Source organism: Diplocloster hominis (assembly GCF_032380655.1).
Taxonomy (GTDB): domain Bacteria; phylum Bacillota; class Clostridia; order Lachnospirales; family Lachnospiraceae; genus Diplocloster; species Diplocloster hominis.
Genome location: NZ_JAWDIY010000001.1, coordinates 1 through 57,671, shown reverse-complemented (window position 1 = coordinate 57,671; position 57,671 = coordinate 1). Strand labels below are relative to the sequence as shown.

Annotated in this window: 46 protein-coding genes and 1 pseudogene (1 of these 47 running past the window's edge); 28 read left to right on the top strand and 19 right to left on the bottom strand. The window is 47.3% G+C overall.

Annotated features, from left to right (window positions below):
• Positions 1-843, top strand: partial view of a phosphotriesterase family protein gene (locus ABC831_RS00235; protein WP_343246286.1) — the 3' portion only. It extends 201 nt beyond the left edge of the window; only the last 843 of its 1,044 coding nucleotides appear in the window; the start codon falls outside the window, past its left edge; its stop codon occupies positions 841-843.
• 90 nt (positions 844-933) lie between these two features.
• Positions 934-2,739, top strand: coding sequence for a hypothetical protein (locus ABC831_RS00230; protein ID WP_343246285.1), 1,806 nt, complete (start codon positions 934-936; stop codon positions 2,737-2,739).
• A 275-nt stretch (positions 2,740-3,014) separates the two neighbouring features.
• Here the strand turns inward: ABC831_RS00230 and ABC831_RS00225 are convergent, their stop codons facing one another.
• Complete coding sequence (locus ABC831_RS00225; RefSeq protein WP_343246284.1) at positions 3,015-3,767, bottom strand: hypothetical protein; 753 nt, start codon at positions 3,765-3,767, stop codon at positions 3,015-3,017.
• Positions 3,768-4,100: 333 nt separating this feature from the next.
• On the opposite strand from ABC831_RS00225, the gene ABC831_RS00220 reads away from it, so the two are divergent.
• The 5 genes from ABC831_RS00220 (at position 4,101) to ABC831_RS00200 (ending at position 10,199) form a co-directional block, all read left to right on the top strand.
• Positions 4,101-6,653, top strand: a complete 2,553-nt coding sequence (locus ABC831_RS00220) for a peptidoglycan-binding protein (RefSeq protein ID WP_343246283.1) — start codon at positions 4,101-4,103, stop codon at positions 6,651-6,653.
• A 135-nt stretch (positions 6,654-6,788) separates the two neighbouring features.
• The gene (locus ABC831_RS00215; RefSeq protein ID WP_343246282.1) at positions 6,789-7,334 is read left to right on the top strand and encodes a hypothetical protein; all 546 of its coding nucleotides are present in this window, start codon (positions 6,789-6,791) and stop codon (positions 7,332-7,334) included.
• 4 nt (positions 7,335-7,338) lie between these two features.
• Positions 7,339-7,905 (top strand): hypothetical protein, encoded by a 567-nt coding sequence (locus ABC831_RS00210; protein ID WP_343246281.1) that lies wholly within the window; start codon positions 7,339-7,341, stop codon positions 7,903-7,905.
• Between the two features lie 1,149 nt (positions 7,906-9,054).
• The gene (locus ABC831_RS00205; RefSeq protein ID WP_343246280.1) at positions 9,055-9,870 is read left to right on the top strand and encodes a hypothetical protein; all 816 of its coding nucleotides are present in this window, start codon (positions 9,055-9,057) and stop codon (positions 9,868-9,870) included.
• Positions 9,871-9,959: 89 nt separating this feature from the next.
• Positions 9,960-10,199 carry a putative signal transducing protein gene (locus tag ABC831_RS00200; protein ID WP_343246279.1) on the top strand — a complete coding sequence of 80 codons (240 nt, stop codon included), beginning with the start codon at positions 9,960-9,962 and terminating at the stop codon, positions 10,197-10,199.
• 99 nt (positions 10,200-10,298) lie between these two features.
• On the opposite strand, the gene ABC831_RS00195 is transcribed toward ABC831_RS00200, so the two are convergent.
• Positions 10,299-11,189, bottom strand: coding sequence for an AraC family transcriptional regulator (locus ABC831_RS00195; protein ID WP_343246278.1), 891 nt, complete (start codon positions 11,187-11,189; stop codon positions 10,299-10,301).
• Between the two features lie 243 nt (positions 11,190-11,432).
• On the opposite strand from ABC831_RS00195, the gene ABC831_RS00190 reads away from it, so the two are divergent.
• Both ABC831_RS00190 and ABC831_RS00185 read left to right on the top strand, forming a co-directional pair.
• Positions 11,433-12,761, top strand: coding sequence for an alpha-L-fucosidase (locus tag ABC831_RS00190; protein ID WP_343246277.1), 1,329 nt, complete (start codon positions 11,433-11,435; stop codon positions 12,759-12,761).
• A gap of 363 nt (positions 12,762-13,124) precedes the next feature.
• Entirely contained in the window at positions 13,125-13,985 is an 861-nt protein-coding gene (locus ABC831_RS00185) for a class I SAM-dependent methyltransferase (RefSeq protein WP_343246276.1), read from the top strand.
• 174 nt (positions 13,986-14,159) lie between these two features.
• Here ABC831_RS00185 and ABC831_RS00180 read toward each other — a convergent pair whose 3' ends face one another.
• Both ABC831_RS00180 and ABC831_RS00175 read right to left on the bottom strand, forming a co-directional pair.
• Positions 14,160-14,642, bottom strand: a complete 483-nt coding sequence (locus tag ABC831_RS00180; RefSeq protein WP_343246275.1) for an ureidoglycolate lyase — start codon at positions 14,640-14,642, stop codon at positions 14,160-14,162.
• A gap of 154 nt (positions 14,643-14,796) precedes the next feature.
• The gene (locus ABC831_RS00175; RefSeq protein WP_343246274.1) at positions 14,797-15,921 is read right to left on the bottom strand and encodes a GntR family transcriptional regulator; all 1,125 of its coding nucleotides are present in this window, start codon (positions 15,919-15,921) and stop codon (positions 14,797-14,799) included.
• A gap of 354 nt (positions 15,922-16,275) precedes the next feature.
• Between ABC831_RS00175 and ABC831_RS00170 the strand changes: the two genes are divergently transcribed.
• Positions 16,276-16,482 (top strand): hypothetical protein, encoded by a 207-nt coding sequence (locus ABC831_RS00170; protein WP_343246273.1) that lies wholly within the window; start codon positions 16,276-16,278, stop codon positions 16,480-16,482.
• Between the two features lie 43 nt (positions 16,483-16,525).
• Here the strand turns inward: ABC831_RS00170 and ABC831_RS00165 are convergent, their stop codons facing one another.
• From ABC831_RS00165 to ABC831_RS00145, 5 genes are all read right to left on the bottom strand, one after another.
• Positions 16,526-17,857, bottom strand: coding sequence for an MATE family efflux transporter (locus ABC831_RS00165; RefSeq protein ID WP_343246272.1), 1,332 nt, complete (start codon positions 17,855-17,857; stop codon positions 16,526-16,528).
• A gap of 316 nt (positions 17,858-18,173) precedes the next feature.
• On the bottom strand, positions 18,174-20,765 hold the full coding sequence (locus ABC831_RS00160) for a glycoside hydrolase family 95 protein (RefSeq protein ID WP_343246271.1): 2,592 nt from the start codon (positions 20,763-20,765) through the stop codon (positions 18,174-18,176).
• Between the two features lie 97 nt (positions 20,766-20,862).
• Positions 20,863-22,314: an HD domain-containing protein gene (locus tag ABC831_RS00155; RefSeq protein WP_343246270.1), complete on the bottom strand. Its 1,452-nt coding sequence runs from the start codon at positions 22,312-22,314 to the stop codon at positions 20,863-20,865.
• An 85-nt stretch (positions 22,315-22,399) separates the two neighbouring features.
• Positions 22,400-23,965 (bottom strand): tetratricopeptide repeat protein, encoded by a 1,566-nt coding sequence (locus ABC831_RS00150; protein WP_343246269.1) that lies wholly within the window; start codon positions 23,963-23,965, stop codon positions 22,400-22,402.
• Between the two features lie 78 nt (positions 23,966-24,043).
• Positions 24,044-24,889, bottom strand: coding sequence for a YARHG domain-containing protein (locus tag ABC831_RS00145; RefSeq protein WP_343246268.1), 846 nt, complete (start codon positions 24,887-24,889; stop codon positions 24,044-24,046).
• 345 nt (positions 24,890-25,234) lie between these two features.
• Between ABC831_RS00145 and ABC831_RS00140 the strand changes: the two genes are divergently transcribed.
• The 3 genes from ABC831_RS00140 to ABC831_RS00130 all read left to right on the top strand — a co-directional run bounded on the left by ABC831_RS00140 (position 25,235) and on the right by ABC831_RS00130 (position 27,510).
• Positions 25,235-25,978, top strand: coding sequence for a MerR family transcriptional regulator (locus ABC831_RS00140; protein WP_343246267.1), 744 nt, complete (start codon positions 25,235-25,237; stop codon positions 25,976-25,978).
• 67 nt (positions 25,979-26,045) lie between these two features.
• Positions 26,046-26,780 carry an ABC transporter ATP-binding protein gene (locus ABC831_RS00135; RefSeq protein ID WP_343246266.1) on the top strand — a complete coding sequence of 245 codons (735 nt, stop codon included), beginning with the start codon at positions 26,046-26,048 and terminating at the stop codon, positions 26,778-26,780.
• A complete protein-coding gene (locus tag ABC831_RS00130) occupies positions 26,767-27,510 on the top strand; it encodes an ABC transporter permease (RefSeq protein WP_343246265.1) in 744 nt (247 codons plus the stop codon). The genes ABC831_RS00135 and ABC831_RS00130 overlap by 14 nt, the downstream gene beginning before the upstream one ends.
• 12 nt (positions 27,511-27,522) lie before the next feature.
• Here the strand turns inward: ABC831_RS00130 and ABC831_RS00125 are convergent, their stop codons facing one another.
• Complete coding sequence (locus tag ABC831_RS00125; RefSeq protein ID WP_343246264.1) at positions 27,523-28,410, bottom strand: LysR family transcriptional regulator; 888 nt, start codon at positions 28,408-28,410, stop codon at positions 27,523-27,525.
• A 169-nt stretch (positions 28,411-28,579) separates the two neighbouring features.
• On the opposite strand from ABC831_RS00125, the gene ABC831_RS00120 reads away from it, so the two are divergent.
• Entirely contained in the window at positions 28,580-29,317 is a 738-nt protein-coding gene (locus ABC831_RS00120) for a DUF554 domain-containing protein (RefSeq protein WP_343246263.1), read from the top strand.
• A gap of 539 nt (positions 29,318-29,856) precedes the next feature.
• On the opposite strand, the gene ABC831_RS00115 is transcribed toward ABC831_RS00120, so the two are convergent.
• On the bottom strand, positions 29,857-30,357 hold the full coding sequence (locus ABC831_RS00115) for a superoxide dismutase family protein (protein ID WP_343246262.1): 501 nt from the start codon (positions 30,355-30,357) through the stop codon (positions 29,857-29,859).
• A 350-nt stretch (positions 30,358-30,707) separates the two neighbouring features.
• On the opposite strand from ABC831_RS00115, the gene ABC831_RS00110 reads away from it, so the two are divergent.
• The 3 genes from ABC831_RS00110 to ABC831_RS00100 all read left to right on the top strand — a co-directional run bounded on the left by ABC831_RS00110 (position 30,708) and on the right by ABC831_RS00100 (position 34,523).
• Positions 30,708-32,267: a catalase gene (locus tag ABC831_RS00110; protein WP_425524553.1), complete on the top strand. Its 1,560-nt coding sequence runs from the start codon at positions 30,708-30,710 to the stop codon at positions 32,265-32,267.
• A 474-nt stretch (positions 32,268-32,741) separates the two neighbouring features.
• Complete coding sequence (gene yedF / locus ABC831_RS00105; protein ID WP_343246261.1) at positions 32,742-33,365, top strand: sulfurtransferase-like selenium metabolism protein YedF; 624 nt, start codon at positions 32,742-32,744, stop codon at positions 33,363-33,365.
• Positions 33,366-33,389: 24 nt separating this feature from the next.
• Positions 33,390-34,523 carry an aminotransferase class V-fold PLP-dependent enzyme gene (locus ABC831_RS00100; protein ID WP_343246580.1) on the top strand — a complete coding sequence of 378 codons (1,134 nt, stop codon included), beginning with the start codon at positions 33,390-33,392 and terminating at the stop codon, positions 34,521-34,523.
• Between the two features lie 93 nt (positions 34,524-34,616).
• Here the strand turns inward: ABC831_RS00100 and ABC831_RS00095 are convergent, their stop codons facing one another.
• Positions 34,617-36,065, bottom strand: coding sequence for an alpha-L-fucosidase (locus ABC831_RS00095; RefSeq protein WP_343246260.1), 1,449 nt, complete (start codon positions 36,063-36,065; stop codon positions 34,617-34,619).
• Positions 36,066-36,436: 371 nt separating this feature from the next.
• Here ABC831_RS00095 and ABC831_RS00090 point away from each other — a divergent pair, with 371 nt between their 5' ends.
• The 4 genes from ABC831_RS00090 to ABC831_RS00075 all read left to right on the top strand — a co-directional run bounded on the left by ABC831_RS00090 (position 36,437) and on the right by ABC831_RS00075 (position 40,696).
• Positions 36,437-37,504, top strand: coding sequence for a LacI family DNA-binding transcriptional regulator (locus tag ABC831_RS00090; RefSeq protein ID WP_343246259.1), 1,068 nt, complete (start codon positions 36,437-36,439; stop codon positions 37,502-37,504).
• Positions 37,505-37,585: 81 nt separating this feature from the next.
• On the top strand, positions 37,586-38,959 hold the full coding sequence (locus ABC831_RS00085) for an extracellular solute-binding protein (RefSeq protein WP_343246258.1): 1,374 nt from the start codon (positions 37,586-37,588) through the stop codon (positions 38,957-38,959).
• A gap of 34 nt (positions 38,960-38,993) precedes the next feature.
• Positions 38,994-39,857: a carbohydrate ABC transporter permease gene (locus ABC831_RS00080; RefSeq protein ID WP_343246257.1), complete on the top strand. Its 864-nt coding sequence runs from the start codon at positions 38,994-38,996 to the stop codon at positions 39,855-39,857.
• Between the two features lie 17 nt (positions 39,858-39,874).
• Positions 39,875-40,696 (top strand): carbohydrate ABC transporter permease, encoded by an 822-nt coding sequence (locus ABC831_RS00075; protein WP_343246256.1) that lies wholly within the window; start codon positions 39,875-39,877, stop codon positions 40,694-40,696.
• 130 nt (positions 40,697-40,826) lie between these two features.
• On the opposite strand, the gene ABC831_RS00070 is transcribed toward ABC831_RS00075, so the two are convergent.
• Entirely contained in the window at positions 40,827-41,687 is an 861-nt protein-coding gene (locus ABC831_RS00070; RefSeq protein ID WP_343246255.1) for a DMT family transporter, read from the bottom strand.
• 328 nt (positions 41,688-42,015) lie between these two features.
• A complete protein-coding gene (gene pduB / locus ABC831_RS00065) occupies positions 42,016-42,732 on the bottom strand; it encodes a microcompartment protein PduB (protein ID WP_343246579.1) in 717 nt (238 codons plus the stop codon).
• Positions 42,733-43,163: 431 nt separating this feature from the next.
• Between pduB and ABC831_RS00060 the strand changes: the two genes are divergently transcribed.
• Positions 43,164-43,520, top strand: a complete 357-nt coding sequence (locus ABC831_RS00060) for an arsenate reductase family protein (protein ID WP_343246254.1) — start codon at positions 43,164-43,166, stop codon at positions 43,518-43,520.
• A 33-nt stretch (positions 43,521-43,553) separates the two neighbouring features.
• Complete coding sequence (locus ABC831_RS00055) at positions 43,554-44,432, top strand: DUF4261 domain-containing protein (protein ID WP_343246253.1); 879 nt, start codon at positions 43,554-43,556, stop codon at positions 44,430-44,432.
• 102 nt (positions 44,433-44,534) lie between these two features.
• Here the strand turns inward: ABC831_RS00055 and ABC831_RS00050 are convergent, their stop codons facing one another.
• The 5 genes from ABC831_RS00050 to ABC831_RS00030 form a co-directional block, all read right to left on the bottom strand.
• A complete protein-coding gene (locus tag ABC831_RS00050) occupies positions 44,535-45,470 on the bottom strand; it encodes an ABC transporter permease (RefSeq protein ID WP_343246252.1) in 936 nt (311 codons plus the stop codon).
• A gap of 18 nt (positions 45,471-45,488) precedes the next feature.
• Positions 45,489-46,442, bottom strand: coding sequence for an ABC transporter permease (locus tag ABC831_RS00045; RefSeq protein ID WP_343246251.1), 954 nt, complete (start codon positions 46,440-46,442; stop codon positions 45,489-45,491).
• Positions 46,442-47,947, bottom strand: coding sequence for a sugar ABC transporter ATP-binding protein (locus ABC831_RS00040; protein WP_343246250.1), 1,506 nt, complete (start codon positions 47,945-47,947; stop codon positions 46,442-46,444). Before ABC831_RS00040 ends, ABC831_RS00045 begins: the two co-directional genes overlap by 1 nt.
• Positions 47,948-48,062: 115 nt before the next feature.
• Positions 48,063-49,133: a sugar ABC transporter substrate-binding protein gene (locus ABC831_RS00035; RefSeq protein WP_343246249.1), complete on the bottom strand. Its 1,071-nt coding sequence runs from the start codon at positions 49,131-49,133 to the stop codon at positions 48,063-48,065.
• Positions 49,134-49,168: 35 nt separating this feature from the next.
• Positions 49,169-50,050: an alpha/beta hydrolase gene (locus ABC831_RS00030; protein ID WP_343246248.1), complete on the bottom strand. Its 882-nt coding sequence runs from the start codon at positions 50,048-50,050 to the stop codon at positions 49,169-49,171.
• A gap of 111 nt (positions 50,051-50,161) precedes the next feature.
• Here ABC831_RS00030 and ABC831_RS00025 point away from each other — a divergent pair, with 111 nt between their 5' ends.
• From ABC831_RS00025 to ABC831_RS00005, 5 genes and pseudogenes are all read left to right on the top strand, one after another.
• Positions 50,162-50,389: a hypothetical protein gene (locus ABC831_RS00025; protein ID WP_343246247.1), complete on the top strand. Its 228-nt coding sequence runs from the start codon at positions 50,162-50,164 to the stop codon at positions 50,387-50,389.
• Positions 50,376-52,655, top strand: a complete 2,280-nt coding sequence (locus tag ABC831_RS00020) for an extracellular solute-binding protein (protein WP_343246246.1) — start codon at positions 50,376-50,378, stop codon at positions 52,653-52,655. Before ABC831_RS00025 ends, ABC831_RS00020 begins: the two co-directional genes overlap by 14 nt.
• Before the next feature lie 354 nt (positions 52,656-53,009).
• On the top strand, positions 53,010-54,281 hold the full coding sequence (locus ABC831_RS00015) for a hypothetical protein (protein WP_343246245.1): 1,272 nt from the start codon (positions 53,010-53,012) through the stop codon (positions 54,279-54,281).
• Positions 54,282-54,342: 61 nt separating this feature from the next.
• The gene (locus ABC831_RS00010; RefSeq protein ID WP_343246244.1) at positions 54,343-55,965 is read left to right on the top strand and encodes an N-acyl-D-amino-acid deacylase family protein; all 1,623 of its coding nucleotides are present in this window, start codon (positions 54,343-54,345) and stop codon (positions 55,963-55,965) included.
• Between the two features lie 1,418 nt (positions 55,966-57,383).
• A pseudogene (locus ABC831_RS00005) lies at positions 57,384-57,500 on the top strand (D-alanine--(R)-lactate ligase); the annotation flags it as partial.
• Positions 57,501-57,671: the final 171 nt, after the last annotated feature.

The window sequence follows — 57,671 nt, the reverse complement described above, 5'->3', positions numbered from 1 at the left end:
GACAATGCGAAACAGCTGGATCCGGAGGAGGCGATACAGGAGGTGGCGCGGCTTAAGAAGGCCGGAGGGGCTGCTCTGGTAGACTGTTCCTGTCTGGGAATCGGGCGGTATCCGAAAGCGCAGCAAATGATCTCGCAAAAAACCGGTATTCATGTGATCGCGGCAACCGGTGTATATGTGCAGGGCTCCTGCAGCGAAACAAAGACCCTGACTTGTGATGAAAAAACAAAGCTGTTCGTCAGGGAACTGACGGTGGGCGTGGATGACACAGACATCAAAGCGGGTGTGATCGGGGAGATCGGCGTTACTGAGGAGTTCCCCGAATGCGAGCAGCAGTCCCTGGCAGCCGCCGCAAAAGCCCAGGCTGAGACTGGGGCCGCTGTCCTGATTCACCAGCCCGGACTAAAAAAGCTCGGCCACGACATCCTGGATGTCTTTGAAGAAAACGGCGGAAACCTTAAGAAAACGGTGCTGTGTCACTGCGATCCGTTCAGCGATGATTCCGTCTATCTGGAGCGGCTGCTGCAGCGCGGTGTCAATATTTCTTTTGACCAGTTCGGACTGGAGTTTCTTATTCAAGTGGAAGGCACAAAGGGGCTGTGGCTGCCGCGGGATATAGACAGAATCCGGACGATTGCCCGGCTCTGTGAGCTGGGGTACAGCAGGCAGCTGGTACTGTCCCAGGATTTGTGCTTCAAGGTTTGCTATGTCAAAAACGGCGGGGGCGGATATGCGCATATACTGGAAAATATTCTTCCTCTTATGCGCCTGGAAGGTATGCAGGATACGGCCATCCGACGTATGCTGGTATCGAATCCGGCCAGGATTTTGGCGCTGCCCTGATAGGCCGATGAATCAGTCGGAAACTAAGCCCGGTAATTAGAAATTAAGTTATGTAATTAGGAAGATTAAGGAAAACAGGAGGTAAGAAAAATGCCATTATATGAAGACAAGCATAACGCGGAAAATGTGATCAGAATAAGTGAGGAATCTAAAGAGTCTGCAGTATTCGGTACGGATAAGGTAGTTGCTTACATCGCGGATGAACTGCAGGCCAAAGGGACAGCAGCGCTGGATGGCTGGTATGGAGTGGATTACCAGGCTATTACGGAAAAGGTTCGTTTGGAAATGGAGCGGCGCGGGACAGAATGTGAGTTTATCGATGCGAGTACTCTGTACATAACGCAGGAGGAGCTTGCGAAATATAAGCAGCCTTATGTGACCGACGATCCGGGGTTCGGGTATGTCAATGACAGCGGTGTGATCTCGGATATTATGGATGCAGATAAGCTGAAAGCACTTTGTGACAAGCTGGAGCAGGCGCAAAAACCGGTAATGGTGTACGGATTTGGGGCGGCAGTGCCGGAACTTTCCGGTAAGTACCAGAGGATATTTTACCTGGACATTACCATGCAGCGTCTGGAACTGAAGATGTGGGAAGGGGAACTGATCCCGTTTGGTTGTACCGAGCCTCCCCAAAACTATAACTGGAAAGAATATCATTACAATGATTTTTATCTGTTATACCGTCACAAGAAATATCTGTTTGCACGGATGGACTTCTATGTGGAGGCTTTTGATGCAAAGGATCTGAAACTGGTTCCCCGATCTGCCTATGACGAAATAGTAAAGACGGCTGTGAGATATCCGATCAAGCAGGTACAGATCTTCCAGCCCGGCCCGTGGGGGGCATACCGGCACAAAGACCTCTGGGAGATCGAGGGTCTGGAGATATCCGCATGGAATAAGATGTCCGGACCGGAAATGTCCGTGGTAATTGATTTTGGCGCGGAACGCACGCTTAATTTCCCATTGATCAATCTGCTTCAATATAACAGGGAAGTTACGGGTGATTATATGGCTGAAAACTATCCTGACTTGTGGCCGCTTGATATCTGGCTGGACGATGGATATTTTCCGGATCAGCAGCCTGCGGAGCGTATTTCCATGCCTATCCATAATCATCCCGGCAGCCGCTATGTGAAGCAGCATTTTAATGAGCCGCTGGGGAGATATGAAACCTATTATATCGCAGAAGCATATGAGGGCGCGAATACGTGGATGGGATTCAAGGATCACTGCGATCTGGAAGAGTTTGAAAATAAGTGCTTTGAATCCAATAACCGGAAGTCCATCGAAAACTGGAAAGATTACATCGCGAACTGGAAGTCAAATGTGGGAGATTTGTATCTGATCCCGCCGGGAACAGCCCACGGACATGGCGGCAACCAGATGGTACTGGAAATGGATACCAGCCCGTCTATAGCCGGAACGGAGTATTCGTTCTTCCAGTACGATTTCGCACGTCAATCCTGGGATGATGATAAGAAGACCATGACCGGCAAGCCGCTGAATATGCATCTGGAACATGCATTTGACAACGAACACTGGCGGCGTGCCGGGTATGTGCAGGAGAACCTGCGCGCCCGGGCGGAGGTAACTCTCTGGACAAAAGATTATTGGATGGATAAGTTCTCAAGTTTGCCGGAAATGCCGTTTGATATTGAACGGATCTATTTCGATAAGCGTGGTGAATATACTACATCAGGCAGGCATCTGCAGATGATTACGCTGACGGTTGGACATCATGTGACAATACGCAGTAAGACCAACCCGGAAATATGCACAAGTATAGAAAGGCTGCAGTGCGCGGCGGTACCCGCTTATTTTGGAGACTATGAAATCATATCAGAAGATGGCTGCTTTTGTACCTGCGTGATTTTCTATATGAAAAAGTAACATTGGAAATGTAAGGTCTATCGCGATTCGCTTTCAATAGGTTATCGCGATAGACCATTTTTGCAATCAGCTGGATTCCTTTATTAACACATCCCCGGAGGGGGCGGCCAACCGGCAGCACAGAAGGTGGTAAATTTACGCATCTATCTTTACTAGATCGGACTATTTGGTGGCCGAAATCCGGAGATAAAAAATATAGATGAGATTAATTGCCAAGATATAAAAATTTGCGTATAGAAGCAAAAGTTTTATCATATGCACCAGGTTAATTAAACTTAAATTAACAGAGTATCTAACTGTGATTCCTCTAACAGTTTATCATATAAATTTTCTTTTGATTCATATACTTGATCTGGAGTAATAATATATTCAGGAGTAATAATAAATTTATTTTCTTTAGTTTCATTTAGAAAATTTAGAATCAAAGCCCCCTGCAAAGAAACACTCTCTTTATCTATATCGACAGGATAATCAAACCATTGAGTACTTGCATAACACCATTTAAGAATTGCTTCTGTGTCTAGGCCTTGTTCCCATGTTTTTATATTATATGGATCATCTATGGAATTCAATTCCACTTTTTCTATACTACGGGCCTGAAAACATGCCGATATAAAAGATTTCAGCTTAGGATCAGCTTCATAGTATTCTTTCCCATCAAACATAAATTTGTCAGACAATTTGTAATATAAAGTTTGTTTGTCATCATTATAACCGCGAACCTCATATAGCCAAGAATTAATTGCAGGGGTACAAATTACATCTCCTTTCCTCTGAAGAAGGTCTAATTCTTGTTGATAACCTGGTAATAAAATTGACGTTTGTAAAATAATAGCGCCTGAGTCATCATATAGGTTATCCGAATATAGAGATATTCTAAATTCGTTTGGGATGGAAGACGAATCAGGTAAGTTATGAAGATATTCAGTTTTTTTATCAACAATACTATCATTTTCAACAATCGACTTATTACATCCTGCTAAAGCGAGTACTAAGAGACATAATATTATCAAAATATTTACCTTCATACTTTCATCTCCTTTAAAAATATTATATATATTGTATAGTAATTAGAGGTACATGTAAAGTTGCGTGCTGAACGGCACAGATGAATCGGACAGAAGCACGGATATCACAAATCCTCTTGACACTATATGTGATAAAAATAATCACAAATCGTGTCTTTTTAATGGATATACGATATTTGGGGCTTGAATTATAGAACATATGTTCTATAATTAAGATGTAACAGATATTAAAGACTTAGGCCGAGTCTAAATTCCATAATTATGAACCTATTTTCGCAGCTGTAATATTGATCATGTAATAGTATTCATAATATTATACGAGGAGTGATATTTATGTATTTAAAACGAGGAGATTCCAGTATACAAGTTAAATGGTTACAGCAGGGTTTACGAATCACGTTGTATTATCAGATGAGTATTGATTCCACCTTTGGAGCCGGTAATGAAACTGCGGTCAAGAAACTGCAGAGTGATTTGGGACTGGATCAGACTGGTATCGTTGATGACGCTACCTGGGCGGGACTTTGTTCCGAGATCTTACCGATTCAGCAAGCATTAAAAAATAAAGGATTTTATAGCGGCAGTTTAGACGGGGTAGCCGGTGACGGCACTTACAATGCAGTCCTAAGTTTTCAAACTGCTAACGGCCTTTCCGCTGATGGTATGGTTGGACCAGCCACACGAAATAAGCTGTATTCTACGTCCGGAAGTACATCATCAACAATCACCGCTGCGGATTTACCTTTCCAGCGTGGGGATAAAGGCTCTAAGATTATGCTGCTTCAGTATTCACTTATGATCCTTGCATGTAACCCGAATGGGACAGACGGTGTATTCGGTCCCGGTTGTGAAACAGCGGTAAAAAGATTACAAACCCGGTATGGATTATCCTCTACCGGTATCGTAGATACTACCACCTGGGCCAAGATGTCCAGCTTAATCCTGGAAATACAGCAGGCACTGGAAGCTCATGGCTATGATGTTGGCGGAGCTGATGGTGTGGGCGGACCCACTACATATAATCAGCTGAGATATTTCCAGGCGGATAATGGCCTGACGGTTGATGGTATGTGCGGCCCCGCTACACAGCAGGCATTATTAGGCACAGTATCCGGCGGCAATGACGATCTGCCCTTATCCAGAGGTGACAGAGGCCCACGGGTTACTAATTTGCAGTGGGGCTTACTAATCCAGGGAATCAGCCCTAATGGTACTGATGGAGTATTTGGGCCAGGATGCGAATCAGCGGTGAAACGATTCCAGGTAAAATATAACCTCAGCCAGACGGGTATTGTAGATGTGGCTACCTGGGACAAGCTGGTCGCTGTTGTAAAAAATATGCAGTCATTACTTGCAAACAAAGGTTATACTGTTGGACCGATCGATGGCCTGGGCACTGAAACCATTTTCAATGCTATTAAAGCCTTCCAGGCAGACAATGGTCTGACCGTAGATGGGATGTGCGGCGCTGGAACCATGGCAGTTTTAAATGGCGGTTCTTCCGGTACGGGAACAGTATCTGCCGTACAGAAAAGAGGTTCTAATGGATCATTAACCAAATACCTGCAGCACATCTTGAAGCAGTTGGGATACAACATCACGATTGACGGAATCTTTGGCGCAGATATGGAGAACATTGTAAAATCTTTCCAAACTGCATATGGCCTGGAGGTAGACGGAATGTGCGGACCGGGGACATGGAGCAAATTATTCGAATTATATCATGTGCCGGTTACTGCACCAGCAGGTACTTTGGAAAAATTTGTGGCTGTGGCCAGATATGAACTTAACTTAGGCTTTGCAGAGGACAATGCCAATAATATCAATCCTTATGGCCAGTGGTATGGTATGAACGCCCAGAGCTGGTGCGCTATATTTGTTTCCTGGTGCGCTTATCAGGCTGGGATACCCACTACGTTTATTCCTAAGTATGCCTATTGTCCGACCGGAGCAAACTGGTATAAGCAGAAAGGCAGATACCATAATCGCGCCGATGGAGATTATACGCCGAAGGTCGGTGATATTGTCTTTTTCTATCGTGCAGAGGTTGGGCGGATCGGCCACACCGGTATCGTTGTGGAATCCAGCAATGGTGAAATTGTCACTATCGAAGGAAATACTGGTGATAAAGTAGATACACATCGTTATAATTTGACAGATCTTTATATTGAGGGCTATGGCGATAACTCTCCCAGTAGTGAATCCGAATCGGAGGCGGAGAGTAAAGCACTCATAATTCGATATGCTAATTCAGTTTTCAGCAAATTAGGATTAGGAAAATACTTGTCCATATTTGAGTTTGATTTTGACAAAACATTTACTCTTATTGATGAACCTAATGTGAAAGTTGAAGCTGTAGTACATCACCAGTTAACAACGGGGACAGATTTGCCTGGTAATATATCAATAAGTGTAAGTGATGGACATTTATCAGAGGCGGGTATTGAAGCACAGTTATCTGATATTGTGGTATTTGCAACAACGGAATTCCCAAGCTTCCCGGAGATTTCTCTAGAAGGTGTAGGACATGTACTGGCTGATGGTGATATTATAATACGCTACGGTGTCATTGGCGATTCAATACAACTTTCAATAGAAACAGTGATCGATGATCCCAGTATATATGATCTGAATGGTACGCTTTCATTGGAAGTTATTTATACAATACACTTGACGAACCTGCCACCTGCATTTTCTCCAGAACTTATAGCTGATTTAAAGGCATTAGCAAATTGGAGAGATAATTTTGACGAAGAAGCATTGGCTTATGTTACAGCAGCCCTTTTGGTGGTAATCGCAGCATTACTGTTTTATTTCTTCGGCGTAGCAGCCATTGAAACTATAATTTCTATTCTTGGCTATACTTTGCAATTAAAGCCAGCTTAATTTATTTTGGGGTGCTTCTTAGTAAGCACCCCTTAAATTCGTAAGATTCATATGTCTCTGACATTGGGGATATAGTAATTTAAAATTTACTGTGTTATAATTTTTAAAAATAATAAGTTTAAGAGGAGTGTTGCTATGACTGGAATAGATTTTATATATGACGTAAATAAATATTTTGAGATTCCCAAAAAACATGCTATCAAGCTTATGACCAGGAAATTGAGGTACCAGTTTATTAGCGTTAGTATCCTTCTGGTTGTATTATCAATATTCCTGTGTTTTAAGTGGTATTTAGCCAAAGGGATAATCGCTGCAATTTATTTTTACCTTATTATATTTCTAATAGCATATGCAATCGATGTTTTTTCATTTGTAACAACTAATCTCAAACTATGGTCTGAGACATTATCACGCATGGGTTTTTTGCAAGGAGAAAAAGTTTCCGTTATAGTATATTCTGACAAACTATGTTTGCAATCAGAACATGCAACATTTCTGATGTCTAATTCCTCTTGTTATGCCTTTATATCCTCAAATAGTTTATATATAAACTGGGGTAGGGTTCGTCAAAATTTACTGATTATCCCAATAAATGCTTCAGATAGTAAGACAGAGACACTTAAAGATATTGAACAGATTTTCGAAGAAAATAATCATTTAACTCATTTAAGGAGGGGATAAGGCATTGAAACAAACAATCAAGATTGATGTAGAAAAAGATTATTTTAATAATTTGTGGAAGCTTATTGAGCGTCACCCGGCTAAATGGTATATGAGGTTAGGATATCGATCGCTCTTTATTGGAATTATATGCTTTTCATTATCTTTTATATTGCCTAATCCCTGGATGCTGCTGGTATTGTCAGGATTAATATTTGTGTATTTTCTTTTTTTACGTAAGCGGTTATTTTTTATACGAAATAATATCTATCAGAGTGAATGGTTTGGAGGAAGTCTGGGAGATGGCAGAGTCCTGCTCGATAACGATAGTTGGTCTGTGGTGTTTAAAAGATGGGAAATGACGGGAGATCATACCGAAGCAATTTATGTATATTATACGTCTGAAGATTGCATATTAATGCGTGTTAGGAACAAGCATTTTATTTTGTCGCCTGATAATATAATAACCGGCTCATGGGATGAAACTATCAAATTGTTGCAAAAACATAAGTTGCATACTGATTCACCTATTCTACTGTATTGGGGATCTCTCCGTAAAGGTAAAATTTTAATACAGGGGTCAAATGAATGATCCTAATAGACATATAAATGCCTATTAGGATCATTATAAAATTTTATATCTCTGTACTGAGTTGCGAGGTCAAATGTTGTTCAATCCCAAATTCTCACATACTATTCAAATTTTTTTATTCCAATCACAAATTTTGAAGAATAGAGAATCAACCAGGAATGGATTAATATTATCAATACTGAAATAACAAATGATACATTTTGTATTATCTCGACTGCTATTGGCTGAGGGAGCACATCTTTTATTATGTATAAACTCAAAAATCTGTTTTCTACTATACCAATAATATAAGCTAAATAGACAAATCCCAAATATAATATTGGCTAAAAAATACTACTATATGGCTGGAAAATGGATATCCCTATTTTAGCACGAAAAAAAAGATAAAAATGGACTGACTTCGAAATGGCTCAGTGATTAGCATATTAAAATCTACTGTGTTATAATTTTACATATTAGTGCAAGCAGGGGGGTTGTTATGTCTGGTATAGAATTTATATACGATGTAAATCAATATTTTAAAATTCCCAAAAAACATGTTCCTAAGCTTATGACTCGGAAACTGAGGAACCTGTATATCCGTTGTGGTATTCTTCTCATTACATTATCAATTTTCTTGTGTTTTAAATGGTATTCAGCTAAAGGAGTTCTCGCTGCGATTTATTTTTATCTTATAGTATTTTTAATAATTTTTGCAATCAGAACTTTTCCCATTAAAGCTTGGGAATGCAAGCGATGGTCGAACACATTATATCTTCTGGGGTTTTTAAAAGGAGAAAAACACAGGGGTCAAATTAAGAGATCCTAATAGACCAATAGATGCCTATTAGGATCATTATAAACCTTCTTATCTCGGTACTGTGCCGAGAGGCTCATTTAAGTAGTTGTTGAAAGAGCCAAAACATGATAAATTATACATAGCGGTTTTACGTAGATGCTGAAAGGTTGTGTTAGGGTTAATACAACCTTTCAACATATTCAAAAAAATCGCTACCTTTGTGGATGAAAAAATGCAGTATTTGACAAAAAAGTAGTGAGAACATTGTAACTGGGACTAGCCGCTGCGCTGGCGGCTTGTTATAATAGTGCTAAAGCAGAACAGTGAACACGAGCATAAGTTCCGGAGTCTCAAAAAGGGAGGAGTATCCTATGAAAAAGTTAGTAGTCGTTATGGTACTGTGTGCAGTCTTGGGTATGGCTGGGATAAGCGGATGTGCTTCCGGGGGTGAGGCTGATCCTTCCGCGGATGCAGTTACCCCGGCTCCGGTGGTAAATGGAGCGGAAAAGGAAGGCGGAACTATTCAGGGAGAAGGAGTCGATCCGGATAGCGGAGCCAATCCGGAGGACGAATCCAACAAGGTAACTGGAAGCGGACAGAAGGACGGAACAGATCAGGGAAGCAGTTCTTCAGCAAAAGAAGGAGCAGCCTCAGATACTACAGCCGTTGGGTTACAGTTGACCGAAACGGGCAAAGAGTTTTTGAGGAAAATGTGTTATTGTTTACCCGAATTTTCCGATCCGGCAAATTTGGATGAAGAATTCTGGCATGATTTTATCTTTTATTCTTATACTGCCGCCTGGGGGGATGTGGAGATCGAGGAGGTTCCCCGGGAAGACCTGGAAATGCAGGAAAAGGTGGTGAAGGTTAGCCTTGAGGATGTGGAGGCTTATGTAAAGCTTGCCTTAGGTGTGGAACTGCCCGATTATAAGCCCGCGTTTGAGGATATGAATAAGGGACAGACTTCTTGCTTTTATCGGGATGGTTATTATTATATCGGTCTTTCAGATTTCCCGGATTTCACATTTACGTACCAGGACTGTACCCCAGCTCAGGATGGGACCTATACAGTGAACTATAAGACATCGTTTGAAGGGGATGAGAATGCGGGTTCTGTAGTTTTTCAGCTTCGTTCTGCGGATAACGCCAATGGGTTTATTATCGTGGGGAAGACTGTGAACCAGTGACTGGCTCCACGGCGGAAAGTGCAAGAGAGTTCCATATCGATGGTTCTGGGTGAAACGCAAGAGCCGAAAGGAATGAAGGAGGTGCTCCTATGAGAGCAATGAATGAAGTAAAAATATATTCTGCTGAGGATCGGGTACAGGCGGATATGATTCTGGAAGTACTGGAGAAAAATAATATCCCCGCTTTCCGGCAGGGCCTGGGCAGCGGCGGAATGATGGACATATACGGAGGGAACTCCATATATGGAGAAGACATTATTGTGGACAGAGATGATGTGGGGAGAGCGTTAGAGGCGCTTCGGTCGATCGGTATTTGTGAACCGGAATAAGACCCGGGTAATAGAAACTCCTATTTTTGAGCCGGAAGGACAGCAAAAGCGGTCCTCCGGCTCCCTGTTTTTTTTGCACCTGATTACCGGATTCTTCCGCTACAGAAACGAAAAGGGCTGACCGTCTTTCCTGCGGTACTGCAAAGGGGTCATCTGGCATACTTTGCGGAAGGTATTACAAAAATGTTCAGAAGTGGCGTAGCCTACCTCTTCCGCGATTTTTCCCACGGACAGATCGGTGGATTCCAGCAAAAGCCTGGCCTTTGCCATCCTGGCCTGTACGCGTTTCTGGTTAAAATCCATACCGTAATAGGTCTGCAGCAGCCGCTGCGTCTGCCTCGTGCTCAGGCCGATCCGGGAGGACAAGGACGACAGGGTTATGGTCCGGAATTCTGACAAAAAAGCGCATTCGATCAGATAAAAGCGTTTGCTGTTCAGGTCTATTTCACCGGCGGCGGTAGTATTTCCGTTTCCATGGATCTGCTGGTTGTCCCTCATATTGCGCACCAGAAGCAGTACCAGCTGCTTCAGATAACAGCTGATCATAATGTCCGCGTCCGGATGATTCTGCTCCATCTCTGTGAAGATATTTTCCAGCAGGGGACGGATATTTTGATTATCCCGGCCGATCCAGAACGGATGGTCCAATAGAATGCGGACAGCCGCCTCTTCCTTTTTTGCCGTCGGCACAGCAGATGACTTTCCGGTAAGCGGAGCTACTTTGTAGTAGATACAGGCCTCGGCCATAGGATTTTGCTCCGGCAGCAGCTGGCTGTGCGGTATGTGCGGGCCGGTGACATAGAGAATCCCCGGATACAGGTCAAAGCGCCGGCCGGACGCGATCAGTGTTCCATACCCGGATGTGATATAATGAACTTCATAAATACCGGTACTGTGCACATGCTCGGGTACCGGTGTTTGCATTAGGGAAGAAGATAGCTGGGGAGTAAGGAACAGACAGGAACCCAGCTGAAACGGATAATCGGACATAGGAATCCTCCGTCAGTATGTTTATATTTATACTCTAATAACTGCCCGGCGTTTTGTCAATGTCCCTTCATATTTTAGCAGCCTTAAATATAGACTGCCTTACCACACAGGCCCATGTAGAAATAATCGAACCAAAAAATATGCGTATACGACATCCGACCCAAAAGAATGTCCTGTACCTGTCTGGATTATCCCCCCAGCCCGGCGTTAGAATAAAAGAAAAATGATAAAGAGGTATAAACAATGAAAAAAAGATATGCCAGCACATGGGAATCGCTGAAAGAACACCAGGTCCCCCAGTGGTACGAGGATGGAAAATTTGGTATATTCATCCACTGGGGCCTGTATTCCGTACCGGCTTTTGCGCCGCAGACCTGGGAGCTGGGCGAAGTTCCCCCGGATGAAACCTGGTTTTCCAACAATCCGTACGCCGAGTGGTATTATAATTCCATCCATGTCGGTTATGGACCGTCGTACGATTACCACGTACAAAAATATGGAAAAGATTTCAAATACGAGCAGTTTGCGGATATGTGGAAAGCGGAGAAATGGAACCCGGCTGAATGGGCCAGCCTGTTCAAAAAAGCGGGGGCGGAATATGTGGTGCTGACCACGAAGCATCATGATGGTTTTTGTCTGTTTCCGAGTAAATATACCGATTATAATGCATGGAAAAGAGGACCGCAGCGGGATATTGTCGGGGAGCTGACGGACGCGGTGCGGGAGGAAAATCTTCGGATGGGCCTCTATTATTCAGGAATCGTGGACTGGACTTTTGCGGATGATCCGATCCTGAATAATGACGATCTGTTCCACACGGCCAGCCCGACATTTGCGTATGCGGATTACGCGTATAACCAGTCTCTGGAACTGATCGACCGCTATGCTCCGTCCGTATTCTGGAACGACATCGGGTGGCCCCGGCAGGGGGAGCAGAATCTGCCTTATCTGCTGTCCCATTACTATAATACTGTGGAGGATGGTGTGGTAAATGACCGGTTCAATGACCTGTTTCATGACTTTACCACGAAAGAATACCAGTCAGGAAGCGCCAACCGCCGGGAAAAATGGGAGATGTGCCGCGGAATGGGCCTATCCTTCGGCTATAATGCCATGGAGAGCGAGGACAAAATCATCAGCATCGAGGATGCCATCAGCCTCCTGGTTTCCACAGTGGCCAACAACGGAAATCTGCTGCTGAATATCGGGCCCAGAGCGGACGGAACGATTCCAAAGGAGCAGGAAAAACGTCTGCTGGCCATCGGAGAATGGCTTCATGTGAACGGGGAAGCGATCTACGGCAGCCGCTGCAGCAGCAGGGAATCCATAAAATATGCGGATCAGATCCAGGTGCATTTTACCGAACGGGATGGTGCGCTCTATGTCCTGATTGACGCCAAAGGCAGAAACCAGGTCGCGGTTACGGTCCCTGGCCTGCGCGGGAGGGCGGTACCGTTGGATTCTGAAGTTGACGCGGAGATTACAGCAGTTGACGGGGGACTGTGCTTTGCGGTTAAGAATTTTGGCAGCTCACGGAATATTGTGGTTTTCCGTCTGAATGAAAAGATATAAATGAATAGACCGCCGCTCTGAGCACCTAGCGCTGCTATTTTTGTTTTGTTTCCTGAATTTTTATGATATAATGTCGGCAGACATTATATCTGCGCCGGAGCGCTTTCCCTGGCGCGGAGTGTGCATCCCCCCGGAGGGGTCATGATTGCCTGCAATCATGATATAATGTCGGCAGACATTATATCTGCGCCGGAGCGCTTTCCCTGGCGCGGAGTGTGCAACGCCCCGGAGGGGTCATGATTGCCTGCAATCATGATATAATGTCGGCAGAATAGCACCGCCGGGCTTTTGGCCCAGCGTATACGTACGTAAACGAAACATGCATAACCCGTTCAGGATAGAAAGAAAGGAATTTACAAAATTATGTGGATAGCAGACGGCTGGAAAGATTACGAGGTGCTGGACACCTCGAATGGTGAAAAACTGGAGCGCTGGGGCAAGTACCTGCTGATCCGTCCCGATCCCCAGGTCATCTGGGATACCCCACGCATCCAGAAAGGCTGGAAAGCCCCCAACGGACATTATCACCGCAGCAGCAAAGGCGGCGGGGAATGGGAATTTTTCCAGCTTCCCGAGCAATGGACCATCTCATACCAGTCCCTGACCTTTAACCTAAAACCATTCAGCTTCAAGCACACCGGGCTGTTTCCCGAACAGGCAGCCAATTGGGACTGGTTTGGCAGGAAGATTCAGGAGGCCGGACGTCCCGTAAAGGTGCTGAATCTGTTCGCCTACACCGGCGGCGCCACTTTGGCAGCGGCAGCGGCAGGCGCTTCGGTGACCCACGTGGACGCTTCCAAAGGAATGGTCGCCTGGGCCAAAGAAAACGCCCGTTCCTCAGGGCTTCAGGATGCCCCGATCCGCTGGCTGGTGGATGACTGCGTCAAATTCGTGGAGCGGGAGATCCGCCGCGGTAATCAGTATGACGCCATAATCATGGACCCCCCTTCATACGGCCGCGGACCAAAAGGGGAGATCTGGAAGATCGAAGATTCCATCTATCCGTTTATCAGGCTCTGCGCGAACCTTTTGTCGGAACAGCCTTTATTTTTCCTGGTCAATTCTTACACCACCGGCCTGGCCCCCTCCGTACTGACTTATATGCTCTCCACAGTATTAAAAACGCAGAACGGACATGTCGTCTCAGACGAACTGGGTCTGCCCGTTACTTCCAATCAGCTGTATCTCCCCTGCGGAGCCTCTGGACGCTGGGAGTCCGATTAAGCTTCAGACCGTTCATAATTGTACAGGCACAAACGCAAAGGGGCTGCCGGAAAATAAAATTTGCATACCAGATATTGATGTGAAACCTGCAATCATGTTTCATATCTGGCATGACTTATTTATTTTCCGGCAGCCCCTTTTTCGCCGCTGCCGGCGTCAACGCGCCGACACTAGTTACAGCTCAATTTCAATATGATCTTCTTCCGGATAATCCACCACATAGCAGTCGTTATAATATACTCTCTCCGGCAGAACAATCAGTACGTGGCTCTTATCATTATGTAACGCCATGGGAGCCAGATGCCATACGGCCGCGTTCAATTTTACTACCGTACCCTTAGGTACCAGGAAAGCTTCCGTCAGTTCCGGAACCGGTTCTTTCGACGGAGTCGCCACATGGATCACAACATCATCGTCCAGAGGAAGCAGTACCTCTCCGGTATAGTTGTGATATTCTGCGGAATCAACGATATATTTCTCCGGTTTGTCCACCACCAGAGAAGAAAACGCTACCGGCATTCTTCCTGAAGTATGGTAGAGAACATGATCATGGTAGAAGCTGCCCAGATTTTTGCCGGTGGGTTCAACCAGATTATAAAACTCACCGTAAGGAGCAAATCCTTCCACTGTCAATTCCTTTGCCTTAATTTTTCTCATTAGAAATAACCTCCTTCATTATTTAGTATAGGCTGTACACCCATGGCCATTATAGCATAAATTTTTACGGATGTATCCAGTATTATCCAGATTCCTGATTCTTTTCTGCATTGTATCCATTCTGCATTGGGGAGACTGTCCGAAAACCAGGGCACTATTCCCCCTTTCCGTCAGAACCGGCCTTGGCGTCTGTAGATCTCCCCGTTCTCAATGCGGCCGCAAAGGTACAAGACACATCCTGCCCCGGCTCCTGCAGCAGATTCAATACAGCCCCGGCCGCCCTCCTGCCCAGCTCCTCCTGGGGATGAACGATGGTGGTCAGGGTGATATCCATCGATGCATATTCTGAATTGTCAAATCCCGTGACCGCCATATCTTCCGGGACCCGGATTCCCTTATCCTTCAGAAGCTGAATCAGACGGAACGCAATCCTGTCATCGTGGCACATCACCGCGGTACAGCCGCTTATTCTCTCCAGAATCCATTCCGCTTTATGACCGGCAAACATCGTTTCTATATCTTCCGAGGAATACCAGAAAATCCAGTCATTTTTGATTTCTAACTGATGCTCCAGCATGAACTTCATGTAGCCTTCATATCGGGCCACTCCGGTACTTTCATCCAGCTTGCAGACCGCTGCGATTTTCCGGTGCCCTTTCTCATATAAATGCTCCGCCAGTTTCCAGAATCCACCCGCGTCATCCAGCATAATACTGCCAGCCCGAAAACCTGCTGCTTCCGGAATCCCATCCACCCTGCGGTGCAGAAATACCAGCGGGTGTTCCCTGGCAAATTCACAGTACAGCTCCTGGTTGATCAGCGGCAGCCCTGATTTTACCGGCTCCGCAATGAGACCGCTGACCCGGTCCCCGATCATCCTCCTGATGGCTTCCCGTTCCAGATCATATTGCTGGGAAAGGATGCACAGCCTCATGGCATATCCGTTTTCGTACAGGCAGTCGTTGATCCCTTTCAGGACCTGCGGGAAAATATAATCATTGACGCTGTTCATCAGAACTCCGATGCTCTTCCTGCTGCTTTTTTCTTCTTTTCGCCGTGCGCCATTTCTCGGACTTACATAGGTTCCACTGCCTTGTATTTTATACACAAGGCCTTCCTCCTCCAATATCTTCATCGCCTGTCTGACCGTCTGCCGGCTTACATCAAATCTGCCGCATAATTCTTCTTCCCCCGGAATCCTTTTTTCTTCTTCGAAAAATCCGCTCTCCACCTGAGCACGAATCCAGTCGGCAACCCTCTGATATTTAAACTCTGGCATTTTAACCTCCCTGGGCGCGTCACCCCGTATATCCAGGGTGAACATCTTTTTGTTCAGTCTTTACCTCTCTCATAATCGTACTACTTCGAACATTTATATTAAATTTATCATCTATCTGAAAATTATTATACAATAATACATACAACTTTACAATAAAAAAACAATACAATTTGATATATTATTTGATATCTGTACATTTTAAATACAATTTAATGGTAATTCTGTTGACAATTGTACTGTTATATGTTATATTATAGTTGAAAATCAATTTAATTTAAATACATTTTAAGTACCTTTTATAGAGATCCATTTCCTGACGGGGTGAGGCAATTGAACACTAGCACCTGGTTTCAAATGATTCAATACATATATATCAATGATCGTACCACAGAAATAAGCCATATGACGGAATCTGAGATAAAAGAATTATATTATAAATTAAAGAAAAGCCAGGAAGAACCTGAGTGTGAAAAACCGGGCAAACCGGGCAAACCGGGCAAACCGGAAAAACCGGGCAAACCGGAAAAACCGGGCAAACCGGAAAAACCGGGAGTGCCGTAACAGCGTACAATGCAGTTACGGTACTCCCGGTTTTATTTGGTTTTCAAATTTTACTTTTCACTGACATGGCTTTTGTATATTTCGCCATCAAATATACCACCACGGCTGCAATCAGCAGTTCCGTAACAGGCATGGCAATCCACAGGGCATCGGCCCCCAGGAACAGGGGCAGAAACCAGATCAGCAGCCCGCTGATCAGCACTCCCCGGAAAACCGACACGAAGAACGAGGCCCGTGGTCTCATCAGAGATTGAAAATAGTAGGTGGAGAATATATTAAACGGCAGCAGCAAAAATGAGATACCATAAGTCCGGAGAATCGCCGGTCCCACCGCCAGCACTTCATCCGTGGGCGTCATGAAGATCCGGATAAATCCGGCCGGGAAAATAAGGATCAGTGCAGTCCAGGCCAGGCCGAAAAAGGCAGTAGTCAGCAGCGCATATCGAAGGGTCAGCCGGATCCGGTCCCACTGCCGGGCTCCGTAATTGATGGAGAATATCGGCTGGGAAGCCTGGCCCACACTGTACGCGCAGCACTGTACGATCGTACTGATGTTGACAATGACGCCATAGACCGCCAGGGCATTGGTTCCCGAATATTTCATAATCTGCCTGTTAAACAGCATAGTCAGGACGCCCATGGCGATGTCTATAAAAAAGGTAGCGAACCCTGTGACCCCGATATTTTTCAGCTTTACCGCAACCCTCTTTGGCCTGACCAGCCTCAGCGTATTCTTGCTGGTCAAAAAATGGGTTAGCATGATTAGAAAAGTAATGAGCGCCCCTATGGCCGTAGCCAGGCCCGCTCCCCTGATACCCATATCCATTCGGAATACACAGATATAATCTCCGGCAACGTTAAAGATCCCGCCTGCCAGGACAGCGGCAGTCGCAAGACCCGGATTACCGTCATTCCTGAGAAATGCCGCCAGCATCTGGTTAAACAAAAAGAGCGGTACCGCAAATTTCACCGGTCCCAGGTATTCCCTGGCGAGCGGCAGCAGTGTCTCTTCGGCCCCGAAAAGTTTCAGCATCGGTTGGTCGAAGAACGCTATGGCAAACCAGCTTAACAGCGCCAGCGCAATGGTACCGATCAGCGCGGCGGTAAAGTATTCATTTTCCGTGCCGTCCTGCCTTTTTCCCCTGGCCGTACTGAATAAAACAGACCCGCCGATCCCCGTCAGAAGCCCAAGACTGTATATAATATTCCAGACCGGAGCGACCACGGCCAGCGCGGCGGTTCCGGCAGGCCCCTGATACTGCCCCACCATTGCCATATCCACCAGTCCATAGATGGAAGAGATTAACGCGCTTCCAAAAGCCGCTGTCAGATATTTAAAATAAATCTTCCTCACTTTTCCATGTAAAAGATCCATGATGTCCTCCTATAATTCATAATAGTTTGGTATTTGTTCGTTTCGCCCCTTCTGACGGACATTTTCCATGTATAGGTCTCCAATAGGAAAGTATACCTAATATGAGAACAAAAAAAGCCGGATAAAGAACAGGCATTTCAACCTGTCACCTTATCCGGCCTCACATTTCTCTTGAATGATCCGCCCTCCGAGTGAGCGTAGCCATTATAGCATATCTATTTCAAACAATCAAGAAGAAAAAAACTATTATTTTTTTCCCTGTATCTTCCTAATTTTTCTTATTTTTACCTTACAAGAAAAACTATTTTTCTTTCCCTCAACTATGCATGTAAAGATAATAACGTTTGCCAGCCTCAGTATAAAAAGCAATTCTGTTGCTGCTTAAAATATGCATATTTACGGAGGTGCCCGTTTCATCCAGCAGTCTGGCATTTTGAATACCGGTATAGTGAACCGTCACAGTCCCTCCATTGGCAGAATACACACAAGCGCGCAGCAGGCGGCATCTTCTCCATTCCGCGCTCCAGATATCATTCCCCCGGGCCGCCAGTCCCTCAAAGCTTCCGTCCGGCCACTCCTGCGGCAGCGCAGGCAGCAGCCGCGTTACGCCCGTCTTACTCTGTATCAGCATCTCACAGATTCCGGCCGTCAGCCCAAAGTTCCCATCGATCTGGAAGGGCGGATGGGCATCAAAAAGATTCGGGTAAATGCCAGTCCGGATCAGCATCTGGATCAGCTGATATGCCTTTTCCCCATCTCCGGTCCTGGCCCGGGAGTTGATTCTTTGCCCCATTCCCCAGCCGGTACTGACATCCGTGCGCTGATCCAGCGCTGTAATGGCAGCCTGAAGAAGCTCCGTATTTTCCGTAGAAATCAGGCTTCCCGGATACAGCCCCAGCATATGGGACAGATGGCGGTGCGCATAACCTTCCGACTCTTTTACACTGCCCGCCCGGCTCTCCTCGTACCATTCTTTCAGCTGTCCGTCATCGCCGATTTCGGCGGGGCCTTTTAACCGCTTCTGGTTTTCTTTCCAGACTTCTGCCTGTCTCCGGTCCAGGCCCAGTTGAGTGGCCGCCCGGATGGTATCCTCATAGAGCTGCCAGATCAGCGTGTGCTCGTAGGTGTTCCCCTCGGTCCGGGGACCGTGCTCGGGGGAATAAGCCGGGGACGATACCAAAGTCCCGTCCGGTTTACGGACCAGCAGCTGGTCATAGAGCTTTGCCTCCTCGCGCATCATAGGATATATCATATTTTCCAGAATTTCTTTGTTCCCGGTAAATTCGTAGTATTCCCAGCAGTTCTGAAGAATCCAGGGCACAGCCGCCGGGGACCAGCCCCAGTCAAAGGACCAGCCCGGACACGTCCAGCCAAACGGGGTGTTCTGGGTATGGGCCATGAATCCATTTTCCGGCTCCGCAGGCGTACTATCGATACCGGCATAGATCTTCGCCGTGATCCGGCCCGGCACTCTCAGGGAATCCACATAGCGGATCAGCGGCAGGATGCATTCGGCCATATTTGCCGGACCTGCAGGCCAGTAATTCATCTGAAGGTTGACATTCAGGTGATAATCACAGCTCCATATGGGATCGTTGGAGATGTTCCATACCCCTTGGAGGTTGGCCGGAAGCTGCGAATCCTCGCGTGAGGAACTGATCAGCAGATACCGTCCGTACTGGAACAGCAGCACTTCCAGCCAACGGCTCTCCGCCCGGGATGCCAGTCCGTTTTTATATCTTTCCAGCAGCCGGTCTGTCGTATCCGGGGATCCCTCCTGACAATTTTTAGTATCGGCATTCTCTGTATTGGCAGCCTCCGTATGGATATTTTCTGTATGAACACGCTCCCGCATATTCTTTTGTCCAAGGTCGAGGCTGACCCTGGAAAATATCTTTCGGTAATCGCGGATGTGTTCTTCCTTTAACATTTCGTATCCACGGGCCGCCGCACGTTCCAACACCTGAGCGACCCTGTCTTTTAGTGCGGCCGCAGTTTCTCCGGTGCGATAGGCGGGCCATCGGTTTTCATAATCTGTAGCAGCCGCCAGGTATATTACGACGGATTCAGCCTCGCTGATAAGCAGACGATCTCTCGAAGCTTTTATGTTCCCCCGGTCAGTCTCTGCCTTTATCAAAGAACAATATTTTAGCCCGTTATCTATCACTTCTCCCTCAAGCCTCAGACTATCCTGTTCCGCTATAGTGATCCCCTGCTGTGCGGAGTCAAAAGAAATCACCAGGTTCAGTTTGTCTTTTCCCCGGGCCGTCAGCTTTGCGGCCAATATCTTAGCGGGGTGGCTCATAAAATATTCCCGTTCGTAGTGAGTCGCTGCAGGGTTATCCTGTGTTCCGAAAGCCTGGGTTCCGCCGTGAGTACCGCAGCTTCTATCACAGTCAAAGGCAACATCAGCCACTGCATTTTCCAGATCCAGTCTGCGCAGGTAATTACCGGCACTCGCCTCTTCCAGGCCTTCGTATCGAACTCTTAGGTTTCCCCAGCATTGATAAGCGCCGTATCCATCCGTTCCCCCGATAAGTTCCTCGCAGGCTTCGGATGCCTCTGTATTTCTTCCTTCCCGAAATAACTTCTGTATCTTTCTGAGGGTCTTGCCGTTAAGTCCCCGCTCTTTCAGATTACCCCCCATATAATCCGGCCGGTCAGGGCCAGGGCCTCCGGTCCAGAGCGTCTTTTCATTAAAGGTCAGGCGTTCTTCGCTGATTCCGCCATATATATTCGCGCCCATATCGCCATTGCCGATGGGCAGGGTATACTGCTGCCATATATTTTCTTCTGTGGTCCTGCCGGCTCCGGGACTTAGAATAAGGGTGCCTTTATCGGCCGGCGCATGATATTGTAAAATGAGCTTCGCTTCATTCTGGCTCAGATTCTTCTGCAATAGTTCCATAAGTTGTCTCCTGTACGTTAATTTCCAACGAATTCTGTATCGCCATTAGACACAGACAAAAGGTGCCTGTCCCGGATGTTGTCCTTCACCAGACCAGTTATCCCTGACCCGGAAGCTCATACTCTCTTAGAATGCAAACCTTCGTGGAGTACAGCCTCGACATCAGGGATGCCGGACTGTCCGACAGCAGAATCGGTTCCTTCCCCTCCTCTATAATCGTGATTCCTTCCTGAAGCCGGCGTATTCTCATGATGTCCGCCTGCCGCGCGTTTATCTTTCCCTCATCCAGAAGCTTTTCCAGCTTCTGTTCATACACCGCCTCAGGCAGTTGATGGGTAAAGCTTTCTATATTCAGAATCGGAATCGCTTCCACATCTTCCCTGTATACATTCCGGCAGATCGGATTATCCCCGAGATGCTCCCGCAGCTCTGCCGCGTCTGAAAAAGTCACGGAAATCTGCTTATTCTCCGTCAGATCCAGCTCCTGGTATTTCAAAAGAAGTTCCTGGAATACATCCGCATAAGGGGAATATCCCATGGATACATGATGCACGCTGTCCCAGAATGCCCGGTCTGTAAAATACAGAAACTCCGTTTTGCCGTTATGCTTTTTGATATACTGAAGCAGTACCTCCGGCGACGGATACTCACTGGTATTCTTGCTGATGAAGATCTCCGTCAGTGTGCGGGCCATGAATTCCAGTATGGAAACATGCCGGTTGAAGAAGACCTGGGTATAGGAATAATAGCGGTTCATCAGGAACTGATCGGCGATGGAGATCCCTTTTGGATGAACCCCGATAATCTCCCCGCCGTGATAATCCGTCCTGGCCAGATTCCGCAAAAACAAGCCCAGCTCAAATCCGCCGTAGCTGGTCCCTGAAAATGTAGCGTCACGCATGATATAATCGATCCGGTCGGCGTCCAGTTCGGAATGGACCAGCTGCACCAGGCCGGAGATCTGGGGATTACGCTCCACATTTCCAACTATGATATCGCAGATATTTTCAATGGTTATCAGCGGACAGCCGCCGCAGTGTTTTTCAATAATACCGCGGATGTCTTCGTCACTTTTGATTACCTGCTCCGTGATATGCTCATGATGATAGGGATTCGAGGGCTCCTGCATATAATACAAACGGGTTTCTGCCACGGAATGAAGCCCATCGACTACCCTCTGCTTCTGGTTTTTCACTACGTCTTCCGGATTCGCAGGCAGGCTCTTATATGCCCGTTCTCCCACATGGGACAACGGATAATGTCCGATGTCATGAAGCAGTCCGGCCAGCCGTACCAGCTGCCGCTCTTCACCGGAATACTGCAGCTGGATCGCCATCTGATCCGCCAGATGCATCACTCCCAGCGAATGGATAAAACGGGTATGCTCCGCTCCCGGGAATATCCAGTTCGTCAGCCCCAGCTGCTTGATGCTCTGCAGACGCTTAAACACCGGCAGCTCAATAATTTCCTTTTCCACGGCAGTGAATTCAATAAAGCCATGCACATTGTCCAATATTTTGTCTATAAATCTGACCTGATATCCGTCCATAATTTCCTCCAGCAACTCATTTAGCGCTCCACACATTCTGTTTTCGTGAACATCTTTTCTATTAAATGAATAATACCCGCTGATATTATTGAAAAGCAGATATCAGGCTTTTCCCGCTGTCCAGCCATTCACGATATCCCGCATAGCTTATTCCATCTATAATTGCCACACCAAGAAGCATATCATCACGATCAGTCATGTCATAAGCGCTATATATAATAGCAGCCAGTTGATCATCATCAAAATCTCTGGAAAAATCTTTTATGAGTACATCTATTTCTTCTTTTACCAGATATGAAGACGATAAAATATTGACTGCACAAGTAGCCGCCAGATATCGGGAATCCTTATATCTTATTATATTCACGAATTCCTTGTATGCAGTCTGCATATTTCTGTGTTTCATATTATACTGCGCTATCTGATATCTGCATTCATTATACGTATCCTGGTAGTCGTCCAGCAAATCAACCTGTTTGATTTCTTTCAATATGGAATAAGCCTCTTTTAACTCTCCTTGTTCCATATAAAATTGAGCTAATTTGAAATTAGCTTTCTCTGTCTTAAAGGAACTGTCTTTATATTCACCCAATTCCGTATATAATTTAACAGCATCTGCATATTTTTTATTTTCCAGCAGTTCATCTGCTTTTTGATAAATACATTCCAATTTCTTTGTTTGTGAATCCTTATAATTATTTAATTCTTCATATATCTTTTCCGCTTCATCATATCTTCTTAACTCTAAAGTCTTTTCCGCTTCGAGATATCTTGCTTCTACTTGTTTATTCCCGGAATCTTTATAATCCCCTAATTCTATATAAATATTTCGGGCATCCACATAATTCCCATTTTCCAGATCTATATTTGCCTGTTGGTAAAGATTATTCGGACGTATGATTTCTATGTATAAAAATATACCCGCACACAAGACTGCCGTTGCGCTGACACAAGATAGCAACGCAATTCTTCTTTTTCTCCTCACTCTTTTTTTCTTTTGAACAGTTAGAGCCTCCTGTTCCTCTCGTTCTTTTTTTTGCTCTAAAAGGAACCCGAAATTCAACAGGGAAAACAGCTTGTTTTTCGATATATCACACGCAATACATTCTGTTTGGGATTTTAAGTTAACAGCGCCACAGGTACAGTACCAAAAATCTTCCAGATCTTCGGGGTATATATTTCCCTCTGTTTTACTCCAAACCTTCTTAAGTTCTAATAAAAATTGCTGCTTTAGTTCTCCAAATTCTTCTAAATCCTTTTGCGGCGATAGCGGTCTGAGCAACGCGTCCCCTTCCCAATAGGAATCATCCTCAAAATAGACCTTCTTAACATAAATGTTGAATTTTCTGGCACCGTTTTGCGATAAATATACAGGGGTCTGTTCACCGAACGATTCGTTCTTCCCCACATTCAAATCCATGTATTGGAAAAGCACATGACCACCCAACGGATTTTGATCGAGGTCAAAGCATTGAATCTTTAGTTTTAATGCCTCGATATTTTTGGGCTGAAGATTGATAAATTTGAACTGCAGTAAGTTCAGGGATTTTACCGAATCAAAAAACAGCCCGCTTTTTTGAAGAATAACCGGACAGTTCCTGCATCCTTGTTCCTCGCAATAAATCTTAATGCACCGATAGCGTTCAGACATATGTTTTCCTCCCCAGATACTATATATCTTTATCCATAATTATATTATTAATAAAAGGACCTACAACATTGCTATCACTTAACTTTGAGGCTCCCAATGATCCAGCTTAGCCAACAGTTCCACATTTTCCTGCTCAACCTCATTAAACACTGAGGCATCAAACTCATCCGCCGCCGTCTCGGGATTATACCATTCCTGTCCCCGGAAATACGCATCCAGATCCGGATCACTGAACATGTAACCATGTCTGGCATAGATTTCATTTTTTGCCAGATGGATTATGAGATTCGGGCAATCCTGAAAATCTTCCTCTTTATATTTTCTTTTGTCTGTTTCAAACATCGGCTCCATGACAATGTCCATACCGGTACGTTCGTGCTGTTCATGCCACCGCACTACCTCAGGCCAGAAAGAACATTGTACCCTGTATGCTGCCAGGTCATTTTCATCTGACGAGCCGCCGTCCGGTAATATTTCCGGGTCCGAAACGCTTCCCTGGCGCCGCACTGTGGAACTGGTGACCGACATCCCGATCGGATTGCTGTCACTTAACTTTAAGTCTTCCACCGTTATGGCGATCTCATCCCCGTTGAATACAAACCGCAGCACACCGCTGCTGCCCCAGCCATCGTCATCAAAGGCATACTCTGCCTGTCCGTCCCTGATTTCACAGGAAATCTCATCTACCCCTGCCTCCCTGTTATAAGAGCTGGTATTATAATAATAGCTTCCTGACATCCTGTTCTGTTCGATTTCCAGCGACAAGCTGGCACCGCCCTGTGCCGCAGTGTATTCCTGCGAATAACCTCCTGTGGTCCATAAACCGCTGTACGAAGAATAATCTTTCTGTTCCGGAGCCGTACCGCATCCGAGGGCCTGAAAGATCAATAGAATTACGCTTAATACTGTAAGTTTTCTGAGCATCCGGGTTCAACCTCCTGTTTCTGTATACTGCTGCTGTCATTAACGTCTCTTTTATGCTAAGCCCTTCCGGGCGGATATTTCATAACTTAATGCATGCTGATTAATAACGTATTGCACCATACTTTACCGCATTATATTATCGTATCGATCAGAATCCTATAGTAAAATATAGTATCTATTATATATTCCCCGGGCATAATTGACCATATTAAATTTTGGCCATTTTAATTTTTACGAATCAGGATAGCAGAGCCGGTATTCAGGAATAATAAATCCAATACCCTCCACTATAACACCAGACTTCGGATTTATGTTATGATCTACTTACTTAAGGGAGGTCAACCCATGAACACATACAGAACAGCCCAGGTCGCGGCAATCGTAGGGGTACATCCAAATACAGTAAGGCTATATGAGGAACTGGCTCTCATACCGAAGCCGGAACGCAGACCGAACGGATACCGTATATACACTGATTTTCATATCCAGCAATTCAAGCTTGCGCGTCTTGCTTTTCAGGTTGAGGTGCTGCAAAATGGCCTTCGAAAGAAGATTGCCCGCATGGTAAAAGTGTCGGCATCAGGTGACTTTGACACCGCACTGGCACTCACACAGGAATACCTGATCCAGCTTAGACAAGAACGCAGAAATGCAGAGGAAGCGATCGAAATCGTAAAGCGGATTCTATCCGGTCAAACCCAGGAAAACGCGCACTTCCTGAAACGCAGTGAAGTATCCGACTATCTGGATATTTCTATGGACACGCTGCGGAATTGGGAGATGAATGGTCTGCTTACGGTCAGGCGCAGACAAAATGGATACCGGGTTTACACAGACCAGGACATCAAGCGTTTGAAGATTATCCGTTCCCTGCGCTGCGCGAATTATTCACTGGAAGCGATTTTGCGGATGCTGCAGCAATTATCAGAAAATCCGGAGGTGGATATCAAAAAGGTACTGGATACGCCGAAGGACGATACGGACATTATCGCGGTGTGTGATAAACTGATCACCTCGCTGTCCGCCGCCGAGCGCAATGCCCGGCTTTTAATTGAAAAACTGCAGGCAATGAAAATCAGTTTTTCCTGAACCCTCCACTTTACCACCAATGTTTGTATTGGTGGTATTCTTTTTACACAAACAAGGAGGTAATCATATGCAGGAAGTAATCAAAGTAGAGCATCTCACAAAATCTTATGGCAAGCGGATCGCGGCGGACAACATAGACCTGTCTGTGCCCCGGGGAACCGTATTCGGGCTGCTGGGCGCTAATGGGGCCGGTAAAAGCACCACCATGGAATGCATCTTGGGCACCAAAAAGGCAGACAGCGGGAAAGTATCCGTTCTGGGCATGAATCCGCTGACCAGCCGAAGGAAGCTGTTCGAGCGGGTTGGCGTACAATTTCAGGAAGCCAGCTATCCGGACAAAATCACCGTAGCCGAGCTGTGCGAAGTGACAGCATCCCTGTACCGGCATGCAGCCAGCCCGTCTGAACTTCTGGACAGATTCGGTATCGGTGACAGTAAAAAAAGCCTGGTCAAAGATTTATCCGGCGGACAGCGTCAGCGTCTGTTTATCGTTCTGGCACTCATTCCGGAGCCGGAAGTCGTCTTTCTGGATGAGCTGACTACAGGACTGGACGCAAAGGCGCGCCGGGAAGTCTGGAAAATACTGTCGGCTCTCAAAGAAAAAGGGGTGACAATTCTTCTGACCTCCCATTTTATGGATGAGGTTGAAGTTCTGTGTGACCGGATCTGTATTTTGAAAAAGGGGAAAATCGTGTTTTCCGGCACGGTTTCGGAGGCGGTAAAAAGCAGTTCCTGCTATACATTCGAGGACGCCTATCTTTGGTACGCAGACAGGGAGGAGAAAACAGATGAAATCTTTTAAGACAATGCTGAAAACAGAACTTAAATTATCCCTGCGGGGAATGGATATGTTTATATTTGCGATTTGTATGCCCCTGGTTGTACTCCTCATTCTTGGCGTTATATACGCAGACCAGCCGGCCTTTGACGGCGCGGGGTATACTTTTTTGGAGCAGTCCTTCGGAGCACTGGCTGCTATATCCATCTGCGCCGGCGGCGTGATGGGATTGCCGCTGGTCGTTTCAGATTACAGGAGCCGGGGGGTCTTAAAACATTATAAAGTAACTCCGGTAAGCCCCTCCCTGCTCCTGGTTGTCCAGGTAACTATTTATACGATCTATGCGGTAGTTTCCCTTATTCTGCTGTATCTTACGGCCGCCTTATTCTTTGGGTACCGCTTTGCCGGATCATTTCCGCACTTTTTAGGAGGCTATCTGCTGGTGATTATTTCTATGTTCAGCATCGGCATGATGGTGGGCGGTATTGCCCCAAATACTAAAATCGCCGGCGTGATTGCCAGTTTGCTGTATTTCCCGATGCTGATTTTCTCGGGAGCGACACTGCCCTATGAGGTGATGCCCGCAGCGCTTCAGAAGGCAGCGGATGTATTGCCGCTGACACAGGGGATCAAGCTGCTGAAGGCGGCCACCCTGGGGCTTAAGGCTGAGCAGGCTGTATTGCCGGTCTTTATAATGGCTGTGACCGCTGCTGCCTGTATTCTCATTTCTGTTAAATGTTTTAAATGGGAATGAACCGTCTGCGGTTCAGGCTTCCAACAGCCTCATGAACTCTTTCATGGGAACCGTCAGGAATTTATTCTTATGCCAGAATACCTGGCGGTAAATAAGCACCTCATATTCCGGAATCCGGATCGGCACGATCGTTTTATCCGCCAGCTCTTTTTCTACTATGTATAAGGGCAGATAGGAGATCCCCTGGTTCTTCTCCAGCAGCCTGCGGATCACCTCCGTATTCCCGGTTTCCAGATAGGGGCTTAGCGTCATGCCATTCAGGGATAACAGCTGGCTCAATGCATAGCTGTATCCCACATGGCATTCTGTCAGAATCAATTCTTCGTTTAATATCTCTTCCACACCGATCCTCCCGCCGCGCTTTGACCGGACCGCCAGCGGATGGCTGGGAGATGCCAGGAAATAGACGGTTTCTTCCTTGATCACACGGCCCACCCACTCGGAACCGATGATATTCTGGTCGATGATATATGCAAAATCCAGCTCATTATGCAGCAGCATATCATACATCATTTCTCTCGTTCCTACCTTGACGCAGACCTGGATCTTCGGATATTTCCGGTGATATTCCTCGATCATACCGGGAAATTCGGCAGCCAGAATCGACTCCGACATGCCCACATTGATCTTTCCCACATGACGTTTATCCGTGTGAAATAATTCTTTCAGGGAATCGCTGTCCGACAGCACTTTCCGGGCATGCGTAAGGAACAGATTCCCGTCCTGCGTCAGATAGATATTCCTCCCGATCCGGTCAAAAAGCAAGACCCCCAGTTCCGCTTCCAGGTTCTTAATCTGGTGGGTCACGTTGGCCTGTGTATAGCCAAGTTCCTCCGCCGTTCTGGAAAAATTCAGCTTTTCCGCTGCTTTTACAAATATCCTCAATTCCCTGAGATCCATTCCCATCACCTATAAATGAAATTTATAATTATTCTAAATTATATTAATTTTACTTATTCTTTCACTTATTTTATAGTATTATTAGTTATCCGTCAATAAAGCTTTATGGGAGCATCCAGGGCCAATCCCTTCCCATAAATATCAGGAAACCGCACACAGGGAGGAAAATATGATTGGGTTAGGGACATTGATCAACACAGCGGCCGTCCTCGGAGGAAGCGCGCTCGGTATGCTGTTCAAGAACGGTCTGAACGATAAGATACAGGATACCATGATGAAGGGGAGCGGAGTCGCCATCATTTTTATCGGCGTCACCGGTACGCTGCAGCATATGCTTGTAGTTACCGAAACCGGCATCGAGACGCAGGGGACGATGCTTCTCATATTTTCCCTGGTTCTGGGAAGCCTGCTGGGGCAGATCATAAACGTGGAAGCCAGAATGGAGCAGATGGGAGAAAAGCTGAAGGCCGCTGTCCATGCGAAAAACGACAATCATTTTGTGGAGGGCTTTGTAAATACCTCTTTGATTATCTGTGTGGGCGCCATGGCCATCGTGGGTTCCCTGCAGGATGGGCTGACCGGGGATTACTCCATGCTGGCGGTAAAGTCCGTGCTGGACTTTGTGATCGTTCTGGTCTGCGCTTCCACTTACGGGATCGGAGTGCTGTTCTCCGCTATCCCGATTTTCGTTTATCAGGGCCTGATTACCCTGCTGTGCTCACTGTTTGGCGTGTTTGTCAGTGACCCTCTGATTGCCAATCTTTCTTACATAGGTTCGGCGCTGATTTTCTGCGTGGGCATCAACGTATCCTTCGGCAAGAAATTCCCGGTTGGAAATATGCTGCCTGCCCTCATTATTCCTGTTCTATATGAGCTGCTGAAGATGTTTCACATTTTTTCACTATGAGTAGTCAGCTGAAAAAAGACAAGGAGAAAGCCGATGGATTTTTCCATCGGCTTTATATGAAAAAGGAGGTCATTTATGAAAAAGAAGTTGTTGTCTTGTTGACTATGATTAAAGTATAATAGGAAGATATGTATCTGATATTATGAAATTTTAAATGAATTGTGAAATAATTAAAGATAGATTGTGAAGTTTAGACTCTGCTTGGCTGTTTTTGCCTCAATTTTCCCCCTATTATCCCATTATCTTAGTCATGGATGCTTTCGACCTGTACGAGATACGTAAAAAATACTTTTGCAGTGCGTTTAACAGGACTGACTTGCCAAAGCCGTATAAAACGTGTATTACACATGTATAAATACTGGAAGGCTGAATGAACGAAGGGTTTAGCCGGGAACAGATTTTGCACCGTGGAGATTAGTTAACCTCTATGGTGTTTTTTGTGCGCATTTGATAACCAGCCGAAGCGCAGCCGCACAGCTGGCAGTATCGCAGGTGTGTCATCCCTGATACTGTCAGCTGTCCCCTTTTGTGCAGCGGTATTACTCGGGATAGATTACGCCGCAGGCAATCATTTGCCCGGAATCACCGGAAGGCTGGGAGGTGAAGTCGTCCCGGTTGGCATGGATGATGACGGAGCGGCCGATTATATCATTCACTTGAAACCGTTTGTCGTAAAATACGGACCAGGCGTATCCCTGGCTGCTGAGCAGCGGGGGCAGATCACCGGCATGCTGGGGGTGGGGAGTGTCTTGCGGGTTGTAGTGCCCGCCGGCATGGGCGAAGTGATCGGTGCAGTCACCATATTCATGGATGTGCATGGCGTAAAAATCAGAAGAGCCGGGGGCGGTGATATTTGGCAGCCCGAATACTTCCGCCTCCACTACAATCCCTGTGTAAGGGGTATCATAAAATTTGATAAGTCCGCTGATCCCCGGATATGCGCTGCCGCCACGAACCCAGGCGAGGGCCTGTGGGTGATTGCCGGCGATCTGACGGATAAAAGACTGACTTGGGGATGGTTGCTGCTGATAAGGTTGCATAAGGAATCCTTTTCATAAGGGTTTGATATAGGATATGCCGTTTTTGATGTTTTGGAATATTTTGGTTGACAATTTTTAAAAAAAGGAATAATCTAATAATAGTAATTAATATTATTATTATAAAGACGGAGAGGAGGAAACGGTAATAGGAAACGTGTATTTGGATTATTTGAGCGGTATTTGACGGGCTTTATCTGATTATTGCAATGTGCATCGGATGTGTGCTTCTTTTTTCCAGATACGCGGACCAGGCGGCGAGGTGAGCCTGTATCTGTGATTGCAGATACACCATACTAAGTGAGGCGGTGGATAGAGACTGATCGTGCCGGAAAGCAGCCGGTATGTTCCCGATGGTTTGCAACAACAAAAGAAAGGTAAACAATATGAGCGATTATACGAATCTAAAAAAGTTAACAAATGAAGTTGGCGCACCGGTGGCGGAGAATGAGAATGCCCTAACCGCGGGCCCGCGTGGACCGGTTATGATGCAGGACGTCTGGCTTATGGAAAAAATGGCGCACTTTAACCGGGAGGTCATACCGGAACGCCGTATGCACGCAAAAGGGTGGGGGGCCCACGGGGAGTTCAAGGTCACCCATGATATTTCCCGGTATACAAAGGCGAAAGTACTAAAGCCCGGCGCTGTGACGGAAGTGTTCGTCCGTTTCTCCACGGTTGCTGGGGAACGCGGCGCGGCCGACTGTGAACGCGACATCCGGGGCGTGGCTGTAAAATTTTATACCGAGGAAGGGAACTGGGATCTGGTTGGCAATAACACCCCGACTTTTTTCCTGCGCGATGTACATAATTTTTCTGATTTAAACCGTGCTGTAAAACGTGATCCCCGAACCGGGCGCCGTTCTGCCCAGAACAACTGGGATTTTTGGACACTGCTTCCGGAGTGTTTTCATCAGGTGACTGTGGTTATGAGTGACCGGGGCATTCCTGCCTCTTTTCGCAATATGCATTTCTTCGGTGAGCATACCTTCTCTTTCTATAATGAGAAGAATGAGAGGGTCTGGTGCAAATTCCACTTTAAGACACAGCAGGGGATCAAAAACCTGTCCAATGAAGAGGCCGCCAGGATTAACGCTGTTGACCGTGAGTATCATGGAGCGGACCTGTATGAAGCCATAGAACGGGGAGATTATCCCAAGTGGACGATGTATGTTCAGATCATGACAGAAGAACAGGCGAAAAACCATTATGAGAATCCATTTGACATCACGAAGATCTGGAGACACGCGGAATACCCGCTGATAGAGGTGGGCGAACTGGTTCTGAACCGCAATCCGGAGAATTATTTTGCTGAAGTGGAACAGGCGGCTTTCGCCCCTGCCCATGTGGTGCCGGGCATAGGCTTTTCTCCGGACCGTTTCCTGCAGGGCAGGCTGTTTGCATACGGAGACGCTCAGCGTTACCGGCTGGGGGTGAATCACAATCATATTCCGGTAAACCGCGCAAAAGTGGAAGTTCATGAGTACCACCGGGACGGCGCTATGCGCATGGACGGCAACTACGGCGGTGCCCCGGCATACTCGCCGAACAGCTATGGCGCATGGACGGCCCAACCGGAGGTCATGGAGCCGCCGCTTAATCTGGATGGAGCGATGTATACCTATGACCCGAAAGAAGATCCTACGGATGACTGCTTCCGCGCCGGAGGGGATTTGTGGCGTGTGCTGGCGGAAGATAAGAAGGAAATCCTGATTCAGAACACGGCTGCGGACATTGCTCCCGTTACAGAGAATATCAAATACCGCCATGCGGTTCACTGCTATCTGGCGGATACGGAATATGGCGAACGGTTTGCTGAAGCTGCCGGACTGTCCCTGGAAAAAGTGAAAGAACTTTCCAAGCTGGATAATGATGGTTTGATCCGGGCTACGCTGCCGGAGACTATGCAGTAATCTGATGCAAAAAAATGATTTGATCTGCGAAAACTGATTTAATTATAGCTTTATACAAAGCAGCGTACCAATGTGGTGTGCTGCTTTGTGTGCAGCAGAGAAGTGTTTCTATAATAAAAAATTGCAGCGCTCAAAAAACGCTGACTATGATTCGAGAATCGCATGTAAGGAACCAAAGTACGGGCGCTAAACGCTCATAGCTATAAAGAATTCTATCGGGAGACTCACCGAAAATCATGGCTGTCTGAGAAGCGGCATGCCCGGTGACATGGACTATCCGAAAACCGAAATACCCGAAAACCGAAATACCCGAAAACAGAGACTATCTGAAAACCAGGAAACGTTCAAAAACCAGGGTTCGGATAGTCACCCAAGGGATTACACAGTGCAGGAAAGAAAAATGCCGCTAATCTATCCTAAAATCCATGTTTGTGATATGATAGAGAACAGATAAAACAGGAGGTGGATAAGAAAATGATACACATAGATGCCAGAGGAGACAGGTGCCCGGTTCCTGTCATTAAGGCAAAAAAAGCGATTCAAGAGCTGAACGGGTCTGGTGTGGTTGAAATTCTGGTAGACAATGAAACGGCTGTGAAGAACGTGGAAAAAATGGCCGGTTATTCCGGAGCAGTCTGCGAAGCGGAGAAATTATCCGGGCAGGAATTCAAACTGACGATTACCCTGGAAAAGGAAGCCGCTGGGAACGCAGAAACCAATGTAAGTGATAGCACCGCTAACTGCCAGGCAGATAGGGATCAGGGCGGAACGGTCGTGGTGGTGGCGTCTGATCAGATGGGAGCCGGTGAGGGAGAACTGGGCAGACTTTTGATAAAAGGATTTCTGTTTGCGGTTTCACAGCTTGAGCCGCTGCCCGATGCGATCCTGTTTTATAACGGAGGAGCGAGGCTGACAACAGAAGACTCGGATTCTCTTGAGGATCTGAAATATATGGAAAGTCAGGGAGTAGAGATTTTGACCTGCGGAACATGCCTGAATTATTATGGCCTTACGGAAAAACTGGCCGTCGGAAGTGTTACGAATATGTATTCCATTGTAGAGAAAATGGCATGGGCGAAGAAGACCATCAGGCCGTAGACGGGGCAGAAAGGATGTTTGAAATTGATTTATCTGGATAATGCTGCAACCAGCCTGTGGAAGCCGGAAACGGTCATTCATGCGGTTGGTGAGGCGATGAGGCATTCGGGTAATGCCGGGCGGGGTACGCACGGGGCATCTCTGGATGCTTCCAGAATTATATATGAGACCAGAGAGAAGGCTGCGGACTTCTTTGGGCTGGGAAAGCCATCGCAGGTGGCGTTTACCAGCAATGCGACAGAAGCGTTAAATATAGCGGTCAAAGGGATTCTAAAACCAGGGGACAGGGTAGTAACGACGGTCCTTGAGCATAATTCCGTGCTTCGGCCGCTCTATGAAATGCAGGCAAAGGGAGTAGAACTTCTGATTGCGGGCGCAGATCAAAACGGGCAGCTTAATAAGGAGCAGCTAAAAGAGATGGCAGCAGGGAAAGCGCGTATGGTAATCTGCACCCATGCTTCCAATCTGACCGGGAATCTGGTGGACATCGCAGATATCGGTGCTTTTTGTAAAAGAGAAGGAATTCTGTTCGCAGTAGATGCCGCTCAGACGGCAGGAGTATTTCCAATTCATATGCAGCAAATGGGAATCGATATCCTGTGCTTTACCGGACATAAGAGCCTATTGGGCCCTCAGGGAACTGGAGGGATCTGTGTCCGCGAGAATATCGTCATAGAGCCGCTGAAGACAGGCGGCAGCGGTATTCAGACATATAAGAAGAGGCATCCGATAGACATGCCCACCGCGTTAGAGGCAGGAACGCTGAATTTCCACGGAATCGCCGGCCTGTTGGCGGCGTTTGATTATCTGAGTAAGACCGGTATTGATCGCATCCGGTCGGGAGAACACAGGCTGATGATGCGTTTTTATGAAGGGGTAATTAAGATTCCGGGCGTTAAGGTGTACGGGAACTTTGCATGTGGTGAACGGGCAGCGATCGTGGCGCTGAACGTCCGGGACTATGATTCCGCTGAAATAAGTGACGCATTATCGGAAGAATACGGGATCGCGACGCGGCCGGGCGCACACTGCGCTCCGCTGATGCATGAAGCGTTGGGAACAGTGGAACAAGGCGCTGTCCGGTTCAGCTTTTCAAACGCGAATACCGAAGAAGAGATTGATCAGGCCATCGCGGCGGTGCGTGAGCTGGCCGGATAATCCACAAAAGGGAACAGCAAAAGGGGACATGTCCATTTCGGTTTGGGACATGTCCATTTTAGATTGGACATGTCCCCTTTTGCTGCTTTTCAGTTATAGGTTAACGCTGTAGTAGCCCATCCTGCGGAATATTTCACTGGATTGGCTTTCCGGAACCTGACGGTCGGGCTTTCTCATTAAGCGGAGCGGTTCCGTTTCGAATTTTAACACAAATGATACGGCGGACTGAGGGGACGACAGGTGGAAAGCGGTGTCGGACCCCTGCTGCTCCCATTCTACGGGTACGTCTGAACCGAGAAGTCCCACGTTGGTACCGGTGGGCACATACAGGTTGCGGATGGTGAAGTCCGAAGCTTTCGTATCAAATACGATCGCATATACGGCGCTGCCTTTTTGCGTAAAACGGACGCGCCCGCTGGCTGCGGTCAGACCGGCGGCATCGATCCATGGTCTGGTCTCATAGATTGCTTCCCCATTGATTTGGAGCCAGGAGCCGATGGCTTCAAGCCTTTCCAGCTGAAGCGGATGAATCGTCCCATCCGCTCTGGGTCCTACATTAAGGAGAAAGTTCCCGTTTTTACTGACAATATCTGCAAGCATAAAGAGCAATTCTTCGGCGGAGGCATAATCCTCCTCGCCTTCTTCCTGGTTGTAACCAAAGGAGCGGCCGATTCCGCGGTTGGTTTCCCAGTAGAAATCCTGGATGCCGGGCAGAGCGGTGTATTCCGGAGTCGAGAAGTCCCCGATCTGCCGTCCGTCTGTCTCACAGCCCCATCGGTCATTGACCAGTACTTCCTCCGGATGTTCGGAATGATTATAAAAATAGCTAATCAGTTCTTTGCTGCCCCAGGTATCGCTGCAGCTCTTTTCCATGGGTTTCCAGTAATCATCTGACCAGAGAATGTCGGGGTGGTACTGATCAACCAGTTCTTTTATCTGCCCGTGGGTAAATTCCTTATAAATCACATGAGGAAAATTCCGGTAGTACCAGTCGAAGGTGGTTGAATAGTAGAGGCCGGCTTTTAACCCTTGTTTTCGCAGCTCGGCGGTCAGTTCGCCTGTGACGTCTCTCATAGGTCCGACTTTTGTACAGCATCTGTCGGTCAGCTTAGTATCAAACATACTGTAACAGTCGCTGTGTTTGGTTACCAGTACGACGTATTTTGCCCCTACTTTGCGGAAGGTCTCTGCCCACAGTCCGGGATCCCAGTTTTCTGCCCTGAACTGAGGGAAAAAATCATCGTATTGGAAACCGGCGCCGTAAGTGGCTTTATGATGCTTCCATACGGCGGAATCTTTGTACATCATTCCATAGCCGTATATTTCCGCATAGGGATGATTGCCAACCTGATCGTTGTAGTATTCTCCGGTAGTGGTCTTCTTGGGAGCCCAGGCAGGTACGGAATACGGACCCCAATGAATGAATATGCCGAATTTCGCATCCATGAACCATTTCGGCAGGGTGTGTTCGTTTAATGATTCCCAGGTCGGGAGATATTTCCCGTTGGGTTCATTTGTGGGTAAATATTTGTTTTGCAGCATAAAGATCTCCTTGGCAGGGATAAAATGGTTATTATCCCATTAGCATGTTGTGATTGAAACAATGATAAATAGTTCGGTTTGTAAGATACCATAATAAAAGTAAAATAGTAACGAATAACAGTAAATTTAGTAAAGTTTAGTAAAAAATAGAGTAAAATAGATAGGAAAATTCATGACACAAACATAGCATAATTAGTAAAATACGTCAATGATTTTCGTAAAATCAACGAAATGTCTCTGATTTATACAAAAAAAGACAGAGATATTTGTATAAATTATGAAAAAATCAAAAAATAGTTGACTGATAAAAAAATTAGAATTATAATTAATTTTAGTAAATTTAGTAAAAAACAGGTGAGGATGAGTAGACGATGAGGTTAAAAGATATTGCGGAAAAAACGGGATATTCTCTGACGACAGTATCCAGAGTGATTAATAAAGATGAAAATTTCTCCGTATCGAAGGAGACGGAAGAGATTATCTGGAACTGCGCCCGGGAACTGGGTTATGACAAAGCAAAAAAACGGGAAACATCATTAAAGAAAAAATCCACAATGAAGAAGATCGGATATATTCTGACCATTACGAAGGAAAAGTTCGAGGATTCCTGTTTTGCCACCATTATCCATGGAATTGAGAGGGAAGCCATTGACAATAAATGCTCCATCAATTTCGCCTACAGCGCTTCGGATCTGGAAAATTCATTGATCATGAAAACAGTCATGGAGTCTGAGGTAGACGGGCTGATCCTGATCGGTAATATGCCCAAAGATCTGCTAAGACAGCTGGTGGCACATTTTTCAAATATTATCTCCATCTTCGATGCTCCCCTTGAGGAAACACTGGACTGTGTAACTGTTGAATACGAGCAGCCCTTTTACGAACTGACCCGTAAACTAATCGGGATGGGCCGGACCAATATTGCCTATATAGGCGGGGAGACCTATAAAAAATCAATCGAAGAAGGCGGACCCATCTTTGATCATAAGGACGAGCGTTTCCAGGGATATCTGAAGGCCCTGATGGATTACCATGTCCCGATCAATCAGGAACTGGTACGCAATGGCCATTGGGATATCGAGACCGCTTATAATAAAATGAAGGAACTGCTGGACAGCGGTCAAACGATACAGGCAGTGGAAGCCGCAGGAGATAAGATGGCGCTGGGCGTCATGCGGGCGATCCAGGAGAGGGGACTCCGGATTCCCCAGGATATCTCTGTCATAGGATTTGATAATATAGAGACCACCAACTATGTAAATCCCAGACTGACAACCGTAAATTATCCGAAGGAAGAACTGGGCCGTATGGCGGTCCGGATGCTGGCGGAAAACATCATGGGTAAAAATCTGATGAAAGGCAAGAAAGTGATCTTTCCTTCGGAGATTATTGAGAGAGACTCGGTATGTCCGTTAGACGACGAGACATCAAACAGGTGATTGGAAGGAAAAGTGTGCTGGAAACGAAGCATCCTCCGGCTGCGCCTGTACGTCTCTTGTGAACGAAAGGAGAAGTTGTTGATGACTAGAAATTGGAGAAAATTATGTTCATTGCTGCTGGTTGTGGCGATGATGGGTACGATATTGTCCGGCTGCGGTTCTGAGAAAGAACAGGGGGCGGATACGGCAGAGCCTTCTGCCGCTGCGGAAACACAGCAAAAGCAAGAAGCCGGTGACGGGGAAAACAGTTCTTTGGCAGACGCTGCGTCCTTAAGCTTTTGGGGATGGATTCCTTACAATAATGTAATCGAACCGATGACCGCGGCGTTCCAGGAAGAGCATCCGGATATTGGCGTAGACGTTCAGATTATGGATTGGGCGGCCTACTGGGACAAGCTGACACTGGATCTGGCTAACGGGGAAGGTCCGGATGTATTTGCCATGAACCTGGATAATTATGAAAAATATAAAGACTATATGGAACCGCTGGATGAACTGGCTGCTCAGGTGAACGGGGATGACTGGAAAACGCTTTTCAACGGTAAAATGCTGGAAAGTACCTATGTGGAAGAGGATTTGAAGATATTCCCTGTTGATTTTGGCGGACAGTGGTATGTATTCTATAATAAAACCTTGCTGGAAGAGCTGGGTCAGAGCGTTCCTAACGGTTATCAGGCATTTGCGGACTACGCCAAGGCGGTGGAGAATGATACGATTCCCATGATCTTCGGAGGGAAAGAGGCGCTGAATGTAGCCTATCTCTATCTGTGGCTGGTAAACAACCAGAATCCCGGAATTGTTGCGAAAGCCGCAGCCGGGGAAGCCAGCTTTGAGGATGAGGCTTTCATCAAAGGATTCGAGGACCTTCGGAAAATGATCGACGATGGGGTTATCCCTGAGAATTCCTTTGGTATTGATCCCACTACAGACGCGGACAGTTTATTTAAAGAAAGAAAGTCCCCGATGATTCTGACAGGCGCCTGGCAGGCGGGAGCCTATCTGGCTGGTACACAGCTTACGGATTCCAAGATTGCTAACGACGAGATTGGTGTATTCGCAATGCCTGCTCCCATGAATGATAATCCTTATGTGGTAGGTTCCATCGATCACGGCTGGGCGATTAATAAAAATTCGAAAAACAAAGAAGCGGCGATGAAACTGATCACTGAATGGGCAGCCGGGGATGCGGCGCAGATATGGCTGGAGGAACTGTATGGAATCCCCTGCGCGGCTGGGATAACTCTGGATACCACGGATCTTCCTTCCCAGGAAGCAAAGGATACGATCGGCGTCATCAGTGCCACGCTATCCGATCAGCTGGCCGGACCCAGATCGACCGGTAATGCCGCGGTTGATAATAAGACAGGTGAAGTGGTTCAGGCTTTTGTACAGGGAATGCTGGATGCAAAAGACGCAGCAGCACAGATGCAACAGGCTTATGAAGCTTCGAAGTAGCAGCGCGCGCCTTTTTTGAAGCAGGAGGCAGATGATGAAAAAAGTCACACCCTATTTATATATACTGCCGTGTTTTTTGACCGTAACGGTATTTCTTCTGATCCCGGTCATTTATAATATCGCAGTCAGTTTTACGGATTTCAAAGGGATTGATTTATCAAATATGACCTGGAACGGGATTGAAAATTATAAAACCCTGTTTGCGGATCCGAACTTTCGTACAGCCATTAAGAATACAGTCATCTTTATGGTGCTGACGATCATCTTCCAGGTGGGAATCAGTCTGGTCATGACTATATTTCTGGAGAGAGGGCTGATAGGCAGCAGGCTTTTCGAAGTGATTTTCTTCGTGCCGTCAGTACTGTCTTCCGTAATTATTGCTTATACCTTTAACCAGATCTACGAGCCGAACTTCGGATTCCTGAACTCGTTTCTGGGAGCGGTCGGCTTACGATCCTTGCAGCATATCTGGCTCAGTGATATGCGGCTGGCGCTCTACTGTATCCTGGCGGCTAATGTCTACCAATGGACCGGCATGGGGATCATCTATTACCGTGCAGGCCTGGCAAATATATCCCATGATGTGTATGAAAGCGCCACCATAGACGGGGCTGGCTACTGGCAGAGATTCCGCTATATAACATTTCCCCTGCTGAAGCCGGCGCATCTGACCATGGTGCTGATGGGGACCATCGGAACACTGAAATTCTTCGACCTGGTTTATATCATGACGCAGGGAGGCCCGGCGGGAGCCACCGAATTCCCCATGACCTATCTGTACAAAAGGTTCAGCCTGGAGGCCAATAACGGGCTGGCCAGCGCGCTGGCGGTGGTGATTCTGGTGATCGCTTTCGTCATATCTGCGCTCCAGGTGAAGCTGTTCAACAGGGATAAATAGGGCGGAGGAGAACGAGAATGAAACTATTTCATAAAGTTAAGAAATATAAGGCGGGAGACTGGCTGATACTTTTGTGCCTGATCCTGCTGGCAGTGATCTGGATCGTTCCGCTGGTCAATTCCTTTTTCCTGTCGCTGAAAGGTAACGGGCTTGTGAATTATCAGACCGTATTTACTTTCAAGATTAAGGGACAGTATTTTCTGCCCCGGATGTTTTTGAACAGTGTCCTGGTAGTAGGCGGATCGCTGGTGATTATCCTGGCATTTTCTTCGCTGGCTGCCTACGCGTTTTCAAAATTAAAGTTCCGGGGGAGGAATTTCCTGTTTATACTGATCCTGTCCTTTTATTCTATACCGGTGATATCGATTCTGCTGCCGATATCTACGATCGAGCGGTTTCTGAACCTGAAGGATACTTATTTTGCCATGATTATTCCGATGGTGGCGATCAACCTGCCGCTGGCCCTGATGATTCTGAAGAATTTCTTCGACACCATTCCGGATTCTTTTATCGAGGCGGCGACCATTGACGGCAGCAATACGTTTACCACATTTTTCTATGTGTTACTGCCGATGGTGTCACCGGCGGTGGTCAATGTGTTGGTGGTAGTGTTTATGCTGACCTGGAATGACTATACCATACCGCTGATGTTCAACAGTGTGCAGTCCCACTACACGCTGACCATGGCGCCCGGGTTCTTTAATCTGGCGCTGAACAAGAGCGATATCGGGCCATTGTTCGCCTCGATTATCGTGATTGCGATACCGACTATTATTTTCTATATATTTATGCAGGATAAGCTGAAGAGCGGCCTGACGGCCGGCGGGATAAAAGAATAGAAAAGAAGAGGACATCATAACCCAAAAGTACCAAAAGGGGACATGTCCAAATCGATTTGGGACATGTCCATTTGGATTGGACATGTCCCTATTTTTTATAGCTACGAGCACTTAGCACCCGTATGCGCTACTATTTTTTATATTCACTGGCAAAGGCGGCACCGAGGACCAGGCAGGCCCCGATTAATTGAATTCCAGTCATGCGTTCTCCCAAAAAGATCCCTGCCATCAGAAGCGCGGATACCGGATCGATATAGCTCATGGCCGCAGCAGTCTGCCCTTTGAGCTGATGCAGCGATGAAAAATAGAGCAGATATCCGATCCCGGTATGGACGACCCCGATGAATAACAGCAAAAATAGGGGAAGCGGACGCAAGGCTCCAAGTCCAACACCGCCGGTAGCGAGAACATAGGGAAGCAGACACAGTGCCGCAACCGCCAGCTGTACAAAAGTACTCTCCGTTCCGGTCAAGTTGCGCTGGAATTTGTTCAACACGACAACAGAAGCGTAAAATAAGGCGGCCAGAAGACCGCAGACGATACCGACCGGTTCGGAAGGGCCTTTTCCGCCGGCGCCAGCCACCAGAAACATGCCGACAGCTGCAGCGGCGATGCAGAACACTTTCAGCGGCGTCAACCGTTCCTTTAACAGAAAGGGTGAAACCAGTGTTACGATTACCGGTGCAAAATAATAACAGACCGTCGCGGTCTGTACCGTTGTATAGTGATAAGACTGAAAGAGAAAAATCCAGTTCAGCGCGATCGCAGCTCCGGAAGCGAACAGCACCGGCAGGTTGGAACGGATACGGGACCAGTTCATCTTCTGTTTTCCCAGACACCCAAAGGCAAGCAGAATCAAACAGCCGATGAATCCTCTGGTAAATGCAATCTGCGCGGAAGACAGGGGGATTCCTTTTACAAATAATCCAATACTTCCGAACAGAAGCATGGCAGTGATCAGTGTTGCCTTGGCACGGGATTCTGATTTCATAGGTAATCACCTCGGGACGGTTAGTTTTGCTGGCGGGAATGGTATAGCTCTGAGCGCTTAACACCGCATATGGGGCGTTTGCGTGTGATGTGTGAATAATCAGAGAGGTTTTTCAAACGCGGCTATTTTACATAAACCCGGACAGAATCCGCTTTCTATGTTATAATGTCGGGAGGCATTATCCGCGCCGGAGTGCTTTGCCTGGCGTGGAGCGCGCATCCTCCCGAAAGGATCATGATAGCGTGCAATTATAATAGAATAAGATTGGTTTGACCTGGTTTGGAACATATGGGTGACAGGTGATGTTTACAGGGGCTGCTGAAGCCGCTTACAGGTAAGGAATGCCGGTGGGAGACTTAGCGATGCTGCCCATGGAATTCAGCAGCTGCAGTCCGGTTTCGCGGGCTGTTATTACAGCTTCTTTTACAGCAGAAGCGTCCCCGGTCACAGCGATGATAACCTCGTTGGAGTGGCTGGTCCCGATGTTGGGCGTCATGTATTTTACGATCTCGATAGGGGAGGCTTTCATAGCGGTGTCGGCGATCACCAGTCCGATGGCCGCAGGAGATCCGCAGATGAATCCAAAAGGCTGCCCGTAAGGGACATCAAAAGCCTGGTTCAATGCGGCGCCTGCCCTTGCGGAATAGGCAAATTCCAGATGACCGGCCTGGCTGATATATAGTTCACCGGCGTTAACGTTGGTTAGTTCCAGTCCGATCTCGATGGCCCGGCGTACGTCGGAGACACTTTCGGAACCCAGTACGATATAGTTTCCATGGCCGCCCCAGCCTTTGGTGTCACGGGGAAGTTCGATGGTCAGAATATCGCTGTTTGTGGCTTTTACCGCTTCATCGATGGCCATAATCTGGCCTGCGGCGCCGGTACGGGAGCTGAATACCCCCAGAGAACGGTAGCGGGGATTATAACCGGTATGGGCCTGAAGCGCGGGATCGATATTTGGAATGAGCAGACCGATGGTATCCAGTACGGCTGTTCCTATAAATTCAGTTGTATTGGAGGGCAGATTTGGCCGCTGGCTGTCCATATAGGTTCCTTTCAAATAGCCTTCTCTTATTCAATAGGAGAAGGTTCCTGTAAATTTCAATGGTTTTATTTTTTATCGCTATGAGCACTTAGTGCCTGTTTTATAGGCACTTACGTGCGATGCATGAAAAATAGTCAGCGAGGTTTTTTCGAGCGCTACTATTTTTTATCGCTATGAGCACTTAGCGGCTGATTTTTAGCCGCATACGTGGGATGCATGATAAATAGTCAGATTTATTGTGTGGTATTTCTTGCTTTATAGTTGAATTGTGTCAGATTCGATCTAATGATATCATGAGAAGAAAAAGGAGTCAATGAATAGAGCGGAAAGGTTTTAAATTAAACTATTCCGCAATGTATGGGAGAAAAGGTGTACAAGCCGTTTTCTATAAAATTTATGCCGCTGTAATTGCGGTACTGGAGGTAAATCATATGAATGTATTATTTATTGAGTATCCGAAATGTTCTACTTGCCAGAGGGCAAAAAAGTGGCTGCAGGCCCACGAAATTTCTTTCGATGACCGTCACATTAAGGACGAACGGCCTACAGCTTTGGAACTAAAGGAGTGGGTCGCAAGAAGCGGGCTGCCGGTCCGGAAGTTTTTCAATACCAGCGGCATGGTCTATAAAGAGCTGGGATTAAAGGATAAACTGCCTGATATGAGTGAGGATGAGATGATTGAGGTACTGGCGTCGGACGGGATGGTGGTGAAACGGCCGTTGATTGTGGGCCCCGACTTTGTGCTGGTCGGATTTAAAGAGGCAGAATGGGATGCGAAGTTAGGCTGAAGGCAGACGGAGGCCAGAGAGGAAAGAAAAAATATGGAGAAAGAAACATTCCGGCAGAACACAAAGGAAGAAGCAGACTTTTCACATGTCTATTACATGCATCTGCTGTTTCGTGAGGAAGGGGAACGCCCTTTGGCGGAAACGCTGAAAGAGGAGCTGGAGAAGAGATACGGAAGGACCGATCTGGTAACGGACGCGGATCATAAGCTGACTTCCTTCGCGTTGTTCCGGTATCTGGTGGAATATAAGGATGAGGCGAAGGTACCGGCACAGGTTATGATGATGGATTATCAGCCATTTGACCAGGGACGTATAGACGGGTTTCAGAGAAGCCAGTTCTGGGACTGCCCCCAGGCCGGACAGATTCTGGATGAATGCGGATATGAGCTGATCCTCGCTGACTTTCTGGCGGCGGGGCTGCCTTATATGGAGCGCTGTGATATGCTGGCGGGATGGCTGGACCTGGTGCTTAAGCTCCTGCCGGAGTGCGAGGCGGTATGGTTCCCGGCCAGCGGAAAACTGCTCACCAGAGAGCAGCTGCTTGAGAATCCCTATGACGATGGACTGCGGTTCATTTATTTCGGAGTGAATGCCAGATTCTTTACCATAGAAGGGTCTGAGGATTGCGTGGTGGATACACTGGGGCTGTATGCGATCGGACTACCGGATGTTCAATATCATTACCACGGTCTGGACCCGAACTGGTTGGTGAATCATGCATATAATACCGCGATCTACATCTTTGAGAACGATGCTCCGATTAAGAGCGGCGAGACGATTGATGGAATTTCGGAGAATGGAATTGACCGCAGCCAGCAGTGGAAATGCCAGTATGAGCGGGCGTTGATTCAGCCGGTCCGGGATGTGATGGATATATGTGCCGGAGAGTATGCCTCCGGCGGACGGAATTGAAATAGATAATTTGGGACATGTCCAGATTGACAGACCAAATGGACATGTCCCAAACTGAAATGGACATGTCCCAAACCGGAATGGACATGTCCCAAATCAATTTCAGGATTCCCGGTAACGGGCATAAGCTTCCATGCCGATGATAACAATCAGCATAAGTCCCCGAATCCCAGTCTGATAATAAGAGAACACGCCCATCAAATCCAGGGCATTGGTAATCACGGAGAAGATCAGTATCCCGACCATACTTTTCCCGATACTCCCGACTCCGCCGATCAGGCTGGTACCTCCGATCACCACACCGGTAATGACGGAGAGGGCGGCATTGTCGCCCTGCACAGCGGAGGCGGTATTTAACTTCGACGCGTTCAATATACCGGCGATCCCGGCTGTAAATGCGCTTAACACGAAGATCGAAGTCTTATAAAAGGCAGTGCGGATTCCGCTGTTGTGCGCGACCTCCATGTTGCCGCCGATGGTATAGATATTCCGGCCGAACCTGGTGGCCGTCAGCACATAGTGTGTAATCAGAACCAGAAGAACCATAATAATCACAAGATACGGAATCCCCAGGAGCTTATCATTCCCCAGCCGCCCAAACCAGGGATTCGAGCTGGCAATGGGATCTCCGCTTGATATCTTAAGTGCTATCCCTTTGAAAATATAGGAGGTCCCGATGGTGACAATAAAGGAGCTGATCCCGCATTTGGCGACCAGTAACCCGTTCACCAGTCCGACCGCCACGGCGGCAAGTAACGCCAGCAGCATAGCAGGTACCTGCCCCACATAAGGTTCACACAGGATGGCTGTCAGGCCGGACAGGGCCATGGTGGACCCCACCGATAAGTCGAAATCTCCGCCGATGATCGCAAAAGTCATACCGCAGGCCATGATCCCGTAGATGGAGGATTGTACCAGCACGTTTACGATGTTATCTCCAGTCAGGAAGAAAGGAGATATGATACCCATCAGAATGACTAACAGCAGTAAAAAGACCAGTGTTTTTTGCTCCGCAATTATTTTTTTTACTTTCGTCATAGTATCACCTTCCCTCTCTCAGACAGTTTGCTTGCGGTTCCATACGTCGAAAGCGATGGCCGCGATCAGGACACAGCCCTTGACGATGCTCTGGTCAAAGGACTGGAAGCCGAAGAGATTCATAGCGTTGCTCAGCACGCTCAGGGTGATGACGCCTACGAAAGCTTTCGCAATGCTCCCGAGGCCGCCGGAGAGGCTGATGCCGCCCAGAACGGCTGCCACGATGGCGTCCATCTCATAGCCGACCCCGGCCGTGGGTGTAGCCCCCAGAGTCCTGGAAGTCAGGATAATGGCTCCCGCCGCCGCGCAGAAGCCGGAGATGCAGTAGCAGACCATTTTCACCAGGCCGGTGCGCACACCGGATAGATGGCTGCACACGGGGTTAAACCCGATCATATGCATCTGCCGGCCGAAGGAAGTCTTGCTTTCCAGCACCCAGAGTAATACTGCGAAAACGATATAGATCAATACCGGTACCGGGAGCCATTTGCCGATGCTGCCGGTTCCAAGAGCGTTATAAAAATCTGATTCGCTCCCGGACAGGGAGAAACCGCCCGTGTAGAGAAGACTGACCGCTGAGAACAACAGCTGGGTACCAAAGGTAATCATCAGCGATTCGCCGGAATTGGCGTGCGTCAGAGTGATGATGAGTCCGTTCACGGCTCCGCATAAGATACCCACCAGCAGCGCGCACGCAATCGCAGCGCCGGCCGGCATCCGGGTCCCGAAGGAAATGGCGATCAGCCCGGTAAAAGTCATAATGCTGCCGATGGACAGATCCATATGCCCGCAGATCAGCACAAAGGACATACCTACGGTCAAAAGGCCCAGTACACAGCTCTGCCGCACTACATTTGTCAGGTTCCGGACCGTAAAAAAGTTTTCCGCGAAGATGGACGCGATCAGGATAAATAAAAACAGTAAGATCAGGCTGGAGTAACGGTATATTATTTTCTTCACATTCGCTTTCATCAGTCGCCCTCCTCCAGTATCGCGTATTTCATAATATTCTCACCGGTTTTCTGATCTCCGGTCAATTCCCCTTTGCATTTTCCGTCGTGGATGACCAGAAGCCGGTCGCTCATGCTGATGACCTCAGGCATTTCGGAAGAAATGATGATGATAGCCTTCCCGCTGTCCGCCAGCTGGTTGATGAGCTGATAGATTTCGTACTTGGCGCCCACGTCGATCCCGCGGGTGGGCTCATCCAGAATCAGAACTTCCGCGTCAGTATACAGCCACTTGGCCAGAACGACCTTCTGCTGGTTTCCGCCGCTTAAGTTCAGCACCAGCGCTTTGGTGCCGGGGGTTTTGGTTTTTAAGGTATCCACATACTGTGCGGCGACGGCGTTCTCTTCCCTGCGGTTGACATATCCGGCACGGCAGATTTTCTTCAGGGCGGCCAGCGTGGTATTTTCACTGATTGAGCTCTCCAGCACCAGGCCCTGGGTCTTGCGGTCCTCTGTGACCAGCGCGATCTTGTGGGCGATGGCTTCCTTTGGCGAGCGGATGGTAACCGGCTTCCCGTGCAGAAGGATCTCCCCGCCGGTTAGTTTGTCCGCTCCGAAGATGGCGCGGACGATCTCGGTACGTCCGGCGCCGACCAGGCCGGCGATTCCCAGCCGTTCCCCTTTATGCAGCGAAAAACTGATCTGTTCAAATACCCCTTTCCGGCATAGGTCCCGGACCTCCAGTATCACCTCATCCCCACAGGCGCCTGCCCGGACAGGGTATTCCTGATCCATACTCCGGCCCACCATTTTTGAGATGATCCGTTCTTTGGTCAGGGAGCCGGTGGGGTTCGTATCGATCACCTCCCCGTCACGGATAACGGTTACACTGTCGCACAGCCGGAAGATCTCATCCAGCCGGTGGGAGATGTAGATCACGGTGACACCCTGTTTTTTCAGATCATCAATGATGCCGAAGAGATGTTCCAGCTCTTTATCTGTCAGGGTGGCGGAGGGCTCGTCCATGATAATGATTTTAGAATTCTGGGACAGGGCTTTGGCGATCTCCACCATCTGCTTGCCGGCCACACTTAGAGAACCTACCCGGGCAGAGGGGTCCACGTCCAGGCCGACCCGCTTAAGAAGCGCTTTTGCGTCTTCATGGACTTTCTTCCACTGGATTCCCCGCAGCCCTTTCTTCGGCAGACGTCCCACATAGATATTCTCCGCGATGCTTAAGGAATTGACCAGATTGAATTCCTGGAAAATAATACTCAGTCCCAAAGACTGCGCGTGTAAGGGGGAAGTGATGGCAACCACCTGTCCATCTATCGTAATCTGTCCGGAATCCATAGGGATGATCCCGGTCAATACCTTCATCATCGTCGACTTCCCGGCGCCGTTTTCCCCTACAAGCCCGCGGACCTCGCCCCGCCTGACATGAAGGGTGATGTCCTTGAGTGCTTTCACACCGGGGAAGCTTTTCTCAATATGGTCTAATTTCAGAATGTAATCGTCTGTACTCATATGCATTCTCCGTTTCTACAATCTATCCGCACCGCAGCCGGCACGCTCTTTTTGATCGAATGAAAAGCTGAGGATGGGGCAAGCTTTAAGCCCCATCCTCAGCTGGCCTGCCATCCTACCAGAGCAAAGCAGGATCATAGCTGTCTACATTGCTCGCGTCCAGCATGTCAATCTTATCCTTGTACCAGGTTTCCACGGTTTCGCCGCCTATGGCTTTTACCAGAACTTCTATAGAGGTACGGCCTTCATCCACCAGGGGCTGTACGCTGGTTGCCACGATCTCGCCGCTTTTCACCATGTCTGCGCCGTTCTTGCTTCCATTGTAGCTGACAACCTTTAAGTCTTCTCCGGTGTATCCCATAGACTTCATGGCCTGTGCGACACCAACGCACATGGTATCGTCATGTACCCAGATTCCGGACAGATCCGGATATTTTGTTAAAATGTCTTCTGTAATGGACATTGCTTTTGCCTTATCAAAATCAGCGGATAATTTGGTAACCACTTCGATGCTGCTGTCCTTGACGGCTTCCTCAAATCCTTCGGTACGCAGGGTGGCGGCGGAGGTTCCGGCGGTGCCTTCCACGATGGCTACTTTACCGCCCTTGTCGCCCAGCGTTTCCAGCATCTTTTTGCCGGCCGCGGCGCCCACGTCTTTATCATCGGCTCCTACGAAGGAGACTACGTATTCTCTGCCGGATTCGTCGATATCCATAGCGCCCATGACGACCGGGATTCCGGCTTCCTTCGCAGCTTTTACCGCAGGGATAATGGAGGTTCCGTCAACAGGGTTTAAGACGATACCGTCAACCTTCTGAGATACCAGGGAGTTGATCTGGTCGGTCTGCTTGGATGCATCGAATCCGCCATCCAGTTCGATGAGCTCCACGCCCAGTTCTTTTGCCTTTTCCTGAATGCCCTGCGCGAATACTTTTACAGCAGGGGCGCTTAACATACAGTAGCATACACCGATTTTTAATCCGTCTGCGCTGCCGGTACCGGTCTGATCGGTGTTTGCTGCGGGGCTTTGCGCAGGAGCGGCATCCGGGGTGGCTTCCGGTGCGGCGGTTTCAGCAGGTGCGGCTGACGGTGCGGCTTCGGGTGCTTCTTCTTTGCTGCCGCAGCCGGTCATCATACCAGCAGCTAAGGTAACGGCTAATAAAATGGATAAAAGTTTTCTTTTCATTTTGCATTTCCTCCCTTGTTCCTAATACATTTTTGTTAAAGAGTTTCTGTAAACCATTGTTTAATATCTTCAAAGACGAGCATCCGGTTCGGGTCCATCGGCATGTTGTGCTCGACTCCAGGATATTCCTTGAATTTTTTCTTCCCGGAAGCCACGGCTTCGTACATGAGGCGGGACTGTTCGATCGGTACGACCAGATCCTCGCCTCCGTGGGCAAAGAAAATAGGGTTTCGGATATTTGCGCATTTTTCCAGCGGTCTGTAATACAGCATGTTGCGCAGGGAAGCCAGAGTCACATAGGTGTTGACATCGCTGTTCAGGAAACCTTCGATCAGCAGGTTCTGCTTCTCTTCCTCTGTTCCGTTGTACATGTCCAGGGAATGGATCACCTGGGAATGGCCGGTCACAGCGGTCAGCTCGCGGTCGCGGTCCAGACGGGCCAGAAAATCATCAAAACGGCCGCCCGATTTGTCCCATACGCCCCGCATCCAGGTCAGACAATCGCCGATACCGCCCATGGATACTGTGCTTTTCAGCCGGTCGTCCATACCGCTGACATATACGCTGGTAGCGGCACCCATGCTGATGCCTGCGGCTCCGATCCGGTTCTTATCGATAAATGGCAGCGTGCCGATATAAGATATCGCATTGATAAGATCCTCGGGCCAGTCGGTGGCGCAGTTCAATATGTACCTTTGGTCGTAACCGTCGCAGCAGCCTCTGAAGTCAAAGCGGGCAGTGACGAAACCGGCACCGGTCAGAACCTGGGATAATACGTCCAACCCGTCATTTTTATGACGGGAATGTCCGTGGCATAACAGTACCGCCGGATATCTTACCGTCAGATCATCGGAGGGAAGAGCGATCGTAATCGTTCGGGGGATTCCTCCGCTGAAAAAATGTTTTTGATATTCCATCTGCCGGTTCCTCCTTTCACTAAAATTATTTATGTCGTTTTGATGCCTTTATTCTAGCATACAAAAATCGGCCATTCAACGGAATTTTATTTCATTTTAGTAAAACGTTTAATGAAAAATAATTTTCTTGCAATCGTAAAGTATGTAAAATATAATAAACATATCCACAAAACAAGTATTCCAAAACAGATCACTCAAAGAAATTCTCTAAAACAGGAAACACTCTTCGGATATACCTATATGCCTTTCAATACAAGGCAATATTTAAGAAAGCCCCAAATTACCGAAGATTTACCAAATGATAAAAGAATAGGGGGAAGCAGCAATGATTACCATTAAAGATGTAGCGAAACAGGCAGGTGTTTCGATTGCTTCCGTATCAAATTATCTTAATAATAAGAAGAACATCAGCGCGAAGACCGCGCGGACGATCCAGCAGGCCATCGATGACCTGAACTATGTGGTTCAGAATTCGGGAAGAGAGTTGAAAATGAAGCGGAACCAGGATATCGGTATTGTGTTCCCAACCATTTCAGAGCCTTATCTGGAGCGGCTGCTCAGCAGTATCAAAGGATATCTGTCCCAGTATGACCAGACCTTTGTATTGGAACTTACGGACTCCGACCCAAGGATGGAGACCAAAGCGATCCTAAACCTGATCGGGCGCAACGTGGCGGGGATGATCCTGTATACCTGCCAGCCTCAGAACAGAGAGATATTCGAAAAACTGGAAAAGTCAGGAATCCCATATGTACTGATCGACCGAAGGCCGGAGAATTTTGACTGTAATTTTGTAACTGTAGATAATAAGGAACTATTCCGGCGAATCACAGGCGAGCTGCTGGCGAAGAATTATACCCGCATCGCTTTAGTCTGCGGCCCCGACAGCTACCGGGAAAATATTATGGCCCGTATCGGTTATGAGGCCGCATTCGAACAGGCGGGAAAGGAAGCGGAGGCTTGGAATATTATATTTACCACCGCGATCCGTGAATGCGGATTCCGGGCAGGGATACAGCTGCTGGAACGGGGGGAACGGATACCGCAGGTGATCCTGACCACCTCCTATAGGCTGGCGGAAGGCTTAAAGTATGCGCTGAAGATCTATCATCTGGATGAGGAAGAGCAGGTTCAGATCATATCCACCGGCGATTCCATGGACGATGTGTTCCATCATGACAATGCCATCGTAAAGACTTCCCGGGGCGCTTATCAGATCGGGGAGGAGGCCGGGAAGCTGCTGCTTTGCAATATCCGTTCCCCCATTGTTTTCGAAAAGCAGCAGGTGGTATTCCAGGATGATTACAACATCGCGCAGCTGGAACCATCATTGGAAATGAAAACCCAGAGGCCGACCCAGGCAGCAGAAGAAATCTGTGTACTGCTGCTGGATGATGAAACCTCAGTCAGCGGGCTGTCCCGTCTGCTGATTGATTTCTATGCGAAAGAAAATATAAAGGTAAAAATCAAGCGGGTGCTGCCGAAGGATTCCTTCGAATATATCTGCAACTACTGTGAAAGCGGCAGCTCTCAGATCGATGTCATCTTATTTGATGTTCCCTGGCTGGCCTACTATGCGGATAAAGGATATCTGCTGTGCCTGGACGAACTGATGGAAGCCTATCCGCTGAACACCAGCAATTATCTGCCCAACGCGGCCGGCCATTACAGTGTATACAATGGGAGACACTATGCGCTGCCCTATATGGCCTGTACCCAGCTGCTGTTTTACCGGAAGGACATCTTTTCCAATGAAGAGATCGCGGATGATCTGGAACGAAAATATATGATACCGCTGAAAGTGCCGAAGAACTGGTTCCAGTTCAATGCGCTGGCCAAATATTTTACCAGAAAATACAACCCGGATTCACCGGTGGAATTCGGCCACTCCATGGCGGTCTCGAACCCGGATCTGTTCCTGTGCGATCTGATGCCGCGGATCTGGGATTACGGCGGAAGCCTGTTCAACCGGCAGCAGGCTCTGCAGTTAAATACACTGCAGAACCGCAAAGCCGTCCGAAGCCTGCTGGAATCGATCCAGTATACCAGCGATGGGCTGCTGTCAAAAAAACCGGCAGATGCGGCAGTGGACTTTATAAATGGAAACACAGCCATGTTTTATACCTTTTATAACTATGCCACAGGGCTGGTGGACCGGCTGCAGTCTAAGGTGGTGGATAATTTCGGATACACCCGGATTCCGGGAAATTCGGTACTGTCCGGCTGGAGCCTTGGAATCTCTAAGAACAGCCGGAAAGCGGAGGCGGCGTTTAAGTTCATCCGGTGGGCCTCCGGCTCCGATATTGCGATTCCGCATACGATCCTGGGAGGGCAGTCTCCGAATATTTCCGTTTATCGGAATTATGATATGGTGTCCCTTTACCCCTGGCTTCCGAGAGCGATGACAGAATTTGAAAAATCACTGGAGCGGCTGCCGCAGACGACGGCGAAGGGGAAAGTGATTAATGAAGATGAATTTGTACATATCCTTTACCAGGGTATGATGCCGTTGGTTCAGGAGGCGATGGAAGGGCATACGGCAAATCTGGAACAGCTGGAGGACGTATTTGTCGTGCTGCAGGGGAAATTAAGGAAAATATTATAAGGAACAAGAAAAAGTAACGTCTCAATCAAAGATCGTTATACCAGATGAACCAATCAGAATAAGGGTTAAAATATGGATGGAAAAGGGGCCGAAGGTCCCTTTTAGCGTTAACATAGTCATATGGGGATACGGCTATCTGAATGTCATTCGCAGTATTTTCGTGTACCATTCCAGCGTCCATTTGAATGTACCGGCATACCGGATTAAGAACAGATGGAGCCAGCCGGAGAAAGAATCGGCAGAAATACTCTGTAATAGGGATACACTTGTATGTTGATTTATGCTATTATCATGGTAAAGTATGGGAATAAACAAGTGATGATATAGCGTAACACGAATGATGGAGGAATTTGGATGAAGAAAGGTGACAAAGACCAGGATAAGACATACCAGGAAATGCTGGACGCTACGAAAAAATTAAACAGAGAAGCCGAAAAACACGATCTTAAAAAAAACATGTCAATGGAAGAGAAAGTCTTTCTTCTGCACAGCGGCAGCGAAAATATCAAAGAATCGTTTCTGAAGATGATAGAATCTGAGGAGTGGACACCAGATGAGGGGGAGTATTCGGAAACGGAAATTATGGAACAGATGATGTCGGAACTGCCGGAGTTTTTTATGGTCAAAGGCCACACCACCAGAACATGGGAACAGGTTCTGACGGATTATAACAAAAACAGCATGATGAAGCTTTGCCGCCTGTTGGATGCGGAGACGAAATCCGGCTGGAACAAAACACGGATGGCGGCCAGTGTTATACAGAAGCTTACGCAGACACCTATGACATGGATTGGCCTGTACAATGAGGAGACCGTGCATTTGTTTGAAGAAATTATGGACCTTGAGACGGGTAATGGGATAGAGGCGTTCGGGAAGGAGCTGGAACTGGAAAGGCTGGTTTTAAGCGGTCTGATAGATCTTTCTTATGATGTGGCGACCCAAAGTATAAGTGTGATGGTACCGGTTCATGTCCGGGAGGCTTTCCATGAGACCTTCCACGCAGCTGCCAATCAGAAACTGATCGTAAAGTTAAATAACTGGGAAGAAATCATTTGGGGAGCCTGCGCTATGTACGGGATGGTGGAAATCGAGCATTTATTGGCCATATTCAGAGCTGCCAAAGAGACGATGCCGGTGGACCAATGGGCTAATTTCATCAAGGACCGTTTTATCCTGTGGGAAGAGCTGTATATGTTTGAAAAAAACGATCAGTTCTTTGTCTCGTTCATTCCGGAAGAGAAGTGCGGGGATATACTGGCGCAGAGGGCAAAATACCCGAATCTGGATTATCGGAATTTTACACTGGAGGATATCCAGAATATGTATTGGGATGAGTATTTACCGGAGCAGGATTACTATCAGGAGATGGAGGAGAGCTTTTATACAAATCTGGAAATGCCTGAGGAGCTGGCGGAGTCGCTTACCTATCATTGTGTGAATTTAGCAATGGCGGGAGGCAGTATTCATGAAATCATGGAAATGGTGGAAGTTATGGCCGGGATCGAGGAGGATGACGAACGGGAGATTATCAAAAGGCTTGTAACCGATTTGAGGAAAAAAGTCCCCCAATATGGGCTGAAAGGACATTCACTTGAAGAAGTCCGCGGAGGGTATACGGTCATTTAGCAATTATATTTACCGGAAAAAGCAGAATACACAGGGCTGATCCGGTGGATGGAGGTGTGAGATGTTCGACTTGTTGATTAAGAATGGGGTTATCGTCGATGGCAGCGGGCAGCGGGCCTTTCCGGGAAGCGTCGGGATTCTGAACGGAAAGATTACTGCCGTGATCCCGGGAAACGGGGATTCTTTAAAGGAGATCCGTGCAGAACGGGTTATCGATGTTAAGGGAAAATATGTGACGCCGGGGTTCATCGATATTCACAGACACGCGGATGCGGCTGTCTTCCGGGATGGGTTTGGTGAGCTGGAGCTTCGTCAGGGACTGACGACGATCGTGAACGGCAACTGCGGGCTGAGCGCGGTTCCCTGTCCGAAGGAGCGGCGCCAGGAGATCTTAGGCTTCCTGGCCCCGATCGTGGGAAATATGCCGTCGGGTGTTTCGCTTCACTCGTATCGGGCATACATAGACGCGGTGAAGGAACAGAAACTGCCGCTTAACGTGGGTATGCTGATCGGAAACGGGACGATCCGGGCGGCCAGCGCCGGTTACCGCTGCGGGAATCTGACGGCGGGAGAGCTCAGACAGGTGCACCGGTATCTGGAAGCGGCTCTGGCGGATGGAGCGCTGGGAGTATCGCTGGGAATCGTCTATGCGCCGGAATACAATTATACAGCGGAAGATTTTAAGAAGGTACTGGAGCCTATGAGGGGCAGCGGGGTTCAGCTGTTCACGCATATCCGCGGCGAGGGCGACAGTTTACATGCTTCCCTAAGGGAAGTGGCGGAGATCGCCCGGTTCCTGGAGGTTCCGCTTCATGTGAGTCATCTGAAATGTGTGGGCCAGCGCAACTGGGGACATGGAATCGCTAAGGCCATAGAAATCATGGATGAGGCCAGGGAGTCAGGACTTGCCGTCAGCTGTGATGTGTATCCCTATACGGCAGGTTCCACGCAGCTGATTCAGATTCTGCCCCCGGAATATCTGGAGGGCGGGGTACCGGGAATCATGAGGAGGCTGACCGATCCGAAGATGAGGAAAAAGCTCACGGATATATTGCAAAAGCCAGGCGTGGATTTTGAGAATCTGGTGAATCTGGTAGGGTGGGAGAATATCCGGATGACGACGCTAAACAGGGAGAACAACCGGGAATTTTCCGGGAAGTCAGTGGCTGAGATCGCTCGCCTGAAGGATATGGACCCTTATACATGCGCTTACGATATGCTGGTGGAAGAAAATTGTGCGATTTCAATGGTGGATTTTATCGCATCGGAGGATGATGTCAGGAAGGTGCTGCGGTATTCTTACAGCAATATTATATCCGACTCGGTGTATCCAACCGGCGGACTTGTGCATCCCCGGCTGTATGGTACCTTTCCGAGAGTGCTTGAGAAGTATGTGAAAGAGGAAAAAGTACTGGATCTGGAGACGGCAGTAAGGAAGATGACTTCTGTGCCGGCGGCGGTGTGCAATTTAAGTTCCAAAGGGCTGATCAGGGAGGGAATGGATGCGGATCTGGTGGTGTTCGATCTGGACCGGATTGATACGGATGCGGACTATGATCGGCCGGAGGTACTGGGGGAAGGATTTTCTTATGTGTTCGTGAATGGGGAGCCGGCCGTGGTCCGCGACCAGATTCAGAAGCAGTGGTCCGGTCGGGTGCTTCTGAACGGTGATGGTATGCGGTGAGCGCCGGGGACTGGGAGAGGTGTTCCGTCACAGCGATAAGAAATATGTGGGCAGCATGAACTGCAGCATAGATTGTACAGATTACAGTAGATTATAATGATTGACATTTATAAAATGAATCAATATAATATACTTAACAAGACAGCCGGAAGGTGAGTGCACCTCACCTGTCCCTGTAGGTTAAACGAAAAAAATAGTCGTCACCTTGCTAGGGTTAGGACGGCTATTTTTTATGCGTAAAATTCAGAATCGTCACGATCAACGAAACCACGGTCAATATGATCATGTATTCCTCATATGTACTCATAGGCACCACCCTCCTTCTGTAATCCGGAATAGGTGGGAGCACGTCCCCGGCTGCCTGGTTAAATATATTATTGCTTATATGGAATCTTTATTAGAATTGGTCGTTTACTGTGCGCGTTTCATGTATGGCAATTAAATGATTGACATTTATAAAATGAATCAATATAATATACTTAACAAGACAGCCGGAAGGTGAGTGCACCTCACCTGACCCGGTCAAAACTAAACGAAAAAATAGTCGTCAGCTTGCTAGGGCTAGGACGGCTATTTTTTATGCGTAAAATTAAGAATCGTCATGAACAGCGACACTGCGGTCAATATGATCATGAATTCTTCATAAGTACTCATAGTCACCACCCCCTTATGTAATCCGGAATAGGTGGAGAGCACGTCCCCGGCTGCCTGGTTAAATATATTATTGTCAATTTGGGATTAATTTAAGAAATATTTGGAATTATGGTATTCCTGTACAGAAAACAACAAGGGATATAATTTGAATAAGTATACTTGCTTTTTACAGGGGAATGGACAGAATATGCATCAAGACCTGCCAATGGGTTTCAATCAGAAATTTACTGAATTACAAAAAAACAGAAGAAAATGAATTAAAAAATTTGGGATAATAATTACGCTCTTGCGCAAATCCATTTCTTTTTGGGTCTGAATCGTAGTCTGAAAAGTCAGATTCCTTCAGACACGAATATATGATAACACATTATCTGGCAATTGAGAAGAGAAAATTTCGGATAATGAATGATCAAAATTCCCCTCTAAAAAACCGGCCGGTCAATCAGCCCCGGAATCTGTCAAAAAACAGCATGTACCTGCAATGTTAAGCGGAAAATAAGAATATCTTAATAAACTTATAAATCAAACTTAAAGGACTTTCCTCAAAACTCTGATACTATGAAAACATCTTAAAACGAGTCGCGTATCCACTGCTAAAAACGAAATGAAAAAATAGTAGCGCTCGAAAAAATCTCGCTGACTATTTTTCATGCATCGCACGTAAGTGCCTATAATACAGGCACTTACGTCTCATAGCAATAACAGACAGATTATTTGAAATAAAGTGGATCAGAAGACCAATCAGATCAGAGGAGGGTCTAAAAATGGAACTGAAAAGGATTGCGGTATTATTTGGAGGGAATTCAAACGAGTACGAGGTGTCCCTGGAATCCGCCCATGCGGTGATCACACATTTGAATCGTGAAAAATATGAGGTTATCCCGGCAATGTCATTTAGTTAAGGAAAAAGCAGAGAATGTATAAAAATATTCTCTGCTTTTTTGCAAAAACACTTGACATATATCCAAAAATGTGCGGCGAAGCCTCTTAGAAAAATATATTTTTAGGAGGCTATGCTTATGAATTATCCACTTCTTCTCAAAATCCGTCTT

What these genes read in the sequence shown, in the direction of transcription:
- ABC831_RS00230 (WP_343246285.1), top strand. Translation starts at nt 934, where the DNA reads ATGCCATTATATGAAGACAAGCATAACGCGGAAAATGTGATCAGAATA.
- ABC831_RS00225 (WP_343246284.1), bottom strand. Translation starts at nt 3,767, where the DNA reads ATGAAGGTAAATATTTTGATAATATTATGTCTCTTAGTACTCGCTTTA.
- ABC831_RS00220 (WP_343246283.1), top strand. Translation starts at nt 4,101, where the DNA reads ATGTATTTAAAACGAGGAGATTCCAGTATACAAGTTAAATGGTTACAG.
- ABC831_RS00215 (WP_343246282.1), top strand. Translation starts at nt 6,789, where the DNA reads ATGACTGGAATAGATTTTATATATGACGTAAATAAATATTTTGAGATT.
- ABC831_RS00205 (WP_343246280.1), top strand. Translation starts at nt 9,055, where the DNA reads ATGAAAAAGTTAGTAGTCGTTATGGTACTGTGTGCAGTCTTGGGTATG.
- ABC831_RS00200 (WP_343246279.1), top strand. Translation starts at nt 9,960, where the DNA reads ATGAGAGCAATGAATGAAGTAAAAATATATTCTGCTGAGGATCGGGTA.
- ABC831_RS00195 (WP_343246278.1), bottom strand. Translation starts at nt 11,189, where the DNA reads ATGTCCGATTATCCGTTTCAGCTGGGTTCCTGTCTGTTCCTTACTCCC.
- ABC831_RS00190 (WP_343246277.1), top strand. Translation starts at nt 11,433, where the DNA reads ATGAAAAAAAGATATGCCAGCACATGGGAATCGCTGAAAGAACACCAG.
- ABC831_RS00185 (WP_343246276.1), top strand. Translation starts at nt 13,125, where the DNA reads ATGTGGATAGCAGACGGCTGGAAAGATTACGAGGTGCTGGACACCTCG.
- ABC831_RS00180 (WP_343246275.1), bottom strand. Translation starts at nt 14,642, where the DNA reads ATGAGAAAAATTAAGGCAAAGGAATTGACAGTGGAAGGATTTGCTCCT.
- ABC831_RS00175 (WP_343246274.1), bottom strand. Translation starts at nt 15,921, where the DNA reads ATGCCAGAGTTTAAATATCAGAGGGTTGCCGACTGGATTCGTGCTCAG.
- ABC831_RS00170 (WP_343246273.1), top strand. Translation starts at nt 16,276, where the DNA reads ATGATTCAATACATATATATCAATGATCGTACCACAGAAATAAGCCAT.
- ABC831_RS00165 (WP_343246272.1), bottom strand. Translation starts at nt 17,857, where the DNA reads ATGGATCTTTTACATGGAAAAGTGAGGAAGATTTATTTTAAATATCTG.
- ABC831_RS00160 (WP_343246271.1), bottom strand. Translation starts at nt 20,765, where the DNA reads ATGGAACTATTGCAGAAGAATCTGAGCCAGAATGAAGCGAAGCTCATT.
- ABC831_RS00155 (WP_343246270.1), bottom strand. Translation starts at nt 22,314, where the DNA reads ATGGACGGATATCAGGTCAGATTTATAGACAAAATATTGGACAATGTG.
- ABC831_RS00150 (WP_343246269.1), bottom strand. Translation starts at nt 23,965, where the DNA reads ATGTCTGAACGCTATCGGTGCATTAAGATTTATTGCGAGGAACAAGGA.
- ABC831_RS00145 (WP_343246268.1), bottom strand. Translation starts at nt 24,889, where the DNA reads ATGCTCAGAAAACTTACAGTATTAAGCGTAATTCTATTGATCTTTCAG.
- ABC831_RS00140 (WP_343246267.1), top strand. Translation starts at nt 25,235, where the DNA reads ATGAACACATACAGAACAGCCCAGGTCGCGGCAATCGTAGGGGTACAT.
- ABC831_RS00135 (WP_343246266.1), top strand. Translation starts at nt 26,046, where the DNA reads ATGCAGGAAGTAATCAAAGTAGAGCATCTCACAAAATCTTATGGCAAG.
- ABC831_RS00130 (WP_343246265.1), top strand. Translation starts at nt 26,767, where the DNA reads ATGAAATCTTTTAAGACAATGCTGAAAACAGAACTTAAATTATCCCTG.
- ABC831_RS00125 (WP_343246264.1), bottom strand. Translation starts at nt 28,410, where the DNA reads ATGGATCTCAGGGAATTGAGGATATTTGTAAAAGCAGCGGAAAAGCTG.
- ABC831_RS00120 (WP_343246263.1), top strand. Translation starts at nt 28,580, where the DNA reads ATGATTGGGTTAGGGACATTGATCAACACAGCGGCCGTCCTCGGAGGA.
- ABC831_RS00115 (WP_343246262.1), bottom strand. Translation starts at nt 30,357, where the DNA reads ATGCAACCTTATCAGCAGCAACCATCCCCAAGTCAGTCTTTTATCCGT.
- ABC831_RS00110 (WP_425524553.1), top strand. Translation starts at nt 30,708, where the DNA reads ATGGTTTGCAACAACAAAAGAAAGGTAAACAATATGAGCGATTATACG.
- yedF (WP_343246261.1), top strand. Translation starts at nt 32,742, where the DNA reads ATGATACACATAGATGCCAGAGGAGACAGGTGCCCGGTTCCTGTCATT.
- ABC831_RS00095 (WP_343246260.1), bottom strand. Translation starts at nt 36,065, where the DNA reads ATGCTGCAAAACAAATATTTACCCACAAATGAACCCAACGGGAAATAT.
- ABC831_RS00090 (WP_343246259.1), top strand. Translation starts at nt 36,437, where the DNA reads ATGAGGTTAAAAGATATTGCGGAAAAAACGGGATATTCTCTGACGACA.
- ABC831_RS00085 (WP_343246258.1), top strand. Translation starts at nt 37,586, where the DNA reads ATGACTAGAAATTGGAGAAAATTATGTTCATTGCTGCTGGTTGTGGCG.
- ABC831_RS00080 (WP_343246257.1), top strand. Translation starts at nt 38,994, where the DNA reads ATGAAAAAAGTCACACCCTATTTATATATACTGCCGTGTTTTTTGACC.
- ABC831_RS00075 (WP_343246256.1), top strand. Translation starts at nt 39,875, where the DNA reads ATGAAACTATTTCATAAAGTTAAGAAATATAAGGCGGGAGACTGGCTG.
- ABC831_RS00070 (WP_343246255.1), bottom strand. Translation starts at nt 41,687, where the DNA reads ATGAAATCAGAATCCCGTGCCAAGGCAACACTGATCACTGCCATGCTT.
- pduB (WP_343246579.1), bottom strand. Translation starts at nt 42,732, where the DNA reads ATGGACAGCCAGCGGCCAAATCTGCCCTCCAATACAACTGAATTTATA.
- ABC831_RS00060 (WP_343246254.1), top strand. Translation starts at nt 43,164, where the DNA reads ATGAATGTATTATTTATTGAGTATCCGAAATGTTCTACTTGCCAGAGG.
- ABC831_RS00055 (WP_343246253.1), top strand. Translation starts at nt 43,554, where the DNA reads ATGGAGAAAGAAACATTCCGGCAGAACACAAAGGAAGAAGCAGACTTT.
- ABC831_RS00050 (WP_343246252.1), bottom strand. Translation starts at nt 45,470, where the DNA reads ATGACGAAAGTAAAAAAAATAATTGCGGAGCAAAAAACACTGGTCTTT.
- ABC831_RS00045 (WP_343246251.1), bottom strand. Translation starts at nt 46,442, where the DNA reads ATGAAAGCGAATGTGAAGAAAATAATATACCGTTACTCCAGCCTGATC.
- ABC831_RS00040 (WP_343246250.1), bottom strand. Translation starts at nt 47,947, where the DNA reads ATGAGTACAGACGATTACATTCTGAAATTAGACCATATTGAGAAAAGC.
- ABC831_RS00035 (WP_343246249.1), bottom strand. Translation starts at nt 49,133, where the DNA reads ATGAAAAGAAAACTTTTATCCATTTTATTAGCCGTTACCTTAGCTGCT.
- ABC831_RS00030 (WP_343246248.1), bottom strand. Translation starts at nt 50,050, where the DNA reads ATGGAATATCAAAAACATTTTTTCAGCGGAGGAATCCCCCGAACGATT.
- ABC831_RS00025 (WP_343246247.1), top strand. Translation starts at nt 50,162, where the DNA reads ATGAAAAATAATTTTCTTGCAATCGTAAAGTATGTAAAATATAATAAA.
- ABC831_RS00020 (WP_343246246.1), top strand. Translation starts at nt 50,376, where the DNA reads ATGATTACCATTAAAGATGTAGCGAAACAGGCAGGTGTTTCGATTGCT.
- ABC831_RS00015 (WP_343246245.1), top strand. Translation starts at nt 53,010, where the DNA reads ATGAAGAAAGGTGACAAAGACCAGGATAAGACATACCAGGAAATGCTG.
- ABC831_RS00010 (WP_343246244.1), top strand. Translation starts at nt 54,343, where the DNA reads ATGTTCGACTTGTTGATTAAGAATGGGGTTATCGTCGATGGCAGCGGG.